The sequence below is a fragment of the Shewanella sp. cp20 genome (assembly GCF_000832025.1).
Classification (GTDB): Bacteria; Pseudomonadota; Gammaproteobacteria; order Enterobacterales; family Shewanellaceae; genus Shewanella.
Genome location: NZ_JPII01000048.1, coordinates 230687 through 288357 on the forward strand (window position 1 = coordinate 230687; position 57671 = coordinate 288357).

42 protein-coding genes, 7 tRNA genes and 1 pseudogene (2 of these 50 running past the window's edge) are annotated in these 57671 nt (G+C 51.7%); 14 read left to right on the forward strand and 36 right to left on the reverse strand.

Going from position 1 to position 57671, the window contains the following annotated elements; translation table 11 throughout:
• Positions 1-555, reverse strand: partial view of a DnaA inactivator Hda gene (gene hda, locus DB48_RS16935; RefSeq protein WP_041511365.1) — the 5' portion only. Its footprint begins 156 nt before the window's first position; 555 of the gene's 711 nt are visible here — the first part of the coding sequence; it begins with the start codon at positions 553-555; its stop codon lies off the left edge, out of view.
• 90 nt (positions 556-645) lie between these two features.
• Positions 646-1794, reverse strand: coding sequence for a DUF2066 domain-containing protein (locus tag DB48_RS16940; RefSeq protein ID WP_052813842.1), 1149 nt, complete (start codon positions 1792-1794; stop codon positions 646-648).
• A 197-nt stretch (positions 1795-1991) separates the two neighbouring features.
• Between DB48_RS16940 and DB48_RS16945 the strand changes: the two genes are divergently transcribed.
• Entirely contained in the window at positions 1992-3227 is a 1236-nt protein-coding gene (locus tag DB48_RS16945; RefSeq protein ID WP_041511366.1) for a uracil-xanthine permease family protein, read from the forward strand.
• Between the two features lie 117 nt (positions 3228-3344).
• On the opposite strand, the gene DB48_RS16950 is transcribed toward DB48_RS16945, so the two are convergent.
• Entirely contained in the window at positions 3345-3695 is a 351-nt protein-coding gene (locus tag DB48_RS16950; RefSeq protein WP_011865633.1) for a Grx4 family monothiol glutaredoxin, read from the reverse strand.
• 231 nt (positions 3696-3926) lie between these two features.
• On the opposite strand from DB48_RS16950, the gene sodB reads away from it, so the two are divergent.
• From sodB to DB48_RS16970, 4 genes are all read left to right on the forward strand, one after another.
• Entirely contained in the window at positions 3927-4511 is a 585-nt protein-coding gene (gene sodB / locus DB48_RS16955; protein WP_041511367.1) for a superoxide dismutase [Fe], read from the forward strand.
• A gap of 376 nt (positions 4512-4887) precedes the next feature.
• Positions 4888-6822 (forward strand): PrkA family serine protein kinase, encoded by a 1935-nt coding sequence (locus DB48_RS16960; protein WP_041511368.1) that lies wholly within the window; start codon positions 4888-4890, stop codon positions 6820-6822.
• Positions 6823-6870: 48 nt separating this feature from the next.
• The gene (locus DB48_RS16965) at positions 6871-8139 is read left to right on the forward strand and encodes a YeaH/YhbH family protein (RefSeq protein ID WP_041511369.1); all 1269 of its coding nucleotides are present in this window, start codon (positions 6871-6873) and stop codon (positions 8137-8139) included.
• Between the two features lie 8 nt (positions 8140-8147).
• On the forward strand, positions 8148-9680 hold the full coding sequence (locus DB48_RS16970) for a SpoVR family protein (RefSeq protein ID WP_041511370.1): 1533 nt from the start codon (positions 8148-8150) through the stop codon (positions 9678-9680).
• A gap of 50 nt (positions 9681-9730) precedes the next feature.
• Here the strand turns inward: DB48_RS16970 and rplY are convergent, their stop codons facing one another.
• The 15 genes from rplY to DB48_RS17045 form a co-directional block, all read right to left on the reverse strand.
• Positions 9731-10018: a 50S ribosomal protein L25 gene (gene rplY, locus DB48_RS16975; RefSeq protein ID WP_041511371.1), complete on the reverse strand. Its 288-nt coding sequence runs from the start codon at positions 10016-10018 to the stop codon at positions 9731-9733.
• Between the two features lie 136 nt (positions 10019-10154).
• The gene (locus tag DB48_RS16980; RefSeq protein WP_041511372.1) at positions 10155-10703 is read right to left on the reverse strand and encodes a DUF882 domain-containing protein; all 549 of its coding nucleotides are present in this window, start codon (positions 10701-10703) and stop codon (positions 10155-10157) included.
• Positions 10704-10813: 110 nt separating this feature from the next.
• Positions 10814-12190 carry a L,D-transpeptidase family protein gene (locus DB48_RS16985; RefSeq protein WP_041511373.1) on the reverse strand — a complete coding sequence of 459 codons (1377 nt, stop codon included), beginning with the start codon at positions 12188-12190 and terminating at the stop codon, positions 10814-10816.
• Between the two features lie 152 nt (positions 12191-12342).
• Positions 12343-12909, reverse strand: coding sequence for a prepilin-type N-terminal cleavage/methylation domain-containing protein (locus DB48_RS16990; RefSeq protein ID WP_041511374.1), 567 nt, complete (start codon positions 12907-12909; stop codon positions 12343-12345).
• 341 nt (positions 12910-13250) lie between these two features.
• Positions 13251-13337 (reverse strand) — tRNA-Leu (locus DB48_RS16995).
• A 39-nt stretch (positions 13338-13376) separates the two neighbouring features.
• Positions 13377-13450: transfer RNA gene (locus DB48_RS17000), tRNA-Cys, on the reverse strand.
• A gap of 12 nt (positions 13451-13462) precedes the next feature.
• Positions 13463-13538 (reverse strand) — tRNA-Gly (locus DB48_RS17005).
• 140 nt (positions 13539-13678) lie between these two features.
• Entirely contained in the window at positions 13679-14236 is a 558-nt protein-coding gene (pgsA, locus tag DB48_RS17010; RefSeq protein ID WP_041511375.1) for a CDP-diacylglycerol--glycerol-3-phosphate 3-phosphatidyltransferase, read from the reverse strand.
• Positions 14237-14283: 47 nt separating this feature from the next.
• Positions 14284-16113, reverse strand: a complete 1830-nt coding sequence (gene uvrC, locus DB48_RS17015; RefSeq protein ID WP_041511376.1) for an excinuclease ABC subunit UvrC — start codon at positions 16111-16113, stop codon at positions 14284-14286.
• Positions 16114-16143: 30 nt separating this feature from the next.
• On the reverse strand, positions 16144-16788 hold the full coding sequence (gene uvrY, locus DB48_RS17020; RefSeq protein WP_041407121.1) for a UvrY/SirA/GacA family response regulator transcription factor: 645 nt from the start codon (positions 16786-16788) through the stop codon (positions 16144-16146).
• A gap of 292 nt (positions 16789-17080) precedes the next feature.
• On the reverse strand, positions 17081-18250 hold the full coding sequence (prpF, locus tag DB48_RS17025) for a 2-methylaconitate cis-trans isomerase PrpF (protein WP_041511377.1): 1170 nt from the start codon (positions 18248-18250) through the stop codon (positions 17081-17083).
• 56 nt (positions 18251-18306) lie between these two features.
• Complete coding sequence (acnD, locus tag DB48_RS17030; RefSeq protein WP_041511378.1) at positions 18307-20895, reverse strand: Fe/S-dependent 2-methylisocitrate dehydratase AcnD; 2589 nt, start codon at positions 20893-20895, stop codon at positions 18307-18309.
• A 128-nt stretch (positions 20896-21023) separates the two neighbouring features.
• On the reverse strand, positions 21024-22148 hold the full coding sequence (gene prpC / locus DB48_RS17035) for a bifunctional 2-methylcitrate synthase/citrate synthase (RefSeq protein WP_041511379.1): 1125 nt from the start codon (positions 22146-22148) through the stop codon (positions 21024-21026).
• 101 nt (positions 22149-22249) lie between these two features.
• A complete protein-coding gene (gene prpB / locus DB48_RS17040) occupies positions 22250-23128 on the reverse strand; it encodes a methylisocitrate lyase (protein ID WP_041511380.1) in 879 nt (292 codons plus the stop codon).
• Positions 23129-23140: 12 nt separating this feature from the next.
• Positions 23141-23809, reverse strand: coding sequence for a GntR family transcriptional regulator (locus DB48_RS17045; RefSeq protein ID WP_041511381.1), 669 nt, complete (start codon positions 23807-23809; stop codon positions 23141-23143).
• Positions 23810-24206: 397 nt separating this feature from the next.
• Between DB48_RS17045 and DB48_RS17050 the strand changes: the two genes are divergently transcribed.
• Both DB48_RS17050 and fabA read left to right on the forward strand, forming a co-directional pair.
• Positions 24207-25916, forward strand: a complete 1710-nt coding sequence (locus tag DB48_RS17050; protein ID WP_041511382.1) for a S16 family serine protease — start codon at positions 24207-24209, stop codon at positions 25914-25916.
• A 67-nt stretch (positions 25917-25983) separates the two neighbouring features.
• Positions 25984-26499, forward strand: coding sequence for a bifunctional 3-hydroxydecanoyl-ACP dehydratase/trans-2-decenoyl-ACP isomerase (gene fabA / locus DB48_RS17055; RefSeq protein ID WP_041511383.1), 516 nt, complete (start codon positions 25984-25986; stop codon positions 26497-26499).
• Positions 26500-26557: 58 nt separating this feature from the next.
• Here the strand turns inward: fabA and rmf are convergent, their stop codons facing one another.
• The 5 genes and pseudogenes from rmf to rlmKL all read right to left on the reverse strand — a co-directional run bounded on the left by rmf (position 26558) and on the right by rlmKL (position 33061).
• Entirely contained in the window at positions 26558-26734 is a 177-nt protein-coding gene (gene rmf / locus DB48_RS19970) for a ribosome modulation factor (RefSeq protein WP_082035666.1), read from the reverse strand.
• Positions 26735-26919: 185 nt separating this feature from the next.
• Positions 26920-28761: a DUF3466 family protein gene (locus DB48_RS17060; protein WP_041511384.1), complete on the reverse strand. Its 1842-nt coding sequence runs from the start codon at positions 28759-28761 to the stop codon at positions 26920-26922.
• Between the two features lie 24 nt (positions 28762-28785).
• On the reverse strand, positions 28786-30696 hold the full coding sequence (locus DB48_RS17065; protein WP_041511385.1) for an ABC transporter ATP-binding protein: 1911 nt from the start codon (positions 30694-30696) through the stop codon (positions 28786-28788).
• A 1-nt stretch (position 30697) separates the two neighbouring features.
• Positions 30698-30934 carry a glutaredoxin family protein gene (locus tag DB48_RS17070; protein ID WP_041511386.1) on the reverse strand — a complete coding sequence of 79 codons (237 nt, stop codon included), beginning with the start codon at positions 30932-30934 and terminating at the stop codon, positions 30698-30700.
• Positions 30927-33061: pseudogene (rlmKL, locus tag DB48_RS17075) on the reverse strand (bifunctional 23S rRNA (guanine(2069)-N(7))-methyltransferase RlmK/23S rRNA (guanine(2445)-N(2))-methyltransferase RlmL). The gene DB48_RS17070 and the pseudogene rlmKL overlap by 8 nt, the downstream one beginning before the upstream one ends.
• A gap of 268 nt (positions 33062-33329) precedes the next feature.
• On the opposite strand from rlmKL, the gene DB48_RS17080 reads away from it, so the two are divergent.
• The 4 genes from DB48_RS17080 to DB48_RS17095 all read left to right on the forward strand — a co-directional run bounded on the left by DB48_RS17080 (position 33330) and on the right by DB48_RS17095 (position 33886).
• Positions 33330-33406: transfer RNA gene (locus DB48_RS17080), tRNA-Met, on the forward strand.
• Between the two features lie 41 nt (positions 33407-33447).
• Positions 33448-33524, forward strand: a tRNA-Met gene (locus DB48_RS17085).
• Positions 33525-33685: 161 nt separating this feature from the next.
• Positions 33686-33762 (forward strand) — tRNA-Met (locus tag DB48_RS17090).
• Positions 33763-33809: 47 nt separating this feature from the next.
• Positions 33810-33886: transfer RNA gene (locus DB48_RS17095), tRNA-Met, on the forward strand.
• Between the two features lie 739 nt (positions 33887-34625).
• Here the strand turns inward: DB48_RS17095 and DB48_RS17100 are convergent.
• The 13 genes from DB48_RS17100 to DB48_RS17160 all read right to left on the reverse strand — a co-directional run bounded on the left by DB48_RS17100 (position 34626) and on the right by DB48_RS17160 (position 55440).
• Positions 34626-35159, reverse strand: a complete 534-nt coding sequence (locus tag DB48_RS17100) for a cell division protein ZapC (RefSeq protein ID WP_041511387.1) — start codon at positions 35157-35159, stop codon at positions 34626-34628.
• 159 nt (positions 35160-35318) lie between these two features.
• Positions 35319-36344, reverse strand: a complete 1026-nt coding sequence (gene pyrD / locus DB48_RS17105; RefSeq protein WP_041511388.1) for a quinone-dependent dihydroorotate dehydrogenase — start codon at positions 36342-36344, stop codon at positions 35319-35321.
• Between the two features lie 62 nt (positions 36345-36406).
• Positions 36407-41251 (reverse strand): NAD-glutamate dehydrogenase, encoded by a 4845-nt coding sequence (locus DB48_RS17110; RefSeq protein WP_041511389.1) that lies wholly within the window; start codon positions 41249-41251, stop codon positions 36407-36409.
• Positions 41252-41515: 264 nt separating this feature from the next.
• Entirely contained in the window at positions 41516-43819 is a 2304-nt protein-coding gene (locus tag DB48_RS17115) for an efflux RND transporter permease subunit (RefSeq protein WP_041511390.1), read from the reverse strand.
• A 12-nt stretch (positions 43820-43831) separates the two neighbouring features.
• Positions 43832-44845: a WD40/YVTN/BNR-like repeat-containing protein gene (locus tag DB48_RS17120; RefSeq protein WP_041511391.1), complete on the reverse strand. Its 1014-nt coding sequence runs from the start codon at positions 44843-44845 to the stop codon at positions 43832-43834.
• 104 nt (positions 44846-44949) lie between these two features.
• Complete coding sequence (locus DB48_RS17125; protein ID WP_041511392.1) at positions 44950-46314, reverse strand: DUF1329 domain-containing protein; 1365 nt, start codon at positions 46312-46314, stop codon at positions 44950-44952.
• An 18-nt stretch (positions 46315-46332) separates the two neighbouring features.
• On the reverse strand, positions 46333-48381 hold the full coding sequence (locus DB48_RS17130) for a DUF1302 domain-containing protein (RefSeq protein ID WP_041511393.1): 2049 nt from the start codon (positions 48379-48381) through the stop codon (positions 46333-46335).
• Between the two features lie 325 nt (positions 48382-48706).
• Positions 48707-48925 carry a DUF2835 domain-containing protein gene (locus tag DB48_RS17135; protein WP_409928953.1) on the reverse strand — a complete coding sequence of 73 codons (219 nt, stop codon included), beginning with the start codon at positions 48923-48925 and terminating at the stop codon, positions 48707-48709.
• Positions 48926-49051: 126 nt separating this feature from the next.
• Entirely contained in the window at positions 49052-51613 is a 2562-nt protein-coding gene (pepN, locus tag DB48_RS17140) for an aminopeptidase N (RefSeq protein WP_041511394.1), read from the reverse strand.
• Positions 51614-51685: 72 nt separating this feature from the next.
• Positions 51686-53731 carry a carboxy terminal-processing peptidase gene (prc, locus tag DB48_RS17145; RefSeq protein ID WP_041511395.1) on the reverse strand — a complete coding sequence of 682 codons (2046 nt, stop codon included), beginning with the start codon at positions 53729-53731 and terminating at the stop codon, positions 51686-51688.
• 31 nt (positions 53732-53762) lie between these two features.
• On the reverse strand, positions 53763-54407 hold the full coding sequence (gene proQ / locus DB48_RS17150) for an RNA chaperone ProQ (protein WP_041511396.1): 645 nt from the start codon (positions 54405-54407) through the stop codon (positions 53763-53765).
• 272 nt (positions 54408-54679) lie between these two features.
• Positions 54680-55138 carry a GAF domain-containing protein gene (locus tag DB48_RS17155; RefSeq protein WP_041511397.1) on the reverse strand — a complete coding sequence of 153 codons (459 nt, stop codon included), beginning with the start codon at positions 55136-55138 and terminating at the stop codon, positions 54680-54682.
• A gap of 17 nt (positions 55139-55155) precedes the next feature.
• Positions 55156-55440, reverse strand: coding sequence for a YebG family protein (locus DB48_RS17160; protein ID WP_041511398.1), 285 nt, complete (start codon positions 55438-55440; stop codon positions 55156-55158).
• A gap of 244 nt (positions 55441-55684) precedes the next feature.
• Here DB48_RS17160 and DB48_RS17165 point away from each other — a divergent pair, with 244 nt between their 5' ends.
• The 3 genes in view from DB48_RS17165 to DB48_RS17175 are tightly spaced (each overlapping or abutting the next) and all read left to right on the forward strand, a layout consistent with a single transcriptional unit that may run on beyond the window.
• The gene (locus tag DB48_RS17165) at positions 55685-56311 is read left to right on the forward strand and encodes a paraquat-inducible protein A (RefSeq protein ID WP_041511399.1); all 627 of its coding nucleotides are present in this window, start codon (positions 55685-55687) and stop codon (positions 56309-56311) included.
• Positions 56304-56936, forward strand: coding sequence for a paraquat-inducible protein A (locus DB48_RS17170; RefSeq protein WP_041511400.1), 633 nt, complete (start codon positions 56304-56306; stop codon positions 56934-56936). The genes DB48_RS17165 and DB48_RS17170 overlap by 8 nt, the downstream gene beginning before the upstream one ends.
• Positions 56923-57671, forward strand: partial view of an MlaD family protein gene (locus DB48_RS17175; RefSeq protein WP_041511401.1) — the 5' portion only. The gene runs 1876 nt beyond the window's last position; the window shows 749 of its 2625 coding nt (coding positions 1-749); the start codon lies at positions 56923-56925; the stop codon falls past the right edge of the window. The genes DB48_RS17170 and DB48_RS17175 overlap by 14 nt, the downstream gene beginning before the upstream one ends.

A 57671-nucleotide genomic window follows, 5' to 3' on the forward strand; every position in this document is an offset into this window, starting at 1 on the left:
TCCACGCATCGCCGCACGGCGTTGCAGCGCGGCCAGCTTCTCCTCATCGGCCATAGGCTGCAGCTGATAGGTCAGCCCCCATTGCATGCGAGACACCAGATCCGGCAAGGCAAATCCCGCATCGCTGGCCGTTGCACTGGCACTCACCACCAGGGCGCAGCGCTTGTGCTCAGCCACCCGATTATAGAGATCGAATAGCGCCTCTTCCCACAGGGGATGTCCGGCTATGGCATCGATATCATCGATACAGACGAGATCCAACTGTTCCAGCCCCTCTAACAGCTCGGTAGAGATACTGGCATGAATACCCAGTGGCAGATAGAAGCTGCTGCGGTTGAGCTCATTGGCTCTGGCACAGGTGGCGTGCATCAGATGGGTACGCCCGGCCTTGACCGGCCCCCACAGATATACCGCCTTGTCGGCTCGCCCTTCGGCACATGCCTGTAAGCTCTGGATCAGCTCGTCATTGCCTGCCGCGGGATAATAACTGTTGAAGGTCTCATCGTCGGGCAGATAGACGGGTAAAGAAAGTTGTACCGGAGAATGGGGTGACACGTATAGGGATCTCGATCTTATCTTAAGTGTGTATTGCCTGGGCGACCTAATTTAGCACTCAGCCTATTACCATTAGGCGCCCAGCTTACCTTAACGTCCTTGCCAAATATACTCATGGCGCGGAGTCTGTGACGATGATAACGGATCCACCATCTCATCGCCGCCCAATTCAGACTGGCTGTTTAACAAATTGGGATTATCTAACAGAGCCGAACCGTTTGCGGGCTCCATACTGCGGATCTTGGGCTCCAGGCTGATCAAACGATATAGATCTTCCTCGCTGCCGAAGAGCTCCAAAGAAAACTCGGCGCTTATCCCCTGAACCTTGGTCAGCGATACTGACTTAACCGCGCTGAGTTGATGCAGGTACTTCTCGATATCCAGCAGCTGCTGACGGTCAGTGATCTCAACAAAGGTGAGCCGGGTACTGTTGGCCTCACCGCTATCGGCGATGGCATAACGCGCCACATAGTATTGACTGATCGCCCCAAAGATCTCCGAGACTGCCACATCCATCCCCTTCACCTGAGTCGACAGCGTGATCAAAGGATTAAATAATGGCTGATCGCTGCTTGTTGGATAGAGGGCGAGCTGAATATTCACCAGTTCGTCGGGCAAAGTGTCCAGTGATACCATGGCAAAATAGTCACTACCATAACGCTGACTGGCCTTAGCCACGGTATCGGCAAACATGCCGCGCACATCGGTGACACTGATGGCCATGGCATCATCCAGATCCATCATAGGCAACAACATAGGAACGCCACGAGTCTGAGAGAGGTTGGCAATCTGGCTACGGCTCTCCAACATTGAGGCGTCATTGAGTAGCTCACGCTTACCTTCATTTTCCTGGGCCAACCACAAGAGTGTTAGTGGTCGTTGCTTGCCCCACACGGGTAACTTAGCCTCACGCAACAGACTGATGATCTTGCTATGGTCGAACGAGGCCTGCAGATACTGCTCGCCATCCTGCTCCTGATATCCGAACTGGCGAATATAGGCGGTAGGCTGAGCAATCGCCTGAGCCACCAGGGGTTCGCTAAGGGCCATGCGATCGCCGGTATTTTTCAACACCACCTCTTCCATCGCCTGGCGCAGCGCCTGATTCTTCACCTGCTGGCTACGGTCGGCGATCTTAATCGCACTTCTATCCAGCTCGGTCACCTCGACGGCCGCTACATTAAGGCTCGCGGCGCAAAGCGTACCGGCAAGCATCACAGATAAAAAACTCTTAAACATCCGTATCTATATCTATTCACGAATACAATGGCGGCAGTGTAACACATAAGCCTTGACCATGCCTGTCTGCAAATAGCGGCAAATTCGCTTTTTTGCCCGCCATTAACGAGGCAGGCCGGAGAATGTGATCAAGATAAGTGCAAATATGCTAGCAAGACGTTAACATTGTGCGGTTTAGCCATAAAAAGAGAATAACAATGAAACGTTTAGCAATCCCCCTACAGGGCGCGCAGATGCTATTTGTCGCCTTTGGCGCCTTAGTATTGATGCCGCTGTTAACCGGGCTCGATACCAACGTCGCCCTCTTTACCGCCGGCATAGGCACCTTGCTCTTTCAGCTCGTGACCAAACGCCAAGTCCCCATCTTTCTCGCCTCCTCCTTCGCCTTCATCGCTCCCATCCTCTACGGTGTTCAGACCTGGGGTATTCCCGCGACTATGGGTGGCCTGATGGCGGCTGGATGCGTGTATCTGATACTGGCGACCTTAGTTAAATTTAGAGGCGATGCCTTCATCAAGCGCCTGCTGCCGCCGGTTGTCGTCGGCCCGGTGATCATAGTAATTGGTCTTGGTCTGGCGCCAGTCGCCGTGAACATGGCCCTGGGCAAGAGTGGTGATGGCGCCCTGGTGTTGGTCGACGCCGAACATGCGCTGCTAATCTCCCTCGCCTCGCTGCTGACCACTATCACAGTGGCGATCTTTGCCAAGGGCATCGTCAAACTGATGCCGATTTTGGCGGGCATCATAGTCGGTTATGGCCTCAGCCTCTTCTTCGGTGTGGTGGATTTTTCCCCGGTTGCCCAGGCAAGCTGGCTGGCCATGCCTAACTTTGTGGCCCCTGAGTTTAACTGGCATGCCATCGCCTTCATGATACCCGTAGCCATCGCCCCGGCCGTCGAACATATCGGCGATATCCTGGCGATCTCTAACGTCACCGGCAAAGACTATATGAAGAAGCCCGGCCTGCACCGCACCCTGAGCGGTGACGGCATCGCCACCATTGCCGCATCGGCACTCGGTGGACCGCCAAACACCACCTACTCTGAGGTGACTGGCGCCGTGACCCTGACCAAGGCCTTTAATCCAGCCATCATGACCTGGACCGCCATCACCGCCATCTTGCTGGCCTTTATCGGCAAGCTCGGCGCCCTCATGCAGACCATTCCCGTACCTGTGATGGGCGGCATCATGTGTCTGCTGTTCGGTTCGATCGCCGCTGTCGGCCTTAACTCGCTGATTAAGAATCACGTCGATCTCAGCGAGCCAAGAAACCTCTGCATCGTGGGTGTCACCCTGGTCTTTGGTATCGGCGGTATGGCATTTGGTATCGGCTCTTTCAGCCTCACAGGTATAAGCCTATGTGGCATAGTGGCCATCACCATGAACCTCTTGCTGCCTGAGGTGCACGCCAATCAGGAACAGGAAGTCGCCTAAGGATTTCTAAACAGCCACAAAAAAGCCCTTCATATGAAGGGCTTTTTTACATATCAATCTGACTGAAGTCAAAATCACTATGGCTAGGCCTTAGCTGTGACTACGCCTCAGCTGTGATTAAGCCTCACCCTCTTGATCTGCATATTTTGCCGCCGTATCGGCGATCAGGGTTTGTAGCTCACCCTTCTGGTACATTTCGGTCAGGATATCGCAACCGCCGATCAGTTCGCCTTCAACCCAAAGCTGTGGGAAAGTGGGCCAGTTCGCGTATTTAGGCAGCTCGGCACGGATATCGGGATGCTGCAAAATATCAACATAGGCAAATTGAGCACCGCAGTTAATCATGATCTGCGCCACTTGCGAAGAAAATCCACAGCTAGGTAGCTTAGGAGACCCTTTCATATATACGATGATAGGATTTTCAGCGATTTGCTGTTTGATTTTTTCTACAGTTTCGTTTGTGTCCATCTTCTTTCCTAAATTTTGCAGCAAAGCTACGTCAACAAATTTAGTCTATTGTACGCTAGGTTCACAGATAACGAAAACCTACTTTTTTCAGGGTTATTCACCGAGTTAGGATACCGATTGAATTAATCGAAAAAATCAAACAAACAATGATTCACATCACAACTTTATCAGGTAGAATGTGCATCTGTGAGCAAACCTAAAAAGACAATTGAATGTCAATGGAGAAAAAACATGGCTTTTGAATTACCAGCACTGCCTTATGCGAAGAACGCACTCGAGCCCCATATTTCCCAGGAAACCATCGAGTACCACTATGGTAAGCATCACAACACCTATGTAGTGAAACTAAATGGTCTTGTTGAAGGTACTGAACTTGCCGAGAAAAGCCTAGAAGAGATCGTTAAGACTTCTACTGGCGGCATCTTCAACAACGCAGCTCAAATCTGGAACCACACTTTCTACTGGAACTGTCTAGCGCCTAACGCTGGCGGCGCAGCTACTGGCGACATCGCCGCAGCAATCGACGCAGCCTTCGGTTCTTTCGATGCATTCAAGGCACAGTTCACCGATGCAGCCGTTAACAACTTCGGTAGCGCCTGGACTTGGTTAGTGAAGAAGGCTGACGGTAGCCTGGCCATCGTAAACTCTAGCAACGCTGCAACGCCACTGACTGAAGAAGGTGTTACCCCCCTTCTGACTGTTGATGTTTGGGAGCACGCTTACTACATCGATTACCGTAACGTTCGTCCTGACTACATGGCAGCGTTCTGGAACCTGGTTAACTGGGAATTCGTTAACAGCAACTTCGCTGCTTAATCTGATTCGACCCAGTGTAAAAGGAGCCTCTCGGCTCCTTTTTTTATTGCCTAAGAAACAGTACATCTTTGCAAATACGGCCATGTTGACGGTGAGATAAAACCCGCCAACGACTCAGAACTTCCGCTATCCAATACGCATTTTAGATACCTAAGTTTGCTTTGTATCCGAGGAAGAGCGAGCCCCCTAAAAAGGTTACACACAAACCCGCACCAATCATCCGCTACAGTTGCAACTATTGCATTTGCAAATGTTTGTCATTGTTTTTATTGTCTTTTTTGATACGCAGATCTCGTTTACAGACTATTATTAGTAGTAGGTCACTGATTTTCAGTTGTCCCTTAAGACATATCGTTGGCTTTTCAGGGGGTGGAACATGGGCATTTTCGAGCATTATCAACAGCGCTATGAAAAAAAACTAGACGAAGAATATTCGTTACAAGAGTTCCTGGCTATCTGTAAAGAAGACAGGATCGCCTACGCATCGGCGGCCGAGCGTTTGCTGACCGCCATCGGCAAGCCAGAGGTCATAGACACCTCTAAAGATCCTGTGCTCAGCCGCATCTTCTCCAACAGACTTATCTCTCGCTATCCCGCCTTTAAAGATTTCTATGGTATGGAAGACGCTATCGAGCAGATCGTCGCCTACCTCAAGCACTCGGCACAGGGGCTGGAAGAATCTAAACAGATCCTTTACCTGCTCGGCCCTGTGGGCGGTGGTAAGTCATCCCTGGCCGAGAAGCTCAAGTCGCTGATGCAACACGTTCCCATCTATGTCTTGAGCGCCAAGGGGGAACGCAGCCCGGTCAACGACCATCCCTTCTGCCTGTTTAATCCAGAGGAAGATGGAGAGCTGCTTAAGCGCGAGTACAATATCCCAGAGCGCTACCTAAAGACCATCATGTCGCCCTGGGCGGTAAAACGCCTGCATGAGTTTGGCGGCGATATCTCCCAATTCAAGGTGGTTAAAGTCTTCCCCGCCATCCTAGATCAGGTGGGGATCGCCAAGACAGAGCCCGGCGATGAGAACAACCAGGATATCTCCTCTCTGGTGGGTAAGGTCGACATACGTCAGCTCGAACATTACGCCCAGCATGACGCCGATGCCTACTCCTACTCGGGCGCCCTGTGCCGAGCTAACCAGGGTTTGATGGAGTTCGTCGAGATGTTTAAGGCGCCGATTAAGGTGCTGCACCCCTTGCTGACCGCCACCCAGGAAGGCAACTACAACGGTACAGAAGGCCTGTCGGCCCTGCCCTTCAACGGCATCATCTTGGCTCACTCTAATGAATCGGAATGGACCAGCTTTAGAAACAACAAGACTAACGAAGCCTTCCTGGATAGGGTCTACATAGTCAAAGTGCCCTATTGCCTGCGGGTGTCAGAAGAGATACAGATCTACGAGAAACTACTGACCAACTCAGAGTTGGCTCAGGCACCATGTGCGCCCTATACCCTGGAGACGCTGGCGCAGTTTAGCGTACTGTCGCGTATCAAGGCGCCGGAAAACTCTTCTATCTACTCTAAGATGCGAGTCTATGATGGTGAGAGTCTCAAAGATACCGATCCTAAGGCCAAGTCTTATCAAGAATATCGCGACTATGCCGGGGTCGATGAGGGGATGCAGGGGCTATCGACCCGTTTCGCCTTTAAGATCCTCTCAAAGGTGTTTAACTTCGACCATAGCGAGATTGCCGCCAATCCTGTGCACCTCTTCTATGTGCTAGAACGCCAGATCGAACAGGAACAGTTCCCTGCCGAAACGGCTGAGCGTTACATGGAGTTTTTAAAAGGTTACCTCACCCCTAAATATATCGAGTTTATCGGTAAAGAGATCCAGACCGCCTATCTGGAATCCTATTCGGAATATGGCCAGAACATCTTCGACCGTTATGTCACCTATGCCGACTTCTGGATCCAGGATCAGGAGTATCGGGATCCAGAGACAGGCCAGCTGTTCGATCGCGCCGCCCTCAATGCCGAGCTTGAGAAGATAGAGAAGCCAGCGGGGATCAGTAACCCGAAAGACTTCCGCAACGAGATAGTTAACTTCGTGCTGCGTGCCAGGGCCAACAACGAGGGCTCAAATCCACTATGGACCAGCTATGAGAAGCTACGCACTGTGATCGAGAAGAAGATGTTCTCCAACACGGAAGATCTTCTGCCGGTCATCTCCTTCAACACCAAGACCTCTACAGACGATCAGCGTAAGCACGACGACTTTGTTAATCGCATGATGGAGAAAGGCTACACCAAGAAACAGGTCAGACTCCTGTCTGAGTGGTATTTACGGGTTCGTAAATCATCTTGATCACCCGTACACGGGGAGCTTGCTCCCCGCTAGTCTTGGGAGGTGCGCATGGCTAATTTTATCGATAGAAGATTGAATACTAAGGGAAAGAGTACAGTCAATCGTCAACGTTTTATCAACCGCTATAAGCAACAAATCAAGAAGGCCGTCAGTGACGCCGTGACCAGACGCAGCGTGACCGACATAGATAAAGGCGAGAAGATCAGTATCCCGACTAGGGATATCAGCGAGCCAACCTTTCATCAGGGACAGGGCGGCATGCGCGAGCGCGTTCACCCAGGCAACGATCAATTCTCCCGCGGCGACAAGGTTGAACGTCCCCCCCAAGGTGGCGGCCAAGGCAGCGGTCAGGGAGATGCGTCCAATTCCGGTGAAGGCCAAGATGACTTCGTGTTTCAGATCTCTAAAGATGAATACCTCGAGTTGCTATTTGAAGATCTGGAACTGCCAAACCTGCAGCGCAATCGCCTCAACAAGCTAGTAGAGTACCAAACCTATCGCGCCGGTTTTACCAATGATGGCGTGCCGGCCAACATCAACATCATTCGCTCGCTACGCTCATCACTGGCCCGTCGAATCGCCATGTCCTCCTCTAAGAAGGCGCTACTGAATGAGCTCAAGGCGGAGCTAGAGGCCCTTGAGCAGACTCCCGGCTCGGAAGCTGAAAAGATCATCGCCCTGAAAGAGCAGATAGCAGAGCTAGAGGCGAAGATCGCTAAGGTACCCTTCATCGACACCTTCGATCTCAGGTACAACAACTTCGCCAAACGCGAGGTGCCCTCGAGCCAGGCGGTGATGTTTTGTCTCATGGATGTGTCTGGCTCCATGGATCAGGCCACCAAAGACATGGCCAAACGCTTCTATATCTTGCTCTACCTGTTTCTTACCCGTACCTATAAGAATCTGGAGGTGGTTTATATCCGACACCACACTCAGGCGAAAGAGGTGGACGAGCACGAGTTTTTCTACTCCCAGGAAACCGGTGGCACCATAGTCTCCAGCGCCCTCAAGCTAATGCATGAGATCCAGCGAGAGCGTTACCCCGAGAGTGAATGGAACATCTATGCCGCCCAAGCATCAGATGGTGATAACTGGGCCGATGACTCCCCCACCTGTCGGCAGTTGCTGGAACACAAGCTACTGCCCGTGGTGCGTTACTTTAGCTATATCGAGATCACCAACCGCGCCCATCAAACTCTGTGGCGCGAATATGAAGGACTACAAAAGACTCACGACAATATTGCAGTTCAGCACATTAAGCAGGCCGAGGACATTTACCCTGTATTTAGAGAACTGTTTAAGAAACAAGCTGTTTAGGGGGCCTTATGAGTTCAAAAAAGAAGCTCACTGTATTAAATGATGGACCAGACTGGACCTTCGAGCTATTGGAAACTTACCTCACTGAGATCGAACGCGTGGCGGATCATTACCGCCTTGACACCTATAAAAACCAGATAGAGGTGATCACCGCCGAACAGATGATGGATGCCTATGCGGGCATAGGCATGCCCATAGGCTATACCCATTGGTCTTTTGGTAAGAAGTTTATCGAAACCGAGCAAGGTTATAAGCGCGGCCAGATGGGCCTGGCCTACGAGATAGTGATCAACTCAGATCCCTGCATCGCCTACCTGATGGAGGAGAACACCATTACCATGCAGGCGCTGGTGATGGCCCACGCCTGTTTCGGCCACAACAGCTTCTTCAAGAGCAACTATCTGTTTAAGACCTGGACGGACGCCAGCTCGATCATCGACTATCTGGTGTTTGCCAAAAACTATGTCAGAGAGTGCGAAGAACGCTACGGCGAGGAGCAGGTAGAGCTGGTATTGGACTCCTGCCATGCCCTGATGAACTATGGTGTGGATCGTTATAAGCGCCCCAGCGAGATCTCTCTCAAAGAGGAAAAGGTCCGTCAGAAGGAACGTGAGGCTTACCTGCAGAGCCAGGTTAACGATCTCTGGCGCACCATACCCCTTACCCCTGACACCCAGAAACAGCAGGCTGCGCCCAATTTTCCCGCCGAGCCCCAGGAGAATATTCTCTACTTCATCGAAAAGAATGCGCCCCTGCTCGAGCCCTGGCAACGGGAGATAGTGCGGATCGTACGCAAGATGGGGCAGTATTTCTATCCTCAGAGACAGACCCAGGTGATGAACGAAGGCTGGGCCACCTTCTGGCACTACACTATCCTCAATCACCTCTACGATGAGGGACTGGTCTCCGACCGTTTCATGATTGAGTTTTTAAAAAACCATACCAATGTGATCGCCCAGCCGAGCTATAACAGCCCCTACTATTCAGGGATCAACCCCTATGCCTTGGGCTTTAATATGTTTGTCGACATCCGACGTATCTGCGAGTCCCCCACAGAAGAGGACAAACGCTGGTTTCCCGATATCGCCGGTAGCAACTGGCTAGATACCCTGCACTTTGCCATGGAAAACTTTAAGGACGAGAGCTTTATCAGCCAATATATGTCGCCTAACATCATTCGTCAGTTCAAGTTTTTCAGCATCTTAGACGATGACAAGAAGAACTACCTCAGCATTTCGGCGATTCATGATGACCTGGGTTATCAGGAGATCCGTCAGACCCTGTCACAGCAGTACAATCTGTCAAATCTTGAACCCAACATTCAGGTGCAGAGCGTGGCCATCTCTGGCGATCGCTCCTTGACCCTACGCTACATCCCCATCAATCGCATTCCTCTGGACAAAAGCTGCCAGGAGGTGGTCAAACACCTGCACAGGCTTTGGGGCTTTAATGTTACCTTGGAGGAACTCAACGAACAGGGCGAGCCAATAGTGATTGCCAGCTGCCCGGAGAAGCTTTCGGAATCCGAACCTGCGGCTTAGAGGCATAAAAAAAGCGCCACCAGGGCGCTTTTTCTATTTCAGACTCGCTATTAAGCGAATTTGAAATCCACGTGCTCGATCATAGGCTTGAACGCGTGACGTTGCATAGCTTGAACACGAACTTTAACTTCTTTACCGTCTAGAACGATAGTGATGTCGTTGTTGTAGAAATCATCGTTAGTTTGGATGTTGATGATTGAACGGTGTTCGAATTCGATAGAAACGGCTTCTTTGCCCGCACCATAGATAACTGCAGGAACTTTACCAGCATGACGTAGGCGGCGGCTCGAACCTTTCCCAACTTCAGTGCGGGTTTGTGCGGTAATTGTGTAAGACATAATTTACTCACTTAAATCAATAGTAATATAGGTGGTCATCGTTTTCGACCAACGATGACCTCATTTAAAGCGGGCGAATATTAGCACAGTGATCCGGCTTTAACAAACCTTAAGTGAGTTAACACCGGCATTTAGCTTACCAGGTACGGACCGGGCCAGTATCGACGTGCACAAATCCCGAGCTTGGGTAATAGCCTACCCCACCGAGTTTAAGGGAGATCGCCGCATCACGCAGATCTTTAAGATTGACGTCTGGCAACGCGATGTCCATCGCCATCCCCTTCATGTGATAACTCTTCTTCGCGACACCTGAGCTGCGACTGGCCAGCATCTGGTTGGTCTTAGGCGAACGATAACCTGAGATCACATGAAAGTCTTCATCAACCTGTAAGGTCTGCTTCAGCGAGAACAGTAGATCGAATAGACGCTTATCCATGGGCGCCGTTTCGTTTTGACGATGATCTCGCAATAGGTGATTAAAATCATTCAAGGTATTTGTTTGATAATCACCATCAACCCAATAGCTTCCCTGCCCTCGTTCTCCGGTGTGTCGATTGTAAAACCCTAAGGCTCTTACTCCTTGTGTCGAGCGGCTCGCTCGAGCTTTAGACGGCACCATAGAAAACATTGCTACACCACCTAGGCCTAATAACAACTGCCTACGCGCAGGACAAACTATCGTCACATCAACACCACCGTTTACTTTTTAACCAAAACAGCGGACAAATTAACCTTAAATAGCGGGGAGATCAAGTGTTAGTTGATGCCTAAGCCTGATAAACACTGGGCTAGCGGCTATTTGGCTGCCTGAAGGCTCAGGCTAATATTTTGATTCTTTTTGTATATGTCGTCCCTGAACTGGGCAACATTGTCGCCGTCCAGCCACGAGGTCCAATACACCAGATGTATTGGCAGGCCAGCATCGAAGGCAAACCATTGGGTCTTATCTCGCTCAATTTGCATGCGCACCCAGGTCTGCTTATCTCGCACTAGGTTTGAGGCCATCCAGTTGGCTAACTGTTCGACTTTCTCTACCCGAATGCATCCCGATGACAGCGCCCTGTCACTACGTTGGAACAAGGCCTTGTCTGAGGTGTCATGGAGATAGACGCTATACTCATTCGGAAAGAAGAACTTATACCGCCCAAGCGTATTGCCAACTCCAGGCTTTTGCACCAGACGGTAGGGAAATTTGCCCTTCGCGATGTCGCGCCACTCATCATCACTCTTAATGACACGCTCTCCCTGGTAGTTAAACACCTCAAAATTTCGGCTGCTGATATAGCTGCCATCCTCCCTCACCTTGGGCAGCAAATCATGGGTTAACAAGCGACGGGGCACCCGCCAACTGGGATTGAGTACCAAATTTTTTATTTCACCACTGATAATGGGCGTCGGACGGTAGGGCTTACCGACGATCACCTTAGATTTAAGTGCCACGCGATTATCATCCACCAGCCACATCTCGTAGGCGGGGATGTTGATCAGCAGATAGCGCTCCCCTATGCCGGCAAGATATTTAGCCCGGCCAATAAAATTAAACGCCAGCAGCTGCGCGCGCGCTCTTGGGGTGCGATTAAGCCAACCCAAGGTGGCGGGGCCAATGATGGCATCGGGCTTGAGGCCGTGGCGGGTCTGAAACTTAATCAGCGCCTCTTTTAACGTCTCATCAAAGTACTGCTCACTGGTATCGCCCTGGGGGTAGTCGCCAAGGGCCTGCAGGCGCGCTCTTATCTCAGGGATCGCCCTATGGCTATCGCCAAGCCTTAACCAGCCTTCCACGGCCAGCGGCGACCATGATTCATGACCGGCCAACCACAACAGATAACGCACCCGATTACTCAACATCAGATAGTCAGGCACTTGGGGCTCGCTGGCGATCACCGCGGCAAAGGGATCCTTAAGCTCAGAGGAAAAGTTTCCGGTCGGTATACCCTGACGCTGCCAGAATTTGGCTGCCGCCTCTGCAATGGGATAGAGCTTTTCGGGGGGCAACGGCAGCGCTGCCGCTAGCTGCTGACGATAATGGTCAAACTCGCTGGAAGCATCGGCAAGATGAATCACCTCAATCTGATTAAGCAACGCCTGATTTGCCGCGGCGAGTCGCTCGTCGGCTACAGCCAGGCTTGACCAGCACAGCAGAAGCAATATGAAAATGCGTCTCAAAGCCATAAACACCTCCTTGGATAATTATGGCTCATAGATCTCAGGCCAACCTAGGCGACTAAAGACGGAATTTTTATAAGCTAATGCCCGGTCCATACAAACCGGGCATGTTGATACAGCGGATTAGAGCGGCAATTAATGCTGGGCGGAGTGGGCTATCAACTCAGGGTAGAGCGTGTGATTAGGGTTTTCCCCGTAGCTGGGTAATACCTTAGTTGCCAGTTTTCGTTCCCTTTTTCACGGTTGTCACGAATATAGTTAAAGTAACAATAGGTGTTACTGAGGCTTAGGTCCCCACCTGAGTACCAATAGATAATATCGGTCGAACCACCAAATGACGCGTCATCATGAGATGCTAACTGGTGGTCGCTGTTATCTAACAAACCTTCCCAAAGCTGACGACAGAAATCACCTTGCAACTGGGTACCGTTGTTGCCGCCGGTTTGCGTCGTCTTACCCAATGGATAACCTGTGGTGGTCGAGTCTATTGTGCCGTCGCCAAAGCAGGCTAGATCGACCACATGGCCGCTGGCCCCGGAAGCGGCCCAACAACTGTGATAGAGTGACACTCCTGAAGTAAAGGAAGAAAATGCTCCCTTCGCCGCACTGTCATGGGCATCCTGGCTCAATGACACAAATCTGGGCAATGCAACCACCGCCAGAATAGCCAACACCACAATCACCACGACTAACTCAATCAGGGTAAACCCGCTCATTTTACGCATATCGATTCACGACCTTAATAATGGATCCATTAAACAATTCGTTCGTTGTATTACTGAGAAAGATGCGAACAGGTCCCATGTGTGCTCTACGTCGGCTTACAGACCTGGATGCAGGCGTGGTTCACGGCAAATGGCCCAATTCCTTTGCAAGAAGCACAACACAGCAGATAGGCCTGTAAGCCACGCCCTTCGGGGCTTATTCGCAACTTCCCAAACTTACCCAACCCCCATCAAGCACATGATAAAAGTTAGATAGGCATATGATTTATAAAGGGTAAATAGAGTTTGCACACAAACAAAAAGGCCCCAACTTGCGTTGAGGCCTTTTTGTCATCAAATGATGGTACCCGAGGCCGGACTTGAACCGGCACGCTGTTACCAGCGAGGGATTTTAAATCCCTTGTGTCTACCAATTCCACCACTCGGGCAAAGTGTGTTTTACCGCATACTTGCACTAAAACATAAAGTGGAGGCGCGACCCGGAGTCGAACCGAGATCGACGGATTTGCAATCCGCAGCATAGCCATTCTGCCATCGCGCCTTAGGCTAAGATTGGAGCGACATATCGGGTTCGAACCGATGACCTATACCTTGGCAAGGTATCGCTCTACCAACTGAGCTAATGTCGCCTATTTCATCTTATTTCGCGTCAGCGTCTTACCAATGTTTCCCCTGACTGCGGAATGGCATTCTACCGATTTACCCTCAAGTGTCAACGCCCTATTTCACCTTAATGCACTGTTTGCACACTAAGTGATCGCATTGCATTTTAATTGTTCGATTCGTCGGTAAGATCTGCCCAGGCGGCCATAATGTAGCTCACCATAGACCAAAACGTTAGGATAGCCGCCACATAAAACAGCGCCATAGCCGTATAAGTCAGAAAATCATTGGGCTTCCAGATCAGGCCTATGATGGCCACCATCTGCGCCGCCGTCTTATATTTACCTATCCAGGACACAGCCACCGCACCGCGCTTCCCTATCTCGGCCATCCATTCACGCAGTGCTGAGATCACTATCTCGCGGCCAATCATAAACAGTGCTGGCAAGGTCAACCAGATATTCTGATATTCGGCGACCAAAAGAACCAGCGCCGTGGTGACCATGATCTTGTCGGCCACCGGGTCCAAAAATGCACCGAATCGAGTCGATTGCTGTAATTTTCGCGCCGCATAGCCATCTAATGCGTCAGTCACCGCCGCCAGCCAGAAAACGAAGGCTGCCGCAAAGGGTGACCAGCTATAGGGCACGTAAAAAAGCACTACAAAAACAGGTAGTAATATTAATCTAAAAAATGTGAGAGCTATCGGTACATTAAACGGCATGTGAAAACCAATTATCTAAAAGCAGCGCCAATCTTGCCTTAATTTTCTCACCCTCGCAACGCATCATGTATTGTTTGTGCCATTTCTAGGCTAATGCCCGGCACTTTAGACAACTGCGCTACGCTGGCTCCCTTAACTTGCTGTAATCCCCCGAGGTATTGCAGCAGCGCCTTCCGACGCTTTGGTCCGACGCCCGGGATAGACTCGAGTGTCGAGGTATTACGCGTCTTCTGACGTTTGTTACGATGGCCTGTGATGGCAAAACGGTGCGACTCATCGCGAATGTGTTGAATCAGGTGCAGCGCACCTGAATCTGCCGGCAAACTAAAGGCCACCTCGTTTTCCCCATAGATGAGGGTTTCGAGTCCGGGCTTACGCCCCTCCCCCTTGGCCACGCCGATGAGTGTCGGCGCCACATCCAGATGGGCAAACTTTTCATTCACCACCTTCTGGGCAATTCTCAGCTGCCCCATACCCCCATCGATAAACAGGATATCGGGTATCTTACCGTCTGCCTCTATCTTGTCGAAGCGGCGGCCGATCGCCTGTTTCATCGCCGCATAATCATCTCCCGGGGTGATGCCATTAATATTATAACGACGATATTCCCCCTTGGCCGGACCTTCGCGATTAAAGACCACACAGGAGGCAACCGTGCTCTCGCCCATGGTATGGCTGATATCGAAACATTCCATTCGATTGATCGCCTGGCTCTGCTCCAGCGCTTCTTCCAGCAATAGGAAGCGCTCTTCGACGGTATTTTGATGAGATAGCCGCGTCTCAACCGCATTTTTGGCGTTGGCATCGGCGATACGCAAGAAACTGGCGCGCTCGCTACGCACCTTGGTCTTGATCAGCAGACGCTTGTTAGAAGCCTGAGCTATCGCGTCTTCGAGCTCATGAATATCTTCAAACTCGTGACTGACCACTATCTCCCGTGGCAGGGTGCGCTGGCTGTCGAGATTCAGATAAAACTGCAACATGAAGGCGCGCAGTACCTCGCTGACCTCAGTCTCGTCGGGCACACTCGGATAATAGCTGCGACTACCAAAGATCTTACCGCTGCGAATAAACAGCAGATGAAAACAAGCGATCCCCGACGCATAGTAGGCGCCAATCACATCCATATCACCGGAATCGCTGGAGACCTCCTGCTGCTCGGCGACGCGGCGCAGCGCACTTATTTGGTCACGATAACGGGCGGCTTCTTCATAATCGAGCGCCATCGCCGCCTGTTCCATCTTAGCTACTAAGGTGGCGATCACCTGCTGATCCTTACCCCGCAGAAACAGGCTCGCCAACTTCACCTGCTCGCCGTAATCCTCATCGCTTATCTTACCCACACAGGGGGCGCTACAGCGGGCGATTTGATATTGCAGGCAGGGACGAGATCGCGCCTTATAGTAAAGATCGTCGCATTGACGGATAGGAAACAGCTTCTGCATCAGATGCAGGCTCTCTCTCACCGCGCCGCCGTTAGGATAGGGCCCAAAATACTGGCCCTTCTCCCGCTGAGGCCCACGGTGATAGGCCAGTCTTGGATGTCGATGGCCACTCAAGAAGATATAGGGGTAAGACTTATCGTCTCTGAGCAGCACATTGTATCTGGGCATGTACTGCTTGATGTAATCGTTTTCCAGGATCAGTGCATCTGTCTCGCTGGGGGTCAGGGTCACATCGATGTTGGCGATGTGAGAGACCAGCGCCTGGGTCTTTACATTAGGGAGATTACGTCTGAAATAGGAGCTTAGGCGTTTCTTGAGATCTTTAGCCTTACCCACATAGATGACGACACCGTCGGCGTCATACATGCGGTAGACGCCGGCGGAGGAAGAAACGGTTTTTAAAAATTGGGTCGCATTGAAGCTGTCTGTCACATCGAGCCCATCATCGCGCAGGTTAACAAATTAGAATTGGCCAGTATCCAACATCTTATAACGGATCGCCAGCCTGGTCAGCTCGACATCGCCACTGATCCCAAGCTTGGCAAATAAACGATATCGATAGCTGTTGACCGTCTTGGGACTCAGGTTGAGCTGCTCGGAGATGTCACTGACCCGTTCGCCATTGGTGATCATCATCATGATCTGCAATTCACGTTCAGACAGCGACTTAAACGGGTTATCTTCCGACTGATTAAACTGACTTAGCGCCATCTGCTGAGCGATCTCAGGTGACAGATAGCGCTGACCATGGGCCACCTGACGAATCGCCTGTATCACCTCGGGTGGCGTTGCCCCCTTGGTTAGATAGCCTGAGGCACCGGCCTGCATCACCTTAGTCGGGAAAGGATCTTCGGTATGTATGGTCAGGACGATGATCTTGGCATGGGACTGATAGCGTAAGATCTTGCGTGTCGCCTCGAGTCCGCCTATGCCAGGCATATTCATGTCCATCAGGATCACATCGGCCTCGTTATTGCGGCACCACTGCACGGCAGATTCGCCATCCCCTGCTTCACCGACAACCTTGATACCGCGCTCATCCTCCAGGATGCGGCGGATGCCTGTTCTCACTAACTCATGGTCATCAACTAAAAATACGGAAATCAACGTGAATCTACCCTTCAGCGAATACTCGGCCCACATGTACGGCATGTCGGCAACACTTGGTAATTTATCCCAAATGAGATAAAGAAGAAAGCGGAAATTAAGTTCAACTAAGCATATGAATTATAAGTGAACTATTTTTATCCGCAGCAAAGCTTAAGCCACAATTATAGCACTCGTTCCACAGCCCTCGACGCCCAATCATACTAAAGCATTAATGCGCTAGCCCATAGAAACGAGAAAGGATGCCGTAGCATCCTTTTTTAACAACTCAATTTATCGACTCAGCAGGCCGCTAGCCTAACGACTCAGGGACACAGACCCAGCCCTGCATCAAGACGCGGGCGCTACGGCTCATGCTGACCTTTTCGACCTGCCACTTGCCTGCCTGTTCACTGGCTTTGGCTCCCACCTTGAGGGTGCCAGAGGGATGGCCAAAACGCACGCTCTCACGAGCCTGACCGCCAGCCGCCTGATTCACTAAGGTGCCGGGAATCGAAGCCGCCGTGCCAATAGCCACCGCTGCGGTGCCCATCATGGCATGATGCAGCTTACCCATAGACAGGGCGCGCACGTGCAGATCGATCTCATCTGCCGCAATCGCCTTGCCGCTGGAGGAGGTATAGGCCTTAGCCGGCGCAACAAAGGCTATCTTGGGCGTGTGCTGACGACCCGCCGCCTCGTCGAGCGACTTTATCAGCCCCATCTTGAGGGCGCCGTGTGCACGTATGGTTTCGAAACGCTCAAGCGCTGCCGCATCACCATTGATCGCCTCCTGAAGTTCGGTGCCCTGGTAACCGATCTGCTCCGCCTTGAGAAAGATAGTTGGGATACCGGCATTGATGAATGTCGCATCGAAAACCGGCTCACCCGGCACCTCAAGCTTATCGACCAGGTTACCGGTGGGGAACATATCCCCCTCACCGTCTGCTGGGTCGACAAATTCCACCAGCACCTCGGCGGCCGGGAAGGTCACGCCATCGAGCTCAAAATCGCCCAGCTCCTGCACCTCGCCGTCCACCATAGGCACATGGGCGATGATAGTCTTGCTGATGTTGGCCTGCCAGATCCGCACCACCGCGATACCATTTTCAGGAAGCTTAGCCTTATCCACCAGCCCCTGACTGATGGCAAAGGCGCCAACCGCCGCCGTCAGGTTGCCGCAGTTACCGCTCCAGTCGACGAAGGGTTTGTCTATGGCCACCTGACCGAAGAGGTAATCGACATCATGGTCATCGCGCCGGCTCTTAGCCAGAATCACCGTCTTACTGGTGCTGGATGTGGCGCCGCCCATGCCGTCTGTCTGCTTGCCATAGGGATCTGGACTACCTATCACCCGCAGCAGCAGGGCATCACGGGCCGGGCCCGGCTCCTGAGCATTTTTCGGCAGATCCGTTAAAGCAAAAAAGACCCCCTTGCTGGTGCCGCCGCGCATATAGGTTGCCGGAATTTTCATCTGTTTCATTGGCTTATCCTTAAAAAAACGGGCAGAACACATCTGCCCTACCCGCTATGACTGCCTTAGGCATTCGCTTCGAGAAAATCCTGCGCGAAGCGCTGCAACACGCCGCCCGCCTGATAGACCAGCACCTCGTCGGCCGTATCTAAGCGACAGGTCACAGGCACCTCGACGCGCTCACCGTTTTGACGGGTGATCACTACAGTCAGATCCGCTCTCGGCGTTGGCTCACCGATCACATCGAAGGTCTCGCTGCCATCGATGCCATAGGTGGCGCGGTTCTCACCGGCCTTGAACTCCAGCGGTAGCACGCCCATCCCCACCAGGTTAGTACGGTGGATACGCTCGAACCCTTCGGCGACGATCGCCTCAACACCGGCCAATCGCACCCCTTTGGCTGCCCAGTCGCGGGAAGAACCCTGACCATAGTCGGCGCCTGCGATAATGATCAGCGGCTGCTTACGATCCATATAGGTCTCAATCGCCTCCCACATGCGCATCACCTCACCTTCTGGCTCGAGACGAGTCAGTGAGCCTTGCTTCACTTCGCCGTCCACCAGCGCCATCTCGTTAATCAGCTTAGGGTTAGCAAAGGTCGCGCGCTGAGCGGTGAGGTGATCGCCCCTGTGAGTCGCGTAGGAATTAAAGTCGACTTCCGGCAGTCCCATCTTGGCCAGATACTCACCTGCAGCACTGCTGGCCAAGATGGCGTTTGAGGGCGAGAGGTGATCTGTGGTGATGTTATCGCCCAGCACCGCCAGCGGACGCATCCCCTTGAGGGTTCGCTCACCGGCCAATGCGCCTTCCCAATATGGCGGACGACGAATATAGGTACTCTGTGGACGCCAGTCGTACAGCGGATTGACATTTTCGCCATAGTCCACCGCCAAGTCGAACATTGGGGTATAGATATCCCTAAATTGCTGCGGCTTCACGCTCGCCTTGACGATAGCGTCGATCTCCTCATCGCTCGGCCAGATATCTTTGAGACGAATCGGCTCGCCCTTGGCATCATGACCTAAGATATCTTTCTCGATATCGAATCTGATGGTGCCTGCGATGGCATAAGCTACCACCAATGGCGGCGAGGCCAGGAACGCCTGCTTAGCATAAGGGTGGATGCGGCCGTCGAAGTTACGGTTACCCGACAGCACGGCGGTGGCATAGAGGTCTCTGTCGATCACCTCTTGCTGGATAACAGGATCCAGCGCGCCGCTCATGCCGTTACAGGTGGTACAGGCAAAACCGACGATACCGAAACCCAGTTGCTCCAGCTCAGGCAGTAGCCCGGCATCCTTAAGGTAAAGCTCGGCCACCTTAGAGCCTGGGGCAAAGGAGGTTTTCACCCAGGGCTTGCGCACTAGGCCCATCTCGTTGGCCTTCTTGGCGAGCAAGCCCGCGGCAATCACGTTTCTTGGGTTACTGGTGTTGGTACAGCTGGTGATGGCGGCGATGATCACCGCGCCATCAGGCATCAGCTTCTCATCCTGCTCGACCACGCCCGCAATGCCTTGGCTGGCCAGCTCACTGGTGGCCACCCGGCGATGCGGATTCGAAGGACCGGCTATGTTACGCACTACACTGGAGAGATCGAAGGTCAGTACCCTTTCATACTCGGCGTCTTTGAGGCTATCGGCCCATAGGCCTGTGGTCTTGGCGTAGTTTTCCACCAGCTTAACCTGCTCGCTGTCACGGCCTGTGATGGTGAGATAGTCGATGGTCTGCTGGTCGATATAGAACATGCCCGCCGAGGCGCCAAATTCAGGCGTCATGTTGGAGATGGTGGCGCGATCTCCAAGGGTAAGATCTGCAGCGCCTTCGCCGAAGAATTCGAGATAGGCAGAAACCACCTTCTCCTTACGTAAAAATTCGGTCAGGGCCAACACGATATCCGTCGCCGTGATGCCGCTCTGACGCTTGCCGGTCAGCTCGACACCGACGATATCCGGCAGACGCATGTAAGATGGGCGGCCCAACATGACGTTCTCGGCTTCCAGGCCGCCCACGCCGATGGCGATAACGCCCAGGGCGTCTACGTGTGGAGTGTGGCTGTCGGTACCCACCAAGGTGTCGGGGAAGGCTACGCCGTCACGCGCCTGGATCACGGGAGACATCTTCTCCAGGTTGATCTGGTGCATGATGCCGTTACCGGGCTGGATCACATCGACATTTTTAAAGGCCGTCTTGGTCCAGTTGATGAAGTGAAATCTGTCTTCGTTGCGTCTGTCTTCGATGGCGCGGTTCTTCTCGAAGGCATCTTTTTCGAAACCTGCATGCTCTACCGCCAGAGAGTGATCGACAATCAGCTGAGTCGGTACTACAGGGTTGACCTTGGCGGGATCGCCGCCCTTGTCGGCGATGGCATCACGCAGACCCGCGAGATCCACCAGTGCGGTCTGGCCGAGAATGTCGTGGCACACCACGCGCGCCGGATACCAGGGGAAGTCGAGATCGCGCTTACGCTCGATGAGTTGGCTTAGGGCATCATTTAGCAGTTCGGGTTCGCAGCGCCTTACTAGGTTTTCAGCCAGCACCTTAGCGGTATAGGGCAATTTGTCATAGGCACCGGCGCTCAGGGCTTCGACGGCGCTGCGGGTATCGAAATAGTCGAGCGCGCTGCCGGGAAGCGGTTTACGGTGTAGAGAGTTCATAGGATCATCCAAGCTATGTATGAGTTAACGCGACCACATTGAGTCAGCCCCAGACCTTAAGGCGCCGGGGCTGATAAATGGGCCTATCTTTTGTAGCGTGTCAGTCGCGACCATCTTGAGATGGTCAATTATCTTTCACTAATAGGCACCACTTTGCGCGGCGCAGAACCGATATAATCCGCACTCGGTCTGATGATGCGGTTGTTAGCGCGCTGCTCCATCACGTGAGCCGCCCAGCCAGTTAAACGCGAGCAGACAAAGATAGGGGTAAACAACTTAGTCGGGATCCCCATGAAGTGGTAGGCAGACGCGTGGAAGAAATCGGCGTTGCAGAACAGCTTCTTGGTATCCCACATATACTCTTCACAAGCCACAGAGATGTCATACAGAGAGGTATCACCGAACTCTTTGGCCAGCTTTTCAGACCAGGCCTTGATGATCACGTTACGTGGGTCTGATTCGCGATAGATGGCATGACCAAAGCCCATGATCTTCTCTTTGCGTTCCAGCATACCCGCCATCTGCACCTTGGCATCTTCTGGCGAGCTGAACTTCTGGATCATCTCCATCGCCGCCTCGTTAGCACCACCGTGTAGTGGGCCGCGCAACGAGCCGATAGCACCAGTAATGCAAGAGAACATGTCAGACAGCGTCGAGGCACAGACGCGCGCGGTGAAGGTTGAGGCGTTGAACTCATGCTCAGCATACAGAATCAACGACACATCCATCACGCGGCGATGTTGATCCGAAGGCGTCTTGCCGTTCAGTAACTTAAGGAAGTGACCGCCTAGCGAATCTTCATCGGTCACACAGTCGATCTCGACGCCGTCGTGACTGAAACGATACCAGTAACACATGATGGCAGGGAACGCCGCTAGCAGACGGTTAGCCGCTTTATGCTGCTGGCTGAAATCCGTTTCTGGCTCCAGGTTACCCAGGAAAGAACAGCCGGTACGCATCACGTCCATTGGATGTGCATCGGCCGGAATACGCTGCAGCACCTCTTTCAGAGTCTGCGGCAGGTCGCGCATCGACATCAGCTCGCTCTTATAAGCATCGAGCTGGGCCGCATTGGGCAGTTCGCCATTAAAGAGTAGGTATGCAACCTCTTCGAAGGTGGCGTTGTCGGCCAGATCCGAGACATCGTAACCACAATAGGTTAAGCCTGAGCCTGATTTGCCCACTGTACATAACGCTGTTTCGCCCGCACTCTGTCCACGTAGTCCGGCGCCGCCTAATTTTTTATCTACCATAACGTCTTCCTATTATATTTTTGTCTATCCCTAGTACTGCATCATCTAGGTTGTAGGGGGTATACTGTCAATTTGGCCCACCTTAGGCGGGCCCTTAGGTGTTACTTGTTCTTACCTTCGGCAAACAGGCTGTCGAGCTTCTGCTCGTAGTCGTGATAACCGAGATAGTCATACAGCTCCATACGGGTCTGCATGGTATCGAGTACCGCCTTCTGGTCGCCGTCGCGCAGAATGGTCTGATAAACATTCTCCGCCGCCTTATTCATGGCTCTAAAGGCACTTAGCGGGTAGAGCACCATGGCGGCGCCCCACTGTCCCAGCTGCTCGCGATTCCACAGCTCTGTCTGACCAAATTCGGTGATATTAGCCAGGATGGGCACATCTAAGGCCTCGGCGAAGGCGCGGTAATGCTCCTCTGTTTTAACTGCCTCGGCAAAGATACCGTCGGCGCCGGCAGCCACATAGGCCTTGGCACGTTCGATGGCCGCCTCTAGGCCTTCCTGGGCGAACGCATCGGTACGCGCCATGATGAAGAAGTCTGGGTCTGTGCGCGCATCTACCGCCGCCTTGATGCGATCGACCATCTCGTCAACCGAGACGATCTCTTTGTTAGGGCGATGACCACAACGTTTCTGAGCCACCTGGTCTTCCATGTGTACGGCCGCCGCACCGGCCTTTTCCATGTCCTTGATGGTCTTGGCGATGTTAAATGCCCCGCCCCAGCCAGTATCGATATCCACCAGTAGCGGCAGATCGCAGGCCGAGGTGATACGCTGCACATCCGCAATCACGTCATTTAACGAGGTCATCCCCAGATCGGGCAGACCATAAGAGGCGTTTGCCACCCCGCCGCCTGAGAGATAGATGGCCTTGTGGCCGATCTGCTTGGCCATCATGGCCGTGTAGGCATTAATGGTACCGACAATCTGTAACGGCTTATTGTCGGCCAAGGCCTGACGGAATTTCTTTCCTGCGCTCATGCTCGCTTCCTCTTATGACTGAATTGATGAGAGTTTGTTTCTGATGTTGTTTCTTGAATAGGTGATATGTCTGCGCATCAGCATCTCGGCCAGCTCCTGATCACGATTGGCGATCGCCTGCACTATGTGTCTGTGCTCATCGTAGGCGGTAGTGACTCTGGGGCCCGCCATGCCAAGCTGTACGCGGTACATACGCACCAGATGGTAGATGCCGTCGAACAGCATAGAGATAAGATGCTTATTCTTGCTGCCCAATATGATGCGGTAATGAAAATCCACATCGCCGGCCTCTTGGTAATAGGACTCACCTTGTTTGACGTCTTGAAAGTGGCTGATAAGCAGGGCTTCGAGCTCGGCTATCTCTTCATCACTCATGTTCTTCGCCGCCAGGCGCGCCGCCATGCCCTCTAGGGATTCACGGATCTCATACAGGGCGAGAAGCCCCTCCTCGCTCAAGGCCACCACTCTGGCCCCTACGTTGGCGCGGCGCTCGACGATATGACAAGATTCGAGACGATTGATCGCCTCGCGGATCACAGCCCGGCTAACGCCATAAGTTGTCGACAATTCTGTCTCGCTCAGCTTAGCGCCCGCCGCTATCACTCCTTCAACAATGTCTTGCCTGAGTTGATAGAAGGTTTTATCTGCCGTGGTCACGGGCGTTTGGCTGTATCGGGTCATGATTATTGTGATCGCCGTCAAACAATTAGTTGTCGACAATATAGCCGCCAAATTCACCTTTCTCAAGCCAAACACATAAAATTGTCGACAAAAAGGCTTGTTTTTCGACTAAAGTCGTAACGAATTCGATACAAAGTAAGAGAGAAATCATCCCGGAAGCAGGTCATTAAACCGTCATATAGATTTAAACCGTGCAAGCTAATCGACCCGTTATATCGACTCGCACGCGCACTTGAGCATGGGTGTTGGCTAACGACAGCCTCCAAGTAAATCCACTAAGATTGTCGACAAATCACCACAACCAAGTGAAACCTTAGGAATCTCTACTCGAAACAAAGATCGAGCCTTGGCTAATCTGTGCTAACATCAGCCCATGTTTCAATAATTCACCCCAGAAATGATCCCACATTCCATCGACGCCACCGCTTTATCGCCCCAATTTGACTTACCCCAGGTTGACCAGCTTAAGCCAAATCTTCACAGTCGCCTCCTCGGCCAGGAGCGCACCCTAGACGCCTTCAACCTATTGGCTAAAGCAAAGAGTCAACATATGTACCTGGCCGACCAAAGCGGTATCGATAGGCTGGCGTTGATAAAGGCATTAGTTGACTATCAAGGCAACAGGCCCACTCACTACCTTAATCGCCAGGCACCGGATGCCCTCCTGGCATGGCAGACTGAAGCTGGAGAAGAATGCCTTTGCCAGGCGGGCAAGCCTTATCGCTATTTGAGCGGCGCCATTAAACGCCGGGATCTCATCGGTCATCTCGATAGTCATAACCCAAATATCTATCACCCCGGCGCCCTGGCCGACTGCGATTACCTGTTTATCTGCGCCGAGTCGCTGTGGAAACGCGAAGCGCTGTGGGAATTGGTGATGGAGGCCGCCCACGCAGGTGAGTATCTGCTGCACTCTGGCTGGCCAGCAATCCCCCTACACAGCAAGATCATTCTGGTAGGCAGTAGCAGCTTATATAGTGTCAGCTACCTTGAAGAGCGCAACTTTCCCGCAGCCTTTCCGCTGCTAGGTGAATTAGTGGATGAGATAGATCTCAATGAATTTAGCGAGTTGGATTATGGCAATTACCTGATGGAGATTGCTAACGCCAATGGACTCTCCTTAACGCAATCGGCCTTGGCGCCACTGTTTAATCACAGTGCCCGCCTAGCCGAGCATCAACGCCATCTGAGCCTGGAGACTCAAGGAATAAGCCAGCTTATGGTTCAGGCCAGCCTCTACGGCAACAGCAAGGCGTTAAATGGTGACAGTGTCACTCTGGCCCTCGCCAGACACCAGGCTCGCCACAATGCGTCTCAGAGCCTGTCGGCACAAAGTTTCGATGATAACTTTATTAACCTACCGACCAAAGGCGCCATGATTGGCCAGATCAACGGCCTGACCGTGTTAGACGCCGCCGAATATACCTATGGTGAACCTGCGAGGATCACCGCCGCCGTGCACTATGGTGACGGTGAAGTGGCCGATATCGAACGTAAGGTAGAGCTGGGTGGCAACATACACGCCAAGGGCTTGATGATCCTCACCTCCTGCCTCTACCGTATCTTCGGTAAAGATGCACCATTGCACCTTAATGCCAACATAGTGTTCGAGCAGTCTTACCAGGAGATCGATGGCGACAGCGCCTCGCTTGCGGAGTACTGCGCCCTGATGTCGGCTATTGCCGAGCAGCCGATTGACCAAGGTATCGCCGCAACCGGCGCGATAGATCAGTTTGGTCAGGTGCAAGCCATCGGCGGCGTCAACGAGAAGATCGAAGGCTTCTTCGATCTATGTCAACGTCGTGGCCTCACGGGAACTCAGGGGGTGATCATCCCCGCCTCCAACGTTCAGCAACTCAATCTGGCCCCTGCGGTCATCGCCGCCGTAGAGGCAAAAGAGTTTCACCTGTACCAAGTCGAGCATACCGACCAGGCCGTGGCCATCTTGATGAACAAACCCGCCGGCAGCCGCGATGACAATGGCCAATTCCCCGAGGAAAGCCTATATGGCATGGTGCAGGCGCGATTAGAAGGACTCGCGGGTTATCCCGATGAAGAGCGATCTTTTTTTGCCAACTTGCTCCAGAAACTGAAACTTTCTAGCTGATCGGAGTTGTTTGGCGTACACGTGTTAGCTAACCTTGGCGACTCAAATTGCTAGAGTGAAGTTAACAATGAATAAAGCTAACAGTTTCAGTAAAGAAGAATTGGTCGCCTGCGGCCACGGTAACCTTTTTGGCGCCAACTCGCCACGCCTGCCTATCGACAATATGTTGATGATAGATCGCATCACTAAGATCAACGATGACGGTGGTGAATTTGGTAAGGGTGAAATTGTTGCTGAACTGGATATCGATCCATCACTCTGGTTCTTCGATTGCCATTTCGAGACAGATCCCGTGATGCCAGGCTGTCTGGGTCTTGACGCCATGTGGCAACTGGTTGGCTTCTTCCTCGGGTGGGAAGGTGCCCAGGGTAAAGGTCGCGCACTGGGTGTTGGCGAAGTGAAATTCACCGGTCAGGTACTGCCCGATGCCAAGAAAGTCACCTACAAGTTAACCATCAAGCGTAAGGTCTATAGAAAGCTAGTCATGGGTATCGCAGATGCCGTGATGGAAGTCGATGGCCGCGAGATCTATTCAGCCACAGATCTGAAAGTCGGTATCTTTACCGATACCTCAAGCTTCTAAGCAATTATCATTGCGCTAGATATGAAAATGCCCTCTAAACAGAGGGCAAACAGCTAAATCACTTGTTGAACAGGCCGCTGAGACGGCCATCGACGCCTTCGCGCCACCCTCCGAGCCATTGTGATTTAGAGTCTAAAGTAGAATAAGGACAGTTATCCTTCGAGCGGCCACCTATCCCGGCCTGGAATCCCTTTGAAAAAGCTCTATCGAGACGATCTCTTTTTTGTCTTTTCATGCAAGCATCCTCTGTTCTCAAATCCTAAAGGCCGAAGCCTCATCCATAGAAATAGAACTTTTTCATCACGAGATCAATCAAAAATTTACCTTTCGAAAGGGTTATTATTTAAACGCATGAGTTCCTTATTAATAAAAAATCGGGGCATAAGCCCCGATTTTTAGTTCAATAAGTTCTAATGGCCCTTAGACCCGAGCGCGGCGTCTCAGCCAGACTAGAGGCAATAGCAACAACCAGGCAAAACTGGCGGCGCCTTTGCGCTCATAGTTACCGTTACCCGAGTCATCTTTCTCTTCTACTTCACAAGCTGAGCCCGATGTCGTTGGCTTAAGCACCACCATACGCGGCAAGTAGGCCGTTACCGGCTGACCATTGGCGTTGAGTTCGAACAATGGTTTACCATTCTCGCCTATAACCAAGTTGCCGTCTTCATCATATTGGTAAGAAGGCTTACGAATGAAGGCGGTACCCACTATGGTGCCATCATCGTTAATGCTGCTAGCCTCTACGATGCGGATCTCACTATCGTAGTAGAGTGTCTTACCGTCACCGTCGACCACCTCGACCTTATTCCGGCTCCACTCGCCGGCATCATCTTTAACATAGCCTTTCGATTCACACACAAGAAGATCATCGATGACACTAAACTCATCGCTTGCCTTGTCATACAGGAAGGCGCCCTTCATACGTGGCTTCTCTTTCTCTGAGGTCACTTCCACGTAACCCACTACCTGATCTTTGTTGTTAATATCACGTGGACGAGAGCTACGGTCGGACATCACCTTATAGAAATCATTAGGGGTCACGAAGGTGGGATCTTCGGCGTTGGTATCCAGATAGAAGAACTTGTCACGCAGATAGCCTTCGATGTAGCGACGATAGCTACCCACCAAGATACCATTATCGTTGACGTCATAGGCCACAGAGGAGAGCTGATCGTTAGTCATCTTCACCCAGTGATATTGGTAAGCCCCTTGAGCATCTTTGACCCAATAGGCGGCATCGAATGCCAACTTATCCTTATCATCGTTACGGTAGACATGGGAGCGGCCAGCGACAACTCCCTGGCTATTGACACCAAGACCTTGAGCGGTAAACACGCTGTCTGAGGTCGACTCAAGCCCTAACGGTAGCTCGGTTGGTGTCACATCTGTGCCATCAAACTGCCACACAAACCCGCGCGTCTGATAGAGAATACGGCGTACATTGTTACTATCTGGATATTGGTCCCTCTGCACACAGACGTCGATAGGATAGGTTTCACCGGTAATACAGTTATCGACCCGTGTCTTACTCGACTTGGCCAGATCTGTGGTCGCATAACCCGTAATAAGGTTATTGTCGTTGATCGCGGTTGCAACCGACACACCACCCACGACCACATCGGTATCATCCTTACTGTAGACGGTATAAGGTGGTACCAGTGCGATGTCAGTTCCCTCGGCGGTCTTGAGGAAGCCACGCTCCTCAAATTCACGGTAGTACCAGAACTCCTGGCCTTCAGTCTCACCTGTATATTCGGTTTTCAGTTCAGGGGCGGTATAGCTACCGACCTTAATGCCATTGTTGTTGATGCCGTAATAATAGGCATTGATGGAGTTAATGGTCTCCGGCAAGGCTTCGTCGGTATCTTTAGGATGCGTCGTGCCAAAAACGGAATCGAAGGTTGGGATCCAGCTGCCGCTCGCTCCATTGCCATCGGCATTGAAGGTGAAGTTGTTGGCAATGATAGGCTTGTTGATAGAGTAAGACACCAACTGCTCGGGCGGGATGCCATCTTCGATATCGATGGCGCCACCAGTCTCGTCGTCTACTTCAAGCTTCTTCTTACCCTTAGAGATACCTACCATCTTATCTTGCTGATTGACAAACATGCCATAGCCGTTGATGGTCGACTCTAGCGTGCCGTTTAGATCATAGTCATCGATATTCTGGATCTCATAGACAGGTGCAGCATGAGCCGTCTGCAGCGCGGTGATCACTCCGGCGGCAACTAAAGAGATGGCTCTATCAAACTTCAACTTCATGTAATTTTCCTATTATTCTATCGTCTATTTGAGAGCTTCTAGCTCTTCCCAACGTTCGAAACACACTTCCAATTCCTGCTCCAGTGCCGCCAGTTCATTTAATCGACTACTGACCAGATCTTGTGCTTGAGTATAAAAATCGGCTTCATTGATGACCGCCTGCAAGCTTTCTATCTCGGTTTCGAGTTGCTCCATCTTGGCAGGCAAGGCATCGAGTTCTCTCTGTAATTTATAAGAAAGTTTCTTCTCCGCCTTAGCGGCGGCCTTCTTAACCGGCTCGGCAACCTTGAGTTGGACAGCTTCCTTGGCAACTGGTTCCTCAGAATAAAATTTTGCCCCCTGAGACACGGCATCTTGGTAACCCCCGACATATTCACTCCAGCCACCGTTGCCGGTGAACCACCAGGAGCTGGTGACAGTGTTGTCGATAAAGGCACGGTCGTGACTCACCAATAACAGAGTGCCCTGATAATCGGTCAACAGCGACTCTAGCAACTCTAAGGTCTCAATATCAAGATCGTTTGTCGGTTCGTCGAGAATGATCAGGTTTGCCGGCCTTAGCAGTAGACGCGCCAGCAACAAACGATTCTTCTCGCCGCCAGAGAGCGCCTTAACCGGTGTCCGGGCGCGCATGGGCGAAAACAGGAAATCCTGCAGGTAGCTGAGAATATGCCTGTCCTGGCCATTGATGGTAACCGTCTTCTTACCTTCGCCTACGTTGTCTTCAACGGTTTTTTCCGGATCCAGCGCCTCTCGATACTGGTCAAAATAAGCCACTTCCAACTTAGTGCCGACCTTCACCTCCCCCGACTGCGGCGCAAGCTGACCAATCAATAGCTTGATCAGGGTCGACTTACCACAACCGTTAGGGCCGATAAGTGCGATACGATCGCCGCGCATCACAGAGGTGGTAAAATTCTTCACCAGGTTCTTGTCGGGCAGGTTGTAGTTAAGATCCTTGATATCGAATACCAGCTTACCCGAGCGCTCGGTATCGGCCACCTGCATCTTGGCGCCACCCTGACGGTTGATACGCGCCATACGTTCCATACGCAGCGCCTTCAGGGCTCGCACGCGACCCTCGTTGCGGGTGCGACGCGCCTTGATCCCTTGGCGGATCCAGGCCTCTTCTTCGGCCAGCTTCTTGTCGAATTGGGCGTTTTTCTCCTCTTCGACCCTCAGCCACTCCGCCTTACCATCAAGATAAGTCTGATAGTCGCCAGGCCAGGAGGTCACCACACCTCGGTCGAGATCGACGATGCGCGTCGCCATGCGCTGAATGAAGCCACGGTCGTGACTGATGAAGACGATGGCGCCGCGATAGTTAAGCAGGAACTCTTCTAACCACTCTATGGTGTCGATGTCCAGATGGTTGGTGGGCTCGTCGAGCAATAGCAGATCCGGCTCGCTCACCAGGGCGCGGGCCAAAGCCACCTTACGCTGCCAGCCACCGGACAGGCTCGCCAGACTCGCGTCGGCGTCTAGTCCCAGCAGTTCACAGGTCTGATTGATGCGGGTATCGAGCTGCCAGCCGTTGAGATGATCAAGATCCGATTGAAGACGCTCCATCTGCTTGAGCAGACGCTCCATCTCCTTTGGATCGGCATGGGCAACATCGTGAGAAAGCTGATGATAGCGCTCGAGCTTCTCACCCACTTCCTGCAAGCCGGCCGAGATATAGGCATACACAGTGCCCTGCTCCGCCTTAGGCGGATCCTGCTGTAGTCGGCTGACCTTAACGTCGGTCGCAATGTTAAACTCGCCATCGTCGAGTAACACCTCACCGCCGATCACCTTCATCAGGCTTGACTTACCGGCGCCGTTGCGGCCCACAATACAGACGCGCTCGCCCGCCTCTATGGTAAAGTCGGCATTTTGCAGTAAGGGGGTGTAGCCATAGGCCAATGAGCCGTTATTTATACGAACCAGACTCAATTTATGCTCCTGTAAATTGTTGCAACTGCTCGTTATCGAAAGGCCAGCCTAACTCGGCGCCATCGGCCTGACGTAACAACACTGGGATACGCACGCCGTAGCGCTGCGCCAGTCGCTCGTCATCGCAGATATCCTGCAAGACAAAATCGATATTCAGCGCGCTGATAAGCGCCTGAGCCTGCTCGCAAAGATGGCAGGCATCGGTATGAAAAAGAATAAAGGCGCTGGTGTTAGGCATGCTGAATCAACCAGGTGTTATGAATGTGCGGATTACGCTTATAGTCCAGCGGCAGTGTCTGCTTATCCAAATTAGTGATCGACAAGCCAAGCGCGCTTAACGCCTCGCTATCCATCTTGAATTTGCGCTTGTTGTTGGAAAACAGGATCTCTCCGCCCGGACGCAACAGCTTGACCAACGCGGTCAACAACTTGACATGATCACGCTGCACATCGAAAGAGTCTTCCATACGCTTAGAGTTTGAGAAGGTCGGTGGGTCGATAAAAATCAGGTCATACAGGGTATCGCAGTCATCTATCCACTGCAGGCAATCACTCTGAATAAACTGATACTGCTTGCCCTTTAGGCCGTTTAACTCAAAGTTATCCTGCGCCCAGTTAAGGTAGGTGTTAGACATATCGACCGTGGTCACCGACTTAGCACCACCCAGCGCGGCGTGAACTGAGGCGCTGCGGTATAGGCAAACAGGTTGAGCACGTCTCTGTCTTTGGCCTTCTCGCCCACCAGTTTACGGGTGAGTCGATGATCCAAAAACAGGCCTGTATCCAGGTAGTCTCTCAGGTTGAGCTTAAACTTGGCACCGTACTCTGTGGTGACCAGCTCGAGCTTAGTGGTATCCAGCTTCTGGTATTGGTTAGTGCCCTTCTGACGCTCGCGGGTCTTAAGGATGATCTTATCGGGATCGACCCCTATGGCCTGGGGCAGTACCAGCAGAACATCGGTTAGGCGACGCTTGGTCACCGCCTCGGGAATCGACTTAGGCGCCGAATACTCCTGAATCACCACATGATCCAGATAGATATCGACCGCCACATTGTATTCGGGAATGTCGGCGTCATAGAGACGATAGCTGTCTATCCCCTCGCGCTTGGCCCATTTACTCAGCTGCTTGTGGTTCTTCTTGATACGGTTACTAAAGGCTGTAGCCACTTCGCTCACCTCACCGCCCTGACTCAGCACCTGGCTAGGGTCTAGGCGTCGGGTGCTGTTGGCATGCAAGGTATAGAGGTTAAAGGCACATTCCAGCGCACCGTTATACATCTTCATCTGCTTGTCGGCCTTAAGCTTAAGAGCAGAGAGGAGTTCGATGTCGCTGTTAAGTACCGCCACCTGCCAGCCACCAAATTCGGCCTTGAGCTTATCCCCCAGCTGATAATAGAGCTGCAACAGCGAGGTGACGTTACCCAGACGCTCACCATAAGGCGGGTTGGTGATCAGATAGCCCTGCTCCACCGGCGGCGTGACATTGAGGGCGTTGGCCACTGAAAACTCGATAAGCTCAGCAACCCCGGCATTTTGGGCATTGCGCTTGGCCAATGCCACCAGACGCGAATCGATATCTGAGCCATAAAACTTGATCTCACAGCGCTTGATACCGATAGAGGCGCGGGCCTTTGCCTCACTAAGCAGCTCCTGCCAGTCGGCATTTTGATGGCGTAGCCAATGCTCGAAACCGAAACGACGACGCTGCAGCGCCGGGGCGATATCGCAAGCCATCATGGCCGCCTCGATCAGTATGGTGCCGCTGCCACAGAAGGGGTCGAGCAGATCTTTAGGCGCCTGCTGCCAGCCACTACGAACCAACATGTTTGCCGCCAGATTTTCCTTCAGCGGCGCCTCCCCTGTGGTGGAGCGATAACCGCGCTGATGTAGCGCAGGACCCGAGAAGTTAATCCCTAGGGTGATCTGACCCCGGCGATAATGGGCATCTATCTTAAAATCGGCATCGACACGGGCCACATCGGGACGTGAGCAGCCATCGTCACGAAAACGGTCAACGACCGCATCCTTTATCTTAAGCGCGCCAAATTGTGAGTTCTTGATAAAGCCACCCACACCGTGAAAATCTATGCTGAAGCTACTCTTATTAGAGAAATGGGTCTGCCAGTCGATGCAATAAGCCGCATTGTAGAGCTGCTCGGGATTCTCGCAGGGCCCCTTATAGATCACCAGAACGATACGGCTGGCGAGTCGTGACCACAGGGTGATACGGTAAGCCAGATTAAGGGGAGCAGAGAAATAGACGCCGGCAACGCTTTCCTTAATCTCGGCGGCGCCCAACTCAGCCAGTTCCAAAGACAGGGCGTACTCATAGCCTCTCGGGGCTGCGGCAAAAAAATTCAACATGGATAGATAGACACACTTCAAAAATCAATCCGTCATTATACCTTGTCCTCAGAGTAAATGATAAAAAGTTCTGCCAAATGAAGGTTTAAAATTTCCTGGTTTGCGCGTTAAGCCAGCACTTTGCCTGATAAATAAACGCTTGGTAAGAAATTCACGACGGCGACTTGCATTGCAACGCTCATGTCGATATAGTTCGCCCCGCTTTGACGCACTGAGTACCCAACGGCAAAAGCTGTAGGCACCACAGAGGTTAGAGTGAACATCCGGACGCGGGATGGAGCAGCTTGGTAGCTCGTCGGGCTCATAACCCGAAGGTCGTCGGTTCAAATCCGGCTCCCGCAACCAATTCCTCAAACAAGAATTAAAACGGTTTGTATCACATCGGACGCGGGATGGAGCAGCTTGGTAGCTCGTCGGGCTCATAACCCGAAGGTCGTCGGTTCAAATCCGGCTCCCGCAACCAATTTCTGATTAACGCATATTGTAGATCGGTAAAGTGATGTAAAAGGTTAAAGCGCCCCATTCGGGCTCGCAATATTAACCGCAGCAAAGGTAGTCGATTTAAACCCACTACCCCAACCAATTCCTCAAACAAGAATTAAAACGGTTTGCATCACATTCGGACGCGGGATGGAGCAGCTTGGTAGCTCGTCGGGCTCATAACCCGAAGGTCGTCGGTTCAAATCCGGCTCCCGCAACCAATTTCTTTCGTAGCAAGAATCAAAACAACTACAGCGTATCTCACGGACGCGGGATGGAGCAGTTTGGTAGCTCGTCGGGCTCATAACCCGAAGGTCGTCGGTTCAAATCCGGCTCCCGCAACCAATTTCAGATTTAACCCTCTTTATATACTCAATCGTAGCTCGCCTGATTCAACTCGCGATATTAGCTTCGAAGGTCGTCGACGGTATGCCGCCCAGTTCAAATTCGGCTCCCGCAACCAATTCTTAAACCTCAGTCAAATCATCTAATTTAAGTCTGCCATACATACGACGACAGTCGTCCACGGTATGCCCCAGTTCAAATCCGTCCCCGCAACCATTTCTAAAACCTCAGTCAAATCACGCTATTTAAGTCTGCCATGCATACGACGACAGTCGTCGACGGTATGCAGAACAGTTAATAACATCCGGCTCTCACAACCAATTTCTTATGCCCACCACCTTATTTCTTACGCTTATTAAACCACCCTGCTCAGTGCATCTGGCTATGTTAGAAAAGCCAAGTTAACTTGGCGCGCCATGCTATCTAGAATTGCAAACTAGCATTTGAAATCAATAAACTTGTGACACCTGCAGTTAGGCCTGTCTTGCTCCGGCTAATTATTGAGATTTTATTTTAAGTTTTAATCTGTCGATTCAAAACTCAACAAATGATCATAAAACAGACAGTTAAGTAGCAGAGATTAATAGAAGAAGAGATTAGAAAGTAAAAGAAAGGCAAGCCTGATGGATCGAAAAAATGATTTACAGTCGACGATTGCAATAAAATAAATAGATCAAAAACATCAGCCATAAAAATAGGGAGCCTCGGCTCCCCATTCGATTAAATTTTGTCTTGCTTATTAAGCCGCAGCGATCTGACGATTCGCCTTTAAGGGATGTAATCTATCGTTCATCACCTTAATGCAATCGAATTGGCGCATAGCCTTGCTGTCACTCAGGCACAATTCGGGCGATAACAACATCACCAAGGAGGCCTGAATATTAGACTCAACCACCAGAACCTGCACCACTTCGCCTTGGCATTTCAACTGAAACACCTTGCCCAGTTCACTGTATACACAGACGGCAGAAGTCTCAAAAAACCACGACTTAGGCATCTGAGGTTTTAACAGAAAATGGGCCGCGGTAGCATTAAGTGCCAGCTGCACCCTTACCGCGTCGGCAATATTTAATGACTTACCAATACGCTCAATAAACTCAATATAGAATTTAGCGTGATCGACATTAAATTCCGTGGTTGCCAGGGCATCAGGAATAAGTGCTTTCGTTTTATAGGGAGTCAGAAATTCCATATCCGAACCTAACGAAACGCTTAAAACCCCATACGAATCGTTATATATCCATTGCCAATCCCTTTGTGGCATTAATAACATAACGTGTACCTATATACCTTAATACAGCTCGATAATAGATGATATTTCAGCCAATATCAAAAAAAATATTACAAATATGATATAGATAACAACATGTTATTGCGATCAAACGCGATCTAATTAAGATCGCGCGATCGCTTTTAGATCTAAATTAAGATCTTATTTACTCTTGACGCGATATGCATCGACGATCTCTTTAATTAATTCTGGTCCGCGATAAATAAAACCAGAATAAATTTGTACCATAGTTGCGCCCGCATCCAACTTATCTAACGCGTCGGCAGCACTATTAATACCGCCAACACCTATGATAGGCACCTGACCCTTCAAGCAATCGGCAAGCTGTTTAATCACTTTTGTTGACAATGAATTCAAAGGCTTACCGCTTAGCCCACCGGCTTCGTTAGAATTCACCAAGCCGCTTACCCCATCGCGCGTCAGTGTAGTATTGGTGGCGATAGCGCCATCGAACTCATTGCGGATCAGAGACTCGGCAATCTTCTCTATCTCTTCTGGCTCAAGATCTGGCGCGATTTTCAACGCGATCGGCACATACTTACCGTGACGTTCGGCAAGATCTTTCTGCTTGGCTTTTAATGATCCCAATAGATCATCGAGTAAATCCCCGTACTGCAAACTGCGCAGACCCGGAGTATTTGGTGAAGAGATATTTACCGCAATATAGGCGGCATAAGGGTAAACCTTTTCCATACAGATAAGGTAATCTTCTTTGCCCTGCTCTACCGGCGTGTCCTTGTTCTTGCCGATATTCACCCCAACCATGGCACCCGACTTGGCCGCCTTCAGGTTTGCCACCAGATTATCGACACCCTTATTGTTAAAGCCCATACGATTAATAATCGCCTTGGCGGGCTTTAAACGAAATAGGCGTGGCTGATCATTACCCGGCTGTGGACGCGGAGTCACAGTGCCCACTTCCACATGGCCAAAACCCATGGCGTGGAACGCATCGATACACTCGCCGTCCTTGTCCATACCGGCGGCTAGACCGACAGGATTAGGAAAGGTCAATCCCATAAACTCGACAGGGGCCGCTTGCAGCTTCTGTGCATAAAAGCAGTTTAATGGCGAATTCGCAGTTGATTTCAGACCGCCTATAGCAAGGTTATGCGCCTTCTCGGGATCCATCTGAAACATCACTTTCTGTGCGATTTTGTAAAACATGCATTCTCCTAGACCGAAAAAAGCCCCGGCGATTGCCAGGGCTCATAACTAATTTTTATTTTTTACGATTGACCTTCGCAATGAAGGATCAACAGATTCAGCTCACGTAGGGCGACTGAGAACTTCGCAAACTCGTGGGTCTGCGAGGTCTTAAAGTCTGCAAGCATGTGGAACCATCTCTCCAATAAGCCCTGATTGGATTCGACCCACTGATCGATAATGGCGTCAGCATCACAAACCGATGGGCAGGTACGTAACACTGCAGAACTCAGTGAACGTTGTTGCCAATCGAGCTCTTCCCTAAATGCCGCTCTCGCCAGCGCTTGCCAGTGGTTCGCCACTGGCTGCGCACTGATCTGCTCGAGGAACCAGTGCAGGTCGATACGAGCACCTAACTTGTAGTAGGTCTCGGCAACCAAGGCCACAGGCTTGTCTTCCAGCTCGGCAATTTGCGAGATGTCCAGCGCAGAGAACAGTGTGCTCATGTTCACGACATCGGTCGCAACCTGCTCTGGTACACCTTCTTTCACCAGCGCTGCAATCTCGGCACGGATGCCGTTGACTTCATCTTCCACCAGATACTGATGAACGTTCTGACGAAGCTCCTGGAACACTGGGCTAAAGAAGGCCACAACCTGCTCGATGCTTTGGTTACGGTTACGATGACGTAAGAACCAACGACACGCGCGGCGTAGATTACGACGCAACTGATGCAGCATCTCGCCTTGAACCACAGCAGGCACCACACCGTTTAACGCCGTGATCGATTTAGTTAAATCAGCTAAACCAAATACTTCACGGGCCATAGTGTAGCAGATAGCAGCTTCGGCGACTGAGGCACCTGTCTCATCTTGCATACGCTGAACGAAATTCAGCCCCATGTCGTTAACCAACTCGTTGGCCAGCGAGGTCGCGATGATCTCGGCGCGCAGCGGATGGTTAACCATACGCTCGCTGTACTTCTCTTGCAGTTGACGAGGGAAGTATTCGATCAGTAGCTGGCTTAGGAAAGTATCATCGGTAATTTCCGGCGTCAGCAGTTGCTCCTTCAATACCATCTTGGCATAGGCTACCAGTACAGATAGCTCTGGGCGAGTCAGTGACTTCCCGTTTGCCAGGCGCTCTGCCAGCTCGTCATCACTTGGCAGGAACTCAAGTGCTCTGTCGAGCTTGTCTTCCTTCTCCAGGTAATGGATGAAGCGGATCTGCTCTTTCAACTGCTCGGCGCCGCGCACTTGAGTCACAGAGATGGTGCGGGTCTGATCCTTACAGTCTTGCAGTACGATGCGGCTGACTTCGTCAGTCATCTCAACCAGCAGACGGTTACGCTGTTTAACTGTCATCTCACCTTCGGCCACCATGGCGTTAAGCAAGATCTTGATGTTAACTTCGTTGTCCGAACAATCCACACCACCAACGTTATCAACGAAGTCGGTGTTCATGCGGCCACCATTGGCAGCATATTCGATACGGCCAAGCTGGGTACAACCTAGGTTACCACCCTCACCTATGATGCGCGCCTGAACCTCGTTACCATTGACACGCAGTGCGTCGTTGGCGCGATCGCCCACCTCGGCATGAGTCTCGCTGGTCGCCTTGATGTAAGTACCGATACCACCGTTCCAGATCAGATCCACCTTCATCTTCAGCAGCTCTTTAAGCAGCTCGTTTGGTGTCATCGATGCCTTCTTGGTGTCCAGCATCTTCTTCATTTCTGGCGTCAGTGTGATTGACTTGGCCGAGCGCAGGAATATTCCGCCGCCCTTAGAAATCAAGTCCTTGTTGTAATCTTCCCAGCTTGAACGTGGCATCTCGAACAGACGTGCACGCTCTTTATAACTGCTGGCAGCATCAGGATTCGGGTCGATAAAGATGTGCATATGGTTAAATGCAGTCACCAGACGGGTGTGCTCAGAGAGCAGCATACCGTTACCGAATACGTCACCGGCCATGTCACCGATTGCCAAACAGGTGAAATCTGTCGTCTGACAGTCGATACCAATTTCACGGAAGTGACGCTTAACCGATTCCCATGCACCGCGGGCCGTGATACCCATCTTCTTGTGGTCGTAACCGTTACTACCACCCGATGCAAAAGCGTCGCCTAACCAGAAGCCGTACTCTTCAGAGATGGCGTTGGCGATGTCTGAGAAGGTCGCGGTGCCCTTATCGGCGGCCACAACCAGGTATGGATCATCTTCATCGTGACGTACCACGTTCGCTGGAGGAACAATTTCGCCTTCGATGATGTTGTCAGAGATATCCAGCAGACCGCGGATAAACAGACGGTAGCACTCTTGGCCTTCGGTGAAGAAGGCATCGCGGCCACCTTCACTCGGCAGTTGCTTACAGACGAAGCCACCCTTGGCGCCCACAGGCACAATTACAGTGTTCTTCACCTGCTGCGCTTTCACCAGACCCAGTACCTCGGTACGGAAGTCTTCACGACGATCGGACCAGCGCAGGCCACCACGGGCAACCTTGCCACCACGCAGGTGCACACCCTCTACCCTTGGTGAGTAGACGAAGATCTCAAACTTAGGCAGCGGGCGCGGCATCTCAGGGATCTCTTCAGGTGAGAACTTGAATGACACGTAAGGCTTGTTGTTACCATCTGGCAGCACCTGATAGAAGTTGGTACGCAGAGTGGCGTTGATCAGATCCAGGTAACGACGGATGATACGGTCGTCATCCAGGCTAGACACCTCTTCCAGACGCATATCAATCTGTTCAACAAACTTAGACAGTGTGCGTGTCTTCAGCTTAGGGTTGAACTTACGGATAAACATCTTCACCAAGAGATCGGCAATTTGTGGATAGCTGCTGAAGGTCTCTTCGATATAGGCCTGACTGAAGGTCGCATCGATCTGACGCATATACTTAGCATAGGCACGCAGTACAGAGACTTCGCGGCCAGAGAGGCCAGTTGCCAATACCAGACGGTTAAAGCCGTCATCTTCTAATTCTTTACGCCATACCTGAGACAGGGCCGTCTGGAATCTGTCTTGGCTATCGGCCAGATTATCGACCGCCGCGCCTTGCACTGTCATCAAGAAGTCCAAGATCCAGAAGGTTGAACCATCGGCGGTCATCACTTCATAGGGACGCTCGTTGATCACACGCAGGCCGAAGTTTTCCAGCATAGGCAATACATCTGACAGATGGATTGGCTCATCCTTGTGGAAGAGTTTCAGGCGTACCTTGTTGTCTTTTAAAGCCGTTTCCTGTGGCTGATAGAAGAGCATGCCAAGCTTGTGATCGTCATCTAATGCTTCCAGATGCTCGATATCGACCACGGCAGAGCTAGGCAACACATCTTCTTTATAGCTGCGAGGGAAGGCATTCACATAACGTTTAACCAGACGGTTACCCGACTCTTCGCCTTGGGCAGTGATAAGCGCTGTGTTTAACTTGTCTTCCCATGAACGCGCAGCTTCAATTAGATTGTTTTCGATGGCAGCCACATCTACATCCGTAATATTATTATCGACTTTAACTATATAGTGAGTACGCGCGAGCGTAGACTCAGAGAAATAAGTTGTAAATTCAACATCTTCTTTAGTGTTGAAGTGTTGCGCCAAAATACGTTGAGTATCTTCACGCAGCTTAGTGTTGTATCTGTCTTTAGAGACGTAAACCAGGCAAGAGAGGAAGCGACCGAAGCCATCCTTGCGCACAAACAGCTTAAGTTTGTCGCGATCTTGCATCTCCAGAACACCGTGAGCCATGCTGGCCAATTCTGATTCTCGCGCCTGAACCAGCTCATCGCGTGGCAAGGTTTCCAGAATGTGCATCAAGGCCTTGTAGTCGTGCGAGTGCGGCGTCAGGCCAGAGTCGTCCAGTACGCGCTGCAGCTTCTCTGCCAGCAGCGGGATCTCACGAGGGCTGCGGTTGTAAAGGTTTGAGGCATACAGACCGATGAATCTATCTTCACCGATCACGTTACCCTGCTCGTCGAAACGCTTGATGCCGATATAGTCGACATAGGCTGGGCGGTGTACACGGCTCTTCTCTGTGCTCTTGGTCAGAATAAGCAGGCTGTTGTCGAGCGCTTCTTTACGTGCGGTATCTGACAGGCTAGAGAGCATGAGTCCCTTAGAACTCTTAGGCTTACCCGGTACATTCATCAGACCAAGGCTGGTCTCGTTAACTGGCAACAACTCGAGATCACCTTCGACCTTGTGCAAGTCATAACGGCGGTAGCCCAGCAGGGTGAAATGATGGTTGTTGAGATAGGTCAGGAAGTTGATGGCCTCATCCAGATCACGCTTCTTACCCGGGAAAGGGCGGTCGGCCAGCTCGGCGATGGTCTCGCTTAGCTTATTAGACATCGCCTGCCAGTCGTTGACCGATGCAGCCACATCACCCAATACAGATTGGATCTCTTTCTCCAGGCTCTTGATATCGGCATCGCTACTCAGTCTGTCGACTTCGATCAGGAACACGGCAACCTTGTCGTTGCTCTCATCCTTATCGTCGTTGTAGCTAACACCAGTGATCACGCCCTGATCACGCTTCACGGTTAACGGCGTGTGCAACATCATGTGAGTGGTGATGCCCATGCGGTTAAGCGCCATGCCTACAGAGTCAACAAGGAAAGGCATATCTGGTTGAATCACCTCGATGATTGAGTGGGATGATTTCCAACCATGCTTAGATTGACTCGGATTAAACACGCGAATATGGGTCTCGCCAACAGGCGTCTTGTTCGCGGCATTCCAAAGGCTGAGGACGGCGCCGTAAAGATCACTGTCATTGCGGTGCTGCAAGTCATCTTTCGACATATGGGCATAAATACAAGTTGCGAACTGTTCAACTTGTTTGGCTTGTGTATTGGGAACTTTCGAATGAATTAGGCTGACTACGTTCTCGAGTAGTACTGAAGGCATTGCATCTTTCAAGGCCATGTTGCTGTTTCCTTTAGGGTCTATGGCAGCGTTTTTGTAATTTTATGGATGCTTGAGCATATGACAGGCCAAATCTAATTATGTGACCTAAGTCATAGCGCGAAGTTTATTACTAAATGTGCCAATTTTCGAGAACTATTTTAGTGGTAGATCCTCATCCCCCGGGGTTTTGCGGCCATATCGGAGTGCATGATGAAAAAACAATCGTAAAGTGAGCGTAACTATGCAAAAAAAGAGAGAGCCAATGCTCTCTCTTTCAGTCTGCTATCGCGGCTTACGCCAGAAAATAGCACCTATCGCAGGCAAAATAATTATTGCCCCCAACATATTCACCAAAAACATGAAAGTTAACAGTATGCCCATGTCCATTTGGAACTTAAGCGCTGAGAAGAACCAGGTACTAACGCCAATCGCCAGTGTCAGGCCGGTGAATATCACCGCACTGCCCCGCTCAATCAGCGCCTGGTGATAGGCGGTTTGCACCGGCATACCGTCTCTGAGCTTAACCGCCATGGTCGACAGGATATAGATACCATAGTCGACGCCGATACCGACGCCCAAGGCGATCACCGGCAGCGTGCTCACCGCCAGGCCGATATCGAGCTGAGTCATCAACGCCTGTGCCAAGGTCGATACTACATACAGGGGCAGGATAACCGCCACAGTCGCGCGAATCGATCTGAAGCTGATGAGACAGAGGACAAACACGGCGCCATAGACATAGAGCATCATAGGCAACTGTGCCTCGGCCACCGCCTCGTTGGTCGCGGCCATTACCCCAACCGGGCCAGAAGCCAGCTTGAACTTGAGCTTGTCGTTATCCATCTTGGCAGACAGCGTCTTGACCTTATCGATCACCAGCTCAATGGTCTCCGCCTTATGATCTTTAAGGAACAGATACACAGGCATCACAGAGCAGTTACCGTCGAGCAAACCCGAGGTGGTCGGGATCTGCCCTACCGCCTGCACCAGACTTGCGGTGGTACGTGGCAGCACCTGCCACTTAGGGTTACCCTCGTTGAAACCAGCGTTAACCCGCTTGGCAATAGACGCCAGGCTGGCGGTCGACTCGACCCCAGGGGTATTAGCCACCTGCCATTCGAACTCATCGATTTGTGTCAGCACATCATGGTAGGTACAAGCCTCGGGAAAGGCCTCGACGATCACCGTCATCACGTCCGTCGTAATAGAGAAGTGATCGGTAATATAGAAGGTGTCCTGATTATAACGACTGTCAAAATGCAATGCCGGCGCCCCCCCCTGCAGATCGCCAATCTTCATCTTGTTGGCCTGCTGTAGCCCCAGTCCGTAGAGGGCAACGGTGGCAATCAACACGACCATCGCATACTTAGGTGTGGCGAAATTGGACAGCTTACGCCAAAGCGCATCCACCTTGCCGTTCGACTTCGTCGGCAGCGCCTTAACCTCGGTAAAGGAGATCAGCAGCGGCAGAAGCACAAGGTTGGTCAGGATGATGACCGCCACACCCAGAGATGCCGAGATCGCCAGTTCGCGGATGATGCCGATATCAATAGCCAGCAGCGTCATGAAACCCACGGTATCTGAGAGCAACGCCACCCCACCAGGGATCAGCAGGCTACGGAAGGCGAGCGCGGCGGCCGCCTTAGTCGTTTCCCCCTCACCCACGCGGCGTCTGACGGCGTTGATCATCTGTACCCCGTGACTCACCCCGATGGCAAACACCAGGAAGGGGATGAGAATCGACATGGGATCCAGGCCAAAGCCGACCACAGTCAGCAAGCCCAGCTGCCAGACCACGGCCACCAAACTACACACCAGCGGCAGCAGGGTCAGCTTGATCGAATGCGAGAAGAGATACACCATCACGGCGGTCACTAAGATGGCGATGGCAAAGAAGAGCACGACCCCCTTGGCCCCCTCGGCGACGTCACCGGCCATCTTGGCAAAGCCAATGATATGAACCTTTATCTTGTCATTTTCATATTGGCCGCGCAGCTCCTTCTCGAGCTGACTGGCAAAGGCCAAGGTATCGAGTGGCTCACCGGTTTGCGGATCGAAATCCATCAGCTGAGCGGTCACCATGGCCGCCGAATAATCTTCGGCGATAAGGCGCCCGACGATACCCGCCTTCTCGATATTACTGCGCACCACCTCAAGCCCGGCAGGCGTGGTAGAGAAATCAGCCGGGATCACGGGGCCGCCTGCGAAGCCATCTTCCACCACCTCGGTAAATCGGGTCGATGGCGAATAGAGTGATTTAACCTGGGCACGATCGACACCAGGAATGAAGAACAGCTGGTCGTGTACCTGCTTTAAGGTATCGAAAAAGTTGGGGTTAAAGATGTTGCCACTGGTATCTTCCACCGCCACCATGATGCTATTTGCGCCGCCAAACTGCTTCTGATGCTTCAGATAAGTCTGCATATAGCTATGATTAAGCGGGATATTCTTAACAAACGCCGCATCCATCTTCAGATGGCTGGCCTGAAAGCCGAGAAACAGGGTTGCCAGCAAGAAGGCGAATATCACATAGGCCCGTTGCCGAAACAGGAAGGATTCTAATCCATTAACTAATTTATCTAACATGCCATGGCCTTATTATTTTTGTTGTAATGCAACTAAGCCTTTGGTACCAGCAATCCACAATGTACCTGACTTATCCTGGCCGATAGCCACCAGGTTTTCCCCCTGACGCTGGGTCACCATAGTCACGCCATCATCGGCGGTTACGTCGATCACCACGCCGCCATTGCCGACCAGCCTGACCTTATCGTCACTCAGCACAATTCCACCATTCAGCGTCGACTTGGAAGGCAGCTCAATTGCCTGCCACTGCTCTAGGTCGCCGGTGCTCTTAAACAGGTGCCCACGCAGGCCGAGCACATAGATCCCCTGCTTGGCCACTAAGATATTAAACAGCGAGCCCTCATAAGGAAACTCGATACGCTGCCAGCTAAGGCCATTGTCTTGTGACTCGGCCGCCAGACCAAGTTCACCCACCATCAGCAGGCGGTCATCGGCTAGACGAACCACACGATTAAAGTGGGGTAATAAGGTGCTGCGCTCTTTTAGATACAGGCTTTCATCTTCCGCCTTGAGTTCATCGAGATAGGCCTGATCCTCTTCGTATAAGAGCTCGGTATGAAACTCCTGCTGCCACTGTTTACCGCCATCCTGGGTGCGATAGAAGAGTCCATAGGCGCCAATCGCTATGCCATGGTTGGCGTCGAAGAAGAGCACATCCAAGAAAGGCTTTTCAATCTCGGGGGAACGCATCTGCACCACCCAGCTCTTGCCCCCGTCCTGGGTATGTAAGATGGTGGCATCGTGACCCACAGCCCAACCCAGTTCTAGTGTCAGCAGCGTTGCCTTGGTCAGCAAGGCGCGACTCGGTGAGATCACCTGCTGCCAGCTGTCGGTAAAACGAAATAGATGGCCACGATCGCCCACGGCAATCATAGTTTCTCCCTGCTTGGCAATATCCAATACCAGGGATTGTGTCGCCAGCGGCTGAATATCGGAAGATGCCACCTCGGTTGCCGCTTGGGCCCCGGCTAGGGTGACAATACACAGAGAAGATAAAGCGACAAGCCGAAGCATGCTAAACCACATACAAACTTCCTTTCGTAAAATGAGGGGCCAACAGGCCCCTCTCCCCTAAGTTCTTAAAAAGTACTTAAAATAAGTGCTTAAAAAAGTCCTTAACGAACGAGTGCTTAGCGGATGCCAGCACGTCTCAATGCCGCTGGCGTAAAGTTCGCTTCGCTAAGCTTGGCATCGAAGTTATACATACGACCCTCATTATCCAGGCCCATGGCCAGGTAACGACGAGACTGCAGATCGTGGATCACTTCAAGTGTGGTCCAGTGAGTCGGCACTTCGTAGTAGTTGATGGCGTGTGCCACGGCTACACGATAAAGCTCATCACGGTTGTCATACATGTCCGCCATAGCCACCTGCCAAGAGTCCTCATCAAGATAGAAGACGCGGGTCTTGTAGATGTGACGCATACCATCCTTAAGCTGTGCCTTAACTTCCCATACGCGGTGCTTTTCCCAGCGCACATAATCTGGGTTGATATGACCAGGCTTGAGGATCTGCTCATACTTCAACTTGTCTGAGTGCAGCTTGTAGTCGTTGTAAGGAATGTAGATCTCCTTCTTACCCACAAGCTCCCAGTTGTATCGAACCGGTGAGCCGTTAAACATGTCGAAATCGTCTGTGGTGCGCAGACCATCAGATACGGTGCCCGGCGTGTCGAAGGCAACGTTTGGCGCCTTGCGAACGCGGCGCTGTCCTGTGTTATAGGTCCAGGCCTGACGTGGCAGTGCTTCCTGATCCATGGTTTCTTTAACCAGTAGCGCAGTACCCGCCAGACGTGCTGGCTGAGTCACCACCTGCTTAAAGTAGAACAGGGTATTAGACTCTTTTAACTTATCCAGCGTCATCTCAGGGCGCGAATATTGAAAGCGGATCTCTTCGGCAGTTTCCACCAGGGTGTAACCACCAGATGCCGTTGGTGCCGCCTGACTACGGGCCGTCTCGACGTCTACGCCACGGAAACGCAGCACATGGTTCCAGATGGCTTCAAGACCATTTTGTGGCACCGGGAAAGGCACGCCAATTGAGGCACCAGAGATGCCGTTGCCGTCTGCCACTAGCTCGGCACGTGTGGCATTGGCCTTGGTTGCGTCGTAGACAAACTGAGGTACGGAAGCGGTACGACGTGTCTGATAGACATTCATCTTGTAGGTATCAGGGTACAGTTCGAACAACTTCATCTGACCTGGGGTCAGGTAGTCTTTGTACTGCGCCTTGTTAGCATTGGTAATGGTAAATTCAATCTTGTCGTTCGGGAAAGGATCGGGATGATGCATTCCCTTCTCGTAGCCGGCGACAGGCTTGGTGATACCACCATCCCAAGCCGGGATAGAACCATCGGCATTGCCCGCCTTTTCACCGCCAAGTGGCGTGAGTTCGGTGCCAAGCTTGGCCGCCTGCGCCTCTGAAACTTTTGCAAAGGCTGTTGGTGCGGTCAATGCGACAATCACAGCTGCCGACAATAGTGTTAGTTTTTTCATTCTTATTGTCCTTGTGAATTAGATTGAATACTTGATGTTAAACGACACATAATCGCGATCTGACATCAGATTCGTCGTGCCGACACCACCGAAGAAGGAGTTGTATGAGAAATCTGCGCCCCAACGACTCTGATAATCGAAGTTCACGCCGATAGCGACGGACTTCTTACCTTCAGTGAACAGGAACATAGGATCTGGGGTGATCCCGTCAACATCATGGGAGAAGATGATGCGCGGCGACATGTTTACACCGGCAAACAGGTTGTTGTAATCGGCCTTAGCCACTAAACGATAACCCCAGGCAAAATCCGTTGGGAACGGATTCGTTTCAGGGCCGTTATGTACCGCCTCGATGATACCTGGCATATCTGGGTTACCACCCGAACGCGCCGTGCCTGGACCATTGAGACGCAGCTCATCGAAGCCTGGCATGTCGTGGATCCACACGCCACCAACTTCGGCCAGCATCACTAGATTATCCATGCCCAATGTCGGACCGAACAGATGGGTAAAGGTTACCTGTGCCTGAGTGGTATCGCGGCGGATATAGCCTTCTGCGGCTTCACCTGAGCCAATACCCTTCACCTGTGAGATACCGTCTAGATCTGGACGAAGCCCGGCATTTGCCAGCTGCTGCGGCATAGCGGCAAACAGGAGTTCAACGTCATCAATCTGTAGTGGCTCATCCTGACGATGGGCAATTTCACCGGCAACAGAGGTATCGCCGATCAGGGTGTTGAAGCTAAAGCCGTATAGCTTGATATCTTCTGGGTATTCGATCTGCGCCTTTGAGAAGGTTTCCAGACCCAGCAAGGTTTGACGATCCACAGTGCCGCCGGTTGCCCCAAGGGCTGCCAGGGTCGCTAAGTCTTGACCAATCGCTTCCTGGGTAAAGTTCGCCGCGGTGCCGCTGATCAGCGGACGACGGCTATGATAGTTCATGTAGTAGAAGCCAAACTCAGTCTCGCCCAGCTCAGGTGCGTAATAACCCAGCTTGATACCGTACTGACCCGAATCGCTGGCGCTCGCCTGATCTTGCATCAGGGTCACCTTAGTCGGGTAGGCTAACGCCAATGAACCCAGTGTCGCCGCATCATACTGACCCGATGCCACCATGGCCGCCAGCTTCTGATACTCGTCTATCAGGAACTCTAGGTTGATGTCAGGGTTGGCATTAAAGCCGAGCTGGGCATTTTGCGAGTAGCCGCCGTAACCGGCAAAATCGTTGGTCGAGAAGTATGAGCCTGGGGTGGGTACCCAAACAGGCTCCCAATCATATTGATAGAAGGCTTCGACAGAAAGAGACTCTGTTACACCCAGTGACGCCCAAATCATGCCTTGTGGTCTAAAGGCTTCTTTAAGCTCGGCGCCCGGCGCATTGAGGATGTTAAGATCGACTGGGTTGATCACCCCGATACCGTGCGGAATTAGTGTGCTTTCGCCCCATGACACCACCTGGTTACCGATACGAACGCTCAGAGGGTTAGCACCGTCGTTGAAATCGAAGTCACCATAGATAAAGGCATCTAACAGGCGCACGTCTTTACACTGCACCTTAGAGGCTTCCGAATCGGCACAAGGATCATACTCCTTGCCGGTTATCGGGTCGCTGTAGCCATAGCTGCCGTTGTTGGCCTTCTGATCGTAGAAGTACATGCCACGGGCAAACAGACCGAAATTTTCATACTTAAGCGACAATTCATGCAATCCCTTGAACACCATTGAGGTTACGTCACCCTGAGAATAGAGCATGTTACTCAAGTCACCGTTGCTCGAGTAAGAACCCGGCTGAGCCCAAATCTCGGCCGAGGTATATTTAGTGTTACCGAATGCAGAATAATTTGACCAGTCGAAGCGCGGGTGATTCACCTTACCAATCTGATTATCCCAGTCTCGCTCCTCAACACGCCAGCTTGCACCGGCACTGAATGTTGAATCGAACGAGCCTTGCACTTCTCCCCAATCGAACGACACGGCTTGCACGCCTGATGTCGCTCCAATACTCAACGCTGCGACGATCCCCAAAGCTAGCGCTGACTTGTTAAAGCCATTTTTAACGTTTTTCATTTTAGCTCTTCTCCGTAACCTGCTGGATTCTTTGTTATAGGAATGGTGGCCAACATCTTGTTAGCGTACAGGTAACACCATTGTTACAGCATTTAGGGGTGATGAGCAAGGCGAAAAAACAGAAAATTACCTTGATATTTGTACACTTAAGCTAAAGGGCTTACGTAAATTCAAACACACGATTTAAATCCTTTATAACAAGTCGTACCAGATGAAAAACGTCCGTTGAAAAAGCAAGCATAAACAGGTAATTAAACTTGTATCCTAGTGAACTGAGGCAGAGATAAAACGAAATCACTCGTTTGAAGTATATACTCTAAAAAAGTTAAAGCTGGGTGAGGGAAACCAGTTTACCCTCATCATCGAGTTGTAGACGAAAGTAGCCCCTGATACCGGAAGTAGTCAGAAAGGGTCTGAAGTGACGGGCGTGGATCCACAGTGTCTTACCAGAACTGTCTTTCACCTCAATCTTATCAATACTGCCTTGATAATAATTGAGAAACTCCTGGTAACTCACCTGCATGGGAAAGGTAAATATCATCATAATCTATCATCTAACAGTAAAAGGGGCGAGATGCCAAGCACCCCGCCCTCTCTATCTTAGGCCAATCGCTAGCGCATAGGCTAGGCGCTTATCTAGAACTTAAATCTAGGGCCTTAAGCTAGGGCGCTATGCTAGCGCCTTAGACACCTTCTCATAGAGGTCTTTCGACAGATCCGGCAAGGCCAAAATCTCTTCCAGGGCAGCTCGCATAAGCTTCTGGCGCTGCTCATCAAACTTCTTAAACTGAATAAGCGGTGTGATGATGCGCGCCGCCACCTGAGGGTTCAGGGTATTGAGCTTGATGATTGCCTCGGTCAGGAATCGATAGCCGCTGCCGTCGATACGATGGAACACCTCAGGATTGGCCGCCGCAAAGGCGCCTATCAAGGAGCGCACCCGGTTTGGATTGGCAAAGCTAAAGGCACTGTGTTGAGTAAGCTCTCGCAGCGCATCGCAGCGATCTTCACCCGGACAGCACGCCTCCAGAGTCAGCCATTTATCCATTACCAAGGGGGTGTCGGCCCATTTTTGCTGAAAATCTTGCAGCAGGCTGGTACGCAACTCAGACTGTTCGAGATTAAGCGCAGCCAGCGCGCCCAAGCTATCTGTCATGTTAGCTGCCTGCTCATATTGATGCTGAGCCAGGCTCTGATGCGCATCCGAGGTCTGTAGCAATAATCCCAGACAAGCATTCTTAAGGGCCCTTGCTCCGGCGCTGTTAAAAGATAAGAGCTCACGATAACGTGCCAGCAACTCATCTTCACAACCTGAGGCGATCTCCTCCAGCATAAATTCGCGGGCCGATGCCAGGGCATCGAGATCCACTCGGCTCACCTGCTCTACCAGGGTATTCAGGCTTGGGAACTTAAGCACCTCGGCGAGCAGCGCCTGATCCAGTTGCTCGTCTAGCAGCAAACCTTTGACGCCATCGACCAAACGAGGGTCGACGTACATCGCCTTTTGCGCCTTAAGGTGCGCCACATTCTGCCAAACCGCCTGACTAAAGAGTGCCGCCGAGGCCTCCCACTTAGCCACCTCGCTGCTGGCGTAACGCATCAAGTGGATAAGTTGATCCACGCTATAGTCGAAGTTGAGCCTCACCGGCGCAGAGAAGTTTTGCAGCAGCGAAGGCACAGGTTGCTCGCTCATGTCACTAAACACCAACTCTTGCTCTGCCTCTGTGATACTAAAGACCTGGCTAAGGAGCGAGCGGCCATCGCTGCCGATAAGCTCGAGATCGAGCGGAATATGCAGCGGCAACTTCTCACTCTGCTCCGGCGTCGGTGGCGTGTGTTGACGCAGACTCAGGCGATATTCCTGTTTTTCGGCATCATAGCGCTCCTCAACCGTGAGTTCTGGAATACCAGACTGACTATACCAGCGTCTGAACTGAGTCAGATCCACGCCGCTGGCATCTTCCATCGCCGCCACGAAATCATCACAGGTGACCGCCTGACCATCGTGGCGCTCAAAGTAACACTTCATTCCGGCCTGGAAGCCCTGCTCACCCAAGAGGGTATGCATCATGCGGATCACTTCTGCGCCCTTGTTATACACAGTAACGGTATAGAAGTTATTCATCTCAATCACAGATTCGGGACGAATCGCATGGGCCATAGGGCCGCTATCTTCGGCAAACTGCTGGTTCTTTATGACCTTAATGGCATGGATACGGTTGACCGCCCTTGAGCCCACGTCTGAGCTAAACTCCTGATCGCGAAATACCGTCAGGCCCTCTTTCAGGCTCAACTGGAACCAGTCACGGCAGGTGACACGGTTACCCGTCCAATTATGGAAATACTCGTGCCCCACCACCGACTCGATGCCGTGGTAATCCTCGTCCGTCGCCGAGTCTTTGTCCGCCAACACATATTTAGTGTTGAACACGTTGAGGCCCTTATTCTCCATGGCGCCCATGTTGAAGAAGTCCACCGCGACTATCATGTAGATATCCAGATCGTATTCGAGATCGAAGCGGCTCTCGTCCCAGGCCATCGACTTCTTCAGCGAAGCCATGGCATGGTGTGCCTTGTGCAGGTTGCCTTTGTCGACAAAGACCTGCAGGGCCACCTCGCGGCCACTCTTGGTGGTAAAGCTATCGTCGAGCAGATCGAAGTCCCCAGCTACCAAGGCAAACAGGTATGCCGGTTTCGGGAAAGGATCTTCCCAGCAAACAAAGTGGCGATCGCCTTCAAGATCGCCACTATCAACTCGGTTACCGTTACTCAAGAGGTAAGGAAACGCCGCCTTGTCGGCTTCGATACGCACCTTGTAGACCGCCAGTACATCGGGGCGATCCAGGAAATAGGTGATGCGTCTGAAACCCTCTGCCTCACACTGAGTACAATAGGCGCCATCAGACATGTATAAACCTTCTAAGGCCAGGTTAGCCTGGGGATCCAGCTTAGTCACTATAGTCAACTCGAAGTCAGCTAAGTCGGTTTCTATGCTTAACTGGCCATCGGTGACGCGATAATCATGAGTCTTACCATTAAGCAGTAGCTGGCTCACGCTCAGCCCTTCACCATCAAGCTCTAACGTCTGGCCGGCGTCGTTTAAACGCTTCACCTGACTCACCGCGGTGACCTGAGTATTGGCACCATCGAGCACGAAAGAGAGATCCACATGAGAAATTGTGAAATCTGGTGCGCGATAGTCTTTTAAATATTTGGCCTTAACCTGTGCCATTTAGATTCCCTCATCTGAAAAGATTATAAAAAAACGCGCCAATAGCGCGTTTTTAAAAAATTTGGCTCAATATTATTTCGCCTGGTTTTTAGCCACTCTTTCCATATCCACTAAATCCAGAGTGATATAGACTGTCTCGTCGAGAAATGCGTCCGGCGCCTTCACATCTTCTTCGGCGTCATCCAGAGACTTAAGTGCCTCTAGCCCTGCCACCGCACGGCGCTCGTTGAGGCGAACAAGTTGCTTCTCATCGTTCGCTTCGCGCTCGGCCACACGCTCTTTCTCTACCAGAGAGACGCTGGTTTCTTTGTGGCTCTTCTTAAACTCGGCAATATCTTGATCGATATAGCCAAATTCAACATCTTTCTTGATACGTTGCTGGTGACGCGAATCAAGGTTGGTCACTAGCTCGGGGGTGATATCCCCAAGCGTACCGTATTGGGCCACAGGCACCTTATCCCAAGGCAAGGCGTTGGCTTCCTCGGCTTCACCGTATTCGCCCGGCTCGAGAGCACTCGGGAACGGAATATCCGGTGTCACACCTTTGAGCTGAGTGCTACCGCCGTTGATACGGTAAAACTTGGCGATGGTGTACTGCACATGGCCGATAGGCTTGTCATACATATCATAGATACGGCCCAGGCTCTTATGCTGCTGCACTGTGCCCTTACCAAAGGTCGACTCACCCACGATAAGCGCGCGATCATAGTCTTGCAATGCGGCGGCGAAGATCTCTGACGCCGAGGCGCTGTAACGGTCTACCATCACGGTCAACGGACCAGAATAGGTCACACGGCCGTCGTTGTCGCGATTTTGCGACACCTTACCGTTAGCATCACGGATCTGCACTACCGGGCCTTGCTCGATAAACAGGCCTGTTAACAGCGTCGCTTCGGTTAATGCACCGCCGCCATTGCCGCGCAGGTCGATGACAACACCTTCAACCTTAGCCTCTTTGAGCTTGACTAACTCTTTGGTGACATCTTGAGACAGGTTCATGTAGAAACCTGGGATCTTAATCACCCCGACCTTGCGGCCGGCATAATTACCGGTTTCAGGCTCGATCACCTCTGAGGTCGCGGCGCGATCTTCTAAACGGATCTTGTCACGTACTATGGTCACGTCGATTGGCTTGGCAGATGAGCCGCCCTTCTTAGGTAGGATCTGCAGAATGACCTTACTGCCCTTAGGCCCTTTGATCAGCTCGACCACGTCATCCAGTCGCCAGCCAATCACATCGACTATCTCTTTACCTTCCTGGCCGACACCCACGATACGATCTTCAGGCGCCAGCTTTTCGCTGTTAGCCGCGGGACCGCCAGCCACCAGGCTCTTGATCACTGTGTAGTCGTCATCCATCTGCAGCACGGCGCCTATGCCTTCGAGGCTCAGGTTCATCTCCATCTGGAAACGTTCGGCGTTGCGTGGCGACAGGTAACTGGTGTGCGGCTCGACGCTGCGAGAGAAGGCGTTCATCACACCTTGGAAGACATCTTCACTCTTGGTCTGGCTAAGACGCTTGATAGCATTGTTATAACGCTTCTCGAGCACCTTAACGATCTCATCCCAGTTTTTACCGGTCAGCTTAAGGTTTAAAGCATCGTACTTGACGCGTTGACGCCACAGCTCATTGAGCTCGGCCTCATCTTTTGGCCAAGCGGCTTCGTCTCTGTCGTACTGATAGCTGTCGCCGGGGGCGTTGAAGTCCATCTCTTTGTCGAGCAGAGATAAGGCGTAGGCAAAGCGGTCATAACGACGCTGCTGCACCAGATCGAAGATCTTGTAGGCGGCAGTGAGATCGCCGCTTTTCAGCATGTCGTCAAATTGGGTCGCATAAGGCTTGAAACTGTCGACATCACTCTGAAGCAAGACATTGCGGCGATAATCGAGCTGCTTAAGGTAACGCTCGAACACCTGCTCGGAGAAGGCATCGTCCAGATCGAATCTATGATAATGGGCGCGAGTGAACAGACCCGTCACTCGCTTGCTCGCTACTTTATGTTGCGGCTCTTGCGTTAGAGAGGGCAACTCGCTAGATGGAATACTGGGCGTCAGTGCCCATGCCGAGAATCCTACAAAGATGCTGGCAATGGATGCTGCCAGAGTGAGTTTTCGCATCAACAAGTTACTCCTTTTAAACGATGAACAGTTATAACAGGATATGCTCTACCGGGACTTTTACCGTCAATCCTGAATCTAACTGTACTTGAACATCTTCTTTCTTGATGTCCAGGACAACACCTGCAACAGGTGATTTACCTAGTTTGACACTCACGCGTTGATTTGGTTTCAACTCGGTCAGTGTTGCCGGGGTTAAATCCTTGGCTTCAACCTGTGGCTTAGCCGCTTTAGGCGCTGGTTTGCTGCTGCGCTTAGGCTGTGGCTTCTTGAAGGCTTTCTTCTCAGACTTAGGACCAGGCTTCTCGGCCTTTTCTGCCGCCGCTTTCGCAGCACGCTTTGCCTTAGCCTTCTCTTGACTCTCCTTCAGTGTAGCCTGTGCATGGTCAATATGCTCTTGCTCAAGCTCGCCACACTCGTTGCCGTCAAGATCGACACGCTGTGCCCCAGCCTTAACCCCTTTCAGGTAACGCCAGCTACTGGTGTAACGGCGTAAGGCGATTCTTAATTGCGTTTTACTGACTTTAGAATCATCAGCTAACCTTTCAGCCAAGTCTTGAAACAATCCTATTTTTAGAGGCTTAGTTTCACCTTCAGCGATAAAGCATAAAGGAAATGTTTCATATAAATACGCAAGAATTGCGTTGGTGTCGGTCAACTTTTCTGTTGATTCCATCATTACTTCCACAGTTTAAAAGGGACTATCACCTCGCCGGGTTAACGTCGGCACTGGCGTGTCGTTCATATTGGTTAGACATCGGGTCGCTTACATGCCGCTAGGCGGCGACCACACAATCCAACATACCTTATCAATTACAGTCAATAAACGCCATGTATTCATTTCAACTAATGAAAAATCTCACGGCGTGTTTTTGAATTCATCAAGCGGCCTATTATAAGGGCGCGCCAGACGAAAGCGACCATCAATTGTGCAAAATTGGTTGTAGTTTAAGCAAATAAAGCCTTTTCCAGACTTTTTACGCAGGACTCTAGCCCCAATTGATCCGCCTCGTCGAAACGAGAGAAGGAGGGGCTATCGATATCGAGTACGCCGATCACCTGACCGTCACGGCGCAGTGGGATCACAATTTCCGAGTTACTGGCGGCATCACAGGCGATGTGGCCGTCGAAAGCATGGACATCTTCGATACGCTGAGTGGTATCACTCTGGGCCGCCGTGCCACATACCCCCTTCCCCATTGGAATACGGGTACAAGCCACTTTGCCTTGGAAGGGGCCCAGCACCAGCTGATCACCTTGCAGCAGATAGAAGCCGACCCAGTTAATATCATCCAGATGCTCGTTGAGCAGCGCCGAGAAGTTTGCCATCGCCGCGACGAGGTTATCTTCGCCGCTAAACAGGGCTTCAACTTGACGGGTAAGCGTCGTGTAACAAGGTGTACTCATACAAATTTCCTAACAATTTATGTTTTCGTTTCAGCTTTCTTGGCGGGTTTCTTTGCCGGTGCAGCCTTGGTTGCGGCGCCGCCTTTCAAGAGTCCCATGAGCTGATCTTTATGTTCTGCCATGTAGAAACAAAGTTGTTCTAATGCATTTTCATCTAAGCCTAAATCAACTTGCTCAATAAAAGGAAGAAGATTATCCGCGATATCGAGCATCTTATCGTAGGCATCCGCCTCCTTCTTAGATGTGAATGTCATCTTCTCCACCCCTTCTCTGACTACGACAAATTTCGTTATAACTGCCATATTCGCCCTCACACTGTTTTTATATACAGTTGTAGAATCTCATAAATACAACTTCTTATGCAAGTCTCAAACTTTATCTGTTAGAATCTGCGCAACTATTGGCGCCGGATTTAGGCGCCACCTTATTAGGTATTTCAATAGATTGACTATAGTAATATCTTATAGGCAATAGATTACTGGTCTATATCAAGAAATTCACACTATTGATATAGCCTTAGATGACAGGAAGCGCCCCAGAACAGATATGAAAACAGAGGTGTTAGATAAGAGTATCGTTCTTTGCCGTGCTTGCGATCTGGTCGTGAGAAAACGCGCCTTGCCAACTGGGGTGCGGGCCCTGTGCCCACGCTGCCATACCAATCTCTATGATACCCCCTACTGCTCCGTCAACGGCATGTTAGCCCTGTGTATCACTGCGCTGGTGCTCTATTTCCCCGCCAACTTTTTTCCTGTGCTTGAGATGCATTTTCTAGGCAGCATTCGCACCACCACCATAGCCGGAGGCGCTATGGCCGTGGCCGCTCAGGGCTATTGGGTGGTGGGCATTGCCGTATTGGTGGCGGCGGTGATCGCCCCTGGGCTGCTTATCCTATCGATACTCACCCAGGTCCTGATCGTCAAATACCGACTCAAGACCCCTTTCTTTCGCAATATCTATAAGAAGCTGCTGAAGCAGCACAGTTTATTGGCGCAGCTCTCCATGCTTGAGATCTACATGATCAGCATATTCGTCTCGGTATTTCAGCTCTCCGATTACACCGATCTCTATTTCGGAATCGGCACCTTCTGTTTCACCATGTTGTTTATCATGGTGATCTTCATGCAAAGGGAATATGACATAGAGCATATGTGGAGCGTGCTGGATGAGTAAGCTCAGCAGGCCTCCCCAGGGCGAATCATTGGGGCTGACCAACTGCCCTACTTGTAAGTTTCTGTGCCATCTCGATCAGGGCAGCTGTCCACGCTGCGGACAGGCGGTGCAGAGCCGCGATCGCACCAGTGTGCAGAAGAGCTGGGCGCTGCTGATCACCGCCGCCATCTTGCTTTTTCCGGCAAACCTCTACCCCATCACCATCATGACCAGTCAGGGGCAGGTACGCCAGGACACCATCTTCAGCGGCATCAACCACCTGGTGCACCTAGACCTTTTACCTATTGCCATTATTCTGTTTACCGCCAGTATCTTAGTGCCCATGTTGAAAATTTTTGGCCTGGCACTTTACCTGACGGCGATCAGCTATCGCCTGCCGATCTCGAAAAAAACACTCATGGCAGGCTTTCATATCATCGAATGGATTGGTCGCTGGTCCATGCTGGATCTGTTTGTGATCTCCATTACCGCGGCGCTCATTAACATGGGACAGATTTGGGATGCCAAGCCGGCGCCGGCGGCCACCGCCTTCGCCTTGGTGATTCTGCTAACACAGCTGGCCGCAAAAGTATTAGACACGCGTTTACTCTGGGACCGATTGGAATCGAAAGATGACACAAATTGAAACACCAAAAGTCGTTAAGAAAAAACTCTTCTCTCCCATCTGGCTACTTCCTCTGATCGCTCTGGCCCTGGGAGCTTGGCTCGGGATCAAGAGCATTCGCGAGTCCGGCGTCGAGGTGCGCATCCATTTTCCCAGCGCCACAGGGATAGACGTGGGTAAGACGCTGGTCAGATACCAGGGCTTAACCGTGGGTAAGGTGGTTGATATCAGTATCGACGATCAACTCCAGGGCGTTTATGTGGATCTGCTGATGGATTATCGCTCGACCCCCTTCCTGCGTGATGAGACCAAGTTCTGGCTGGTGACCCCTAAGGCATCGATCACGGGTGTCGAGGGGCTAGACGCCCTCTTCTCGGGTAACTATATCGCCATCCAGCCAGGCGAAGGCGATTACAAGAACGAGTTTACCGCCGAAGATCAGGCCCCGCCGGTGGCGCCGGGCTCAGATGGTTTGATGATCGAACTCACCAGCCCATCCCTCGGCTCTTTGGATGTGGGCTCACAGGTGTTTTACCGTCAGATCCCGGTCGGCAAAATAGTCAGCTATCGCCTGGTGAACGACGACAGCATCCTCTTTAACGCATACATAGAAAAGAAGTATGCCCACCTGGTAAAACAGGACTCACGCTTCTGGAATGTCTCCGGGCTGGCGCTGGACGCCTCGCTATCTGGCATCAAGGTCAAGACAGAGAGCCTCTCGGCCATACTCGCCGGTGGCGTCAGCTTCTCTTCACA

Bases quoted from the DNA above. Each gene is read 5' to 3' on its own strand.
- DB48_RS16940 (WP_052813842.1), bottom strand. From the start codon at position 1,794: ATGTTTAAGAGTTTTTTATCTGTGATGCTTGCCGGTACGCTTTGCGCC.
- DB48_RS16945 (WP_041511366.1), top strand. From the start codon at position 1,992: ATGAAACGTTTAGCAATCCCCCTACAGGGCGCGCAGATGCTATTTGTC.
- DB48_RS16950 (WP_011865633.1), bottom strand. From the start codon at position 3,695: ATGGACACAAACGAAACTGTAGAAAAAATCAAACAGCAAATCGCTGAA.
- sodB (WP_041511367.1), top strand. From the start codon at position 3,927: ATGGCTTTTGAATTACCAGCACTGCCTTATGCGAAGAACGCACTCGAG.
- DB48_RS16960 (WP_041511368.1), top strand. From the start codon at position 4,888: ATGGGCATTTTCGAGCATTATCAACAGCGCTATGAAAAAAAACTAGAC.
- DB48_RS16965 (WP_041511369.1), top strand. From the start codon at position 6,871: ATGGCTAATTTTATCGATAGAAGATTGAATACTAAGGGAAAGAGTACA.
- DB48_RS16970 (WP_041511370.1), top strand. From the start codon at position 8,148: ATGAGTTCAAAAAAGAAGCTCACTGTATTAAATGATGGACCAGACTGG.
- rplY (WP_041511371.1), bottom strand. From the start codon at position 10,018: ATGTCTTACACAATTACCGCACAAACCCGCACTGAAGTTGGGAAAGGT.
- DB48_RS16985 (WP_041511373.1), bottom strand. From the start codon at position 12,190: ATGGCTTTGAGACGCATTTTCATATTGCTTCTGCTGTGCTGGTCAAGC.
- DB48_RS16990 (WP_041511374.1), bottom strand. From the start codon at position 12,909: ATGCGTAAAATGAGCGGGTTTACCCTGATTGAGTTAGTCGTGGTGATT.
- pgsA (WP_041511375.1), bottom strand. From the start codon at position 14,236: ATGCCGTTTAATGTACCGATAGCTCTCACATTTTTTAGATTAATATTA.
- prpF (WP_041511377.1), bottom strand. From the start codon at position 18,250: ATGAAACAGATGAAAATTCCGGCAACCTATATGCGCGGCGGCACCAGC.
- acnD (WP_041511378.1), bottom strand. From the start codon at position 20,895: ATGAACTCTCTACACCGTAAACCGCTTCCCGGCAGCGCGCTCGACTAT.
- prpC (WP_041511379.1), bottom strand. From the start codon at position 22,148: ATGGTAGATAAAAAATTAGGCGGCGCCGGACTACGTGGACAGAGTGCG.
- prpB (WP_041511380.1), bottom strand. From the start codon at position 23,128: ATGAGCGCAGGAAAGAAATTCCGTCAGGCCTTGGCCGACAATAAGCCG.
- DB48_RS17045 (WP_041511381.1), bottom strand. From the start codon at position 23,809: ATGACCCGATACAGCCAAACGCCCGTGACCACGGCAGATAAAACCTTC.
- DB48_RS17050 (WP_041511382.1), top strand. From the start codon at position 24,207: ATGATCCCACATTCCATCGACGCCACCGCTTTATCGCCCCAATTTGAC.
- fabA (WP_041511383.1), top strand. From the start codon at position 25,984: ATGAATAAAGCTAACAGTTTCAGTAAAGAAGAATTGGTCGCCTGCGGC.
- rmf (WP_082035666.1), bottom strand. From the start codon at position 26,734: ATGAAAAGACAAAAAAGAGATCGTCTCGATAGAGCTTTTTCAAAGGGA.
- DB48_RS17060 (WP_041511384.1), bottom strand. From the start codon at position 28,761: ATGAAGTTGAAGTTTGATAGAGCCATCTCTTTAGTTGCCGCCGGAGTG.
- DB48_RS17070 (WP_041511386.1), bottom strand. From the start codon at position 30,934: ATGCCTAACACCAGCGCCTTTATTCTTTTTCATACCGATGCCTGCCAT.
- DB48_RS17100 (WP_041511387.1), bottom strand. From the start codon at position 35,159: ATGTTATTAATGCCACAAAGGGATTGGCAATGGATATATAACGATTCG.
- pyrD (WP_041511388.1), bottom strand. From the start codon at position 36,344: ATGTTTTACAAAATCGCACAGAAAGTGATGTTTCAGATGGATCCCGAG.
- DB48_RS17110 (WP_041511389.1), bottom strand. From the start codon at position 41,251: ATGGCCTTGAAAGATGCAATGCCTTCAGTACTACTCGAGAACGTAGTC.
- DB48_RS17115 (WP_041511390.1), bottom strand. From the start codon at position 43,819: ATGTTAGATAAATTAGTTAATGGATTAGAATCCTTCCTGTTTCGGCAA.
- DB48_RS17120 (WP_041511391.1), bottom strand. From the start codon at position 44,845: ATGTGGTTTAGCATGCTTCGGCTTGTCGCTTTATCTTCTCTGTGTATT.
- DB48_RS17125 (WP_041511392.1), bottom strand. From the start codon at position 46,314: ATGAAAAAACTAACACTATTGTCGGCAGCTGTGATTGTCGCATTGACC.
- DB48_RS17130 (WP_041511393.1), bottom strand. From the start codon at position 48,381: ATGAAAAACGTTAAAAATGGCTTTAACAAGTCAGCGCTAGCTTTGGGG.
- DB48_RS17135 (WP_409928953.1), bottom strand. From the start codon at position 48,925: ATGATGATATTTACCTTTCCCATGCAGGTGAGTTACCAGGAGTTTCTC.
- pepN (WP_041511394.1), bottom strand. From the start codon at position 51,613: ATGGCACAGGTTAAGGCCAAATATTTAAAAGACTATCGCGCACCAGAT.
- prc (WP_041511395.1), bottom strand. From the start codon at position 53,731: ATGCGAAAACTCACTCTGGCAGCATCCATTGCCAGCATCTTTGTAGGA.
- proQ (WP_041511396.1), bottom strand. From the start codon at position 54,407: ATGGAATCAACAGAAAAGTTGACCGACACCAACGCAATTCTTGCGTAT.
- DB48_RS17155 (WP_041511397.1), bottom strand. From the start codon at position 55,138: ATGAGTACACCTTGTTACACGACGCTTACCCGTCAAGTTGAAGCCCTG.
- DB48_RS17160 (WP_041511398.1), bottom strand. From the start codon at position 55,440: ATGGCAGTTATAACGAAATTTGTCGTAGTCAGAGAAGGGGTGGAGAAG.
- DB48_RS17165 (WP_041511399.1), top strand. From the start codon at position 55,685: ATGAAAACAGAGGTGTTAGATAAGAGTATCGTTCTTTGCCGTGCTTGC.
- DB48_RS17170 (WP_041511400.1), top strand. From the start codon at position 56,304: ATGAGTAAGCTCAGCAGGCCTCCCCAGGGCGAATCATTGGGGCTGACC.